We start from the raw sequence: 53,666 nt of genomic DNA, 5'->3' as shown, positions 1-53,666 counted from the left end.
TCACCGGCCCGCACTCCGAGGACCGTCCCGACGGCGGCCGGGTCATCCATCCCACCTACCGCGTCTCGGGCGAGCACCAGCCGGCCCCGTGGTGGCGCGAGGACGGCATCCGCAGGCGGGTCGGCATGCGGCACCTTCCCCTGGGTGAGCTGCTCACCGCGTTCATCGCGGCGGGGCTGGCGATCACCCGGGTGGTGGAGCCGCGGAACGACCCCGTTCCGCGCGCCCTGGCACTGCGGGCGGACAAGCCCTGACGGCGTCTCCCGCCATCAGGTCACAGGGCCTGGCCTGTTCACGGCAGGTTGAGCTGCCAGGAGACGCCGAAACGGTCGTTGACCCAGCCGAATTTCGTGCTGAAGCCGTACGAGTCCAGCGGCATCAGCGCGCCTCCGCCCTCGACCAGCGCGTCGTACAGGCGCTTGATCTCCTCCTCGCTGCCGCACCCGACATACAGCGACATCGACGGGGTGAAGGTGAAGCCGTGCTTGATGGCGCTGTCGATGCACATGTACTCCTGGCCCGCCAGCGTGAACGTGGCGTGCTTGACCGTGCCCTGCTCGCCGGGCTCGCCGGGACCGTAGCGCTCGACGGCGACCACCTTGGCGTCGTCGAACAGCGACACGTAGAAGTTCATCGCCTCTTCGGCGTCGCCGTTCTGGAACATGAGGAACGTGGTGATCTTCTGGGACATCTGAGAATTCTCCTTATTCGGGTGCGTAGAAAGCAGTGCACGCGGCGACGGCGGCGGCGACCTCGTCCGGGTCGCCGCCCGCGGCCTGGTGCGCCTCGCCCCAGGCCCGGCAGCTGCCCGTGATGAACCCGCGGCCGTCCTCGGTCTGGTGGAAGGTCTCCTCGTCCACCTTCTCGCCGCCCGTCAGGTGCAGGGCCAGGCCCAGCAGCGCCAGGTCCCAGCCCACTCCGGTCGCGCCGGGGCCGAACTGTCCCCAGAACTCCGCCGGCACCTCGGCCGTGTGGCGCAGCTCGAACGCGGTGCCGCCGTCCTTGGCGGCCAGCTGCACCTCGACCTCGGAGAAGCCGGGGTCTTCGCCGTAGAGCCAGGTGATCTTGAGCACGCTCGGCGGCTCGCAGCGCACGATCTCACCGCGCGCGTTGCCCTCGATCTGGTACGTGCCCCCCAGCCGGAAGTCCCCGGACACCGGCGCGAACCAGCGGCCGAGCCGCTCGGCGTCGGTGCAGGCCTGCCACACGTCCTCGACCTCGGCGTCGTAGTGGCGGCGCAGCACCACGCTCTTGCGTTTGCCGTCGATCAGCTCACGGTGTGCCTGGCTGAGCTGGTCTATGATCTCCATCAGGTGTTCTCTCCTTCGATGCGGCGTTCTCGTTTGCCGCGGGCCAGTTCGGTGCCCAGCGCGTCCAGGCGCTGGTTCCAGAAGCCGCGGAAGCGTTCCAGCCAGAGGTCGACCTCCTGCAGCGGCCCGGGCTCGACGGCGTACAGCCGCCGGGTGCCTTCGGCCCGCACGGTGGCGAACCCGTTGTCGCGCAGCACCCGCAGGTGCTGGGAGACGGCCGGTTGGGAGATCCCGAACTCGCGCCGGATGACGGTCGTGACCTCGCCCGAGCTCAGCTCGCCGCCGGCCAGCAACTCCAGGATCCGGCGCCGTACGGGATCCCCGAGGACGTCGAATGCGTGCACGACCCGAGTATTTCGGGTCGGGCTTATATAAGTCAAGCCTGAAGTATCAGTCGTCCAGGCCGCGCGCGCTCAGCGCCTCCCCCAGCGCGTCGGCGTGCCTGAGCGAGCTGACCACCAGCGGCACGGCGAAGGCCCGCAGGCTGCGCTCGACGCCCCTGGCCTGCTGCGCCTCCCTGACGCGGGTGGCCAGCGCGGCGATCACCGGCACGCTGCGCACGGTCAGCGACAGCAGCAACGACAGCCGGAACGGGTCCAGGCCCACGAACCTGGCCGGTCTCAGGCAGCGCTCCAGCGCCGCCATCATCGCCGAGGTGCGGGTGGTGAGCGTGATCAGCCCGGCCAGCGCCACGGCGACCACTACGCGCAGCGTCGTCGACAGCGCCCCGTCCAGGTCGGCCAGCAGCCACTGCATCCCGAACAGCCCCACCGCGAGCCAGCGCACCGGCTTGACCTGCGCCCAGGCCGCCGCCACGCCCACCCGCGCCAGCGCGTACAGCCCCGCCACCGCCACCGCGGCCAGCGCCAGCGACAGCGGCGAGCGCAGCAGCACCAGGGCCGTGCACCCCACGGCGAGCGCGGCCAGCTTGGCGCCGGCCGGCAGCCGGTGCAGCGGTGAGGAGCCGGGGACGTAGACGCCGGTCAGGCCGCTCACGCCATCAGCTTCCGGTAGTGGCCGATGGCCTCGTCCGGGGTTCCGTCGGCCACCACGCGGCCCTCGTCCAGCACCAGCACCCGGTCGAACCCGGCCAGCAGCGGCAGGTCGTGGGTGACCACGAGCACCTGCTGGGGCATCTCGCGCAGCAGCGCGGCGACCTGGCGGGAGTGGCGCAGGTCCAGCAGCGTGGTCGGCTCGTCCATGACCAGGATGTCCGGCTCCAGCACCATGACCGAGCACAGCGCCAGGAGCTGCTTCTGGCCTCCCGACAGGTGGTGGGCGGGGTGGTCGGTGTGCCCGCCCAGGCCGTACCTGTCCAGGACCTCCCGTACGCGCCGCTCGACCTCCTCGCGCGCCAGGCCCTTGCGGCGCAGCGAGAAGGCGACGTCCTCGGCGACCGTGGGCATCACGATCTGCGCGTCCGGGTCGGTGAACAGGAACCCCACGCCGCGCCGGATCTTGGCGGCGTGGCGTCGGGTGTCCAGGCCGAGCACCGTGACGCTGCCGGAGGTGGGCAGCGCCAGGCCGTTGACCAGGCGGGCCAGCGTGCTCTTGCCCGAGCCGTTGGCGCCGACCACGCCGACGCGGTGCTCGGTGAGGGAGGCGGTGATGCCGCGCAGCACGTCGCGCTCACCGAGGCGTACGTGCACGCCGTCGAACTCGATCAAGCTCCTACCACCTCGAACAGGGCGGCCACACCCAGCCCGCCGCCGACCGCGGCCGCCGCCAGGCCCAGCGTCCCGGGCGGGGCGCCGACGCGTACGAGCCTGCTGAACAGCCTGGTCACCACGACCGCCCCCGAGGCGCCCCACGGATGGCCCAGCGCCAGCGCCCCGCCGTGCGGACACACCCGCTCCGCGTCGGCGCCCAGCGGGTCGAGCCCGAGCGCGTCGGTGACGGCCAGCACCTGCGCCGCGAACGCCTCCACGATCTCCACCGCCGCGACCCGCTCCATCCCCACCCCCGTACGCGCCAGCACCCGGCGTATCGCGGGCACCGGCCCCCATCCGGGCAACTCGGGATCGCACCCGACGACGGCCCCGGCCACCAGCCGCATCCCCGGCAGGCCGGCACGCGCCCGCTCGGGCACGAGGGCCACGGCGGCGGCGCCGTCGCTGACCGGGGAGGAGTTGCCGGCCGTCACTGTACCTTCCGCCACGAACGCCGCGGGCAGCCGGGCCAGCGACGCCGCCCGCAGCGGGCGCGGGCGCTGGTCGTCGTGGCGTTCGCCGACCGGCACGATCTCCTGCGCGAAGTGCCCGGCCTCGCGGGCGGCCAGGGCCCGGGCGTGGCTGCGGCAGGCGTAGGCGTCCTGCCGGTGCCGGCCGACGCCGCACGCCGTCGCCAGCGCCTCGGCCGCCGGGCCCATGTCCGGGTCGGGGTGGCCGTCGGGGGTGAAGGGCGCCCGCTCGTACGGCCGGTCCTGGCCCCGGAACGTACGCAGCGGCGCGGTCGAGGCGCTCTCGGCCCCTCCGGCGATCACCAGGTCCATCTCCCCGGCGCGGATCGCCTGCCCGGCCACCAGGATCGCGGCCAGCCCGCTGCCGCACTGCCGGTCCACCGTGACCCCGGGCACCTCGTGCCCCAGCCCGGCGGCCAGCGCCGAGACCCGGGCCACGTTGCCGCCCGGCCCCATGCAGTTGCCCAGCACCACGTCGTCGACCCGCCGCCCGGCCACGTCGGCGGCGACCGCGGCGATCACGGGGGCGGCCAGCCGGTCGACGGTCAGCTCCTTGTACGCGTGCCCGGCCGTGCCGATGGCCGTGCGCCGGGCCGCCACCACCACAGGTGTGTCGCCCATCTCAGACCAGCCGCCGCAGCGCGCCGCCGGCCGGCCGGCCCGCCAGCCGGTCCGCCAGCAGGGCCGTCAGCAGGGCCCGCGCGGGCTTGCCCGCCGGGGTGCGCGGCAGGCTCGGCACCACGTACCAGCGGCGTGGCCGCTGCGCCGCGTCCAGCATGTCCCTGGCCGTCGCCTCCAGCAACGCGCGCGGCGGCGGGGCGCCGTCGGCCTCGATGATCGCCGTCACCACGGCGCCCAGGACCGGGTGCGGCGTTCCGACCACCACGACGTCGCCCACGCCGGGCACCTTCCTGAGCACCTCCTCGACGTCCTCCGGCACGACGGTGGCGCCGCCGGTCTGGATCGCGCCGTTACCGCGCCCGCGCAGCCGCAGCACCTCGCCCGCCCGGTACGGTTGCGCCAGGTCGCCCACGCTCATCCAGCCGCCGGAGTCGCGGCGCAACGGCCCGGCCGCCCCGCCCAGGTAGCCCTCGGCCACCCACGGCGAGCGCGCCCACACCTCGCCCAGCGAGGCGCCGGGTTCGGCGCGGACCTCGATCTCCACGCCGGGAAAGGGCCGCAGCCCGCCCCCGTCGGCGTCCACGGCCACGAACGACAGCTCCGTCGCCCCGTAGTACGACACGACGCGCACCCCGGCCCGCGCCGCCGCCTCTCGCACGTCCGGGTCGAGGGCCGCGCCGCCGACCACGGCCGTGCGCAGCTTCCCCGGGTGTTCCAGCACGTCGGGCAGCTGGTGCGGCACCAGGTGCGCGACGGTGGCCCCGGACAGGCCGGCCGGGCGGCGGCCGGGGACGACCGCCGTCGCGCCGGTGGCCAGGGCGTGCAGGGCGGCGAAGGAGTAGAGGGAGGAGACCAGCGGGCCGGGCACCAGCACCACGTCGCCGGGACCGATGCCGGTCAGGTCGTTCAGCGGCGCGTACGAGTCCGTCCATGAGGCGCGGGTGCGGACGACGGCACGCGGCCGGCCGGTGCTGCCGGAGCTGAAGCACGCCCAGGCCAGATCCGCCGGCCGGGGGTCGTACGGCACCGGAGGGCCCGCGACGCGGGGCAGGGGCGCGTCGATCCGGGTGGCCGGCCGCAACGATCCGGTGACCAGGGCCCACCGCTCCGCGTCCCAGGTGGGCTCGCCCACCAGCGGCGTCGCCCCGGCCAGGTCGGCCGCGAGCGCCGCGGTGAGCAGCTCGGCCGGGTCGGCCACCCCGATCGCGACCAGCGCGCCGGGGCCGATCCCCTGGCGCAGCAGGTGCCGGGCGGCACCCTGGATGCCGGCGGCCAGCTCCGCGTACGTCAGCTCGCCGCCGGGACCGCGAACCGCGGGCCGGGACGGGCGCTCGGCGGCGTGGCGCATCACGTGTTCGGCTACGGGCATCGAAGGATCAGTGTCCCCCGCCGGCCCGCAGCCGTTCCCGGTGCACGGCGGGCACCGCGTCCGGGTAGGCCCGCTGCGTACCCCTGACCACGAACGACGCCAGCACCACCTTGATCAGGTCGCCCACCAGGAAGGTGACGGCGGCGGCCGCGGCCGTCGTGGCCAGCGGCACGCCGGTGACCAGCGCCTGCACGGGGATGCCGAGCAGGTAGACCACGCCGATGCCGCCCACCAGGCACGCCACCATCAGTTGCAGCAGGTTCGGGCGGCGGCCCGCGCGCTCGACCAGCCAGCCGGTCACCGCCGCGCCGGGGATCCAGCCGAGCACGTATCCGGCCGACGGCCCGGCGAACACCGCCAGCCCGCCCCGCCCCGACGCCAGCAGCGGCAGGCCCGCGGCCACCAGCACGACCAGCACCACCACCGCCAGCGCGCCCCGCCACGTGCCCAGGATCGCCCCGGCCAGCATCACGCCCAGCGTCTGCAGCGTGATCGGCACCGTGTTGCCGAAGAGGGGCAGCGCCGGGACCTGGCCGAGCACCGCGATCAGCGCCGCGAACACGGCCACCCTCGCCACGTCACCCGTCGGGAACCGCCACCGCTTTCCTTCACCGTTCATGGGAGCCTTCATGAGGTCGATCCCACACCAGAACGGTCACAGTCAGGCATGGAGGGTTCCCACAACATTCCCTGCGATCGTCTGCGACCGATCGATACCGCTTCTACAGACGGTCGGTGCCGCAGCGTGCCGCCTGGAACGCCTTGGTGATCCGGTTCCGCCAGGATTCGAGCTCTCCGGCGGGCAGGGTGCGGTTCGGCAGGGTGAGCGCGACCTGCCGGGACACACCCGAGATCTTCGGCGACAGGGTGACGTGGATCCGGTCGGGCACGAGCGTCGTGCGGTCGGGATAGTGCAGGCGCACCCGGTAGGCCGACACGGTGCCCGCCCCCTCCAGGCAGGCGCGGGCACCGTTCTCGACGCGCGCCATCAGGCCCTGGTTGATCTGCCTGCCCCGCATGGGGACCAGGTTGTAGCGCATGCTGACGCCGTGGAAGGAGGCGGCGATGAGGTGGCCGCCCTGCCAGTCGCCCCGGCCGCCCCAGTCGCCCACCGTGGCCTCGCACTCGCCGCGCGCGGCGGCCCTGGCCACGAGGTTCTCGGCCAGGGCCTCGGCGGGGCGGCCCGCGCCGTCGGTGGTGAAGCTGTGGTGGTTGGCGTGGTAGGTGCGGCCCGGCTGGAGGTGGCGCTCGCAGGGGACGGTGTCGGGTTCGTACGCGGGCGCGGCCGCCCCGGCGGTGAGCAGGAGGGCGGCGGCGCACGCGCGTCGCAGGGCAGGGGGCAGTCTGGTCGCGGGCACGGAGGTGTTCCTCTCGCGAAGGGGGAATCGCCGGTTCAGGCGCCACTGGCCGATACGGCAAATCGCCCTATCGGCCGCCTCGTCGGCTTTGTCGCGAAATTCGTGCCCGTGAGGTGAATCACATAACGTTGCTTATTCGTTACTTTTAGTAGTTGTCGCAGGTAGGTCAGGCGGTCAAGCGCAGAGCGCGGGCCACGTCGGAGGTGGCCGCGGAGGTCTCGGTGGCGGTGTAGCCGTCGCGCATGGAGGCGTCGAGATCCTTCAGGCCGTTGCCGCTGAGCGTGATCACGATGCGCAGGCCCGGCTCCAGCTCGCCCCTGGCGTGCAGATCGAGCAGCCCGGCCACCCCGGCCGCCGAGGCGGGCTCGGCGAAGACGCCGTCACGGCGGGCCAGCAGCCGGTACGCCGCGAAGATCTGCTCGTCGGTCACCGCGGCGATCAGCCCGCCGGACTCGTCGCGGGCGGCGATCGCGCCGTCCCAGGTGGCGGGGTGGCCGACGCTGATGGCGGTGGCCGCCGTACGGGGGTGGGCGACGGGCTCGCCATGGACGAACGGGGCCGCGCCGGCCGCCTGGAAGCCCCACATGCGCGGCAGCGCGCCGGACCGGCCGGCCTCGCGGTAGGTGAGGTAGCCGCCCCAGGTGGCGGTGATGTTGCCGCCGTTGCCCACGGGCAGGCAGTGCACGTCGGGCGCCTGGCCGAGGGCGTCCACGATCTCGTAGGCCACCGTACGCTGCCCGGCCAGGCGCAGCTCGTTGCCCACGGAGTTGACCAGGGCGATCGGGTGGTGGGCGGCCAGCTCGCGGGCCACGCGCAGGCAGTCGTCGAAGGTGCCGTCGATCTCGACGATCTCGGCGCCGTACCGTACGGCCTGGCTCAGCTTGCCCAGCGCCACGCGGCCCCTGGGCACCAGGACGGCGGCCGTCAGCCCGGCGCGGGCGGCGTAGGCGGCGGCCGAGGCGCTGGTGTTGCCGGTGGAGGCGCAGATGACCGCCTCGGCGCCGGCCTCGGCCGCCCGGCTGAGCGCCACCGTCATGCCGCGGTCCTTGAACGAGCCCGTCGGATTGGCGCCCTCGACCTTCAGCCAGACCTGGCAGCCGGTGAGGCCGGACAGGTGCTCCGAGCGCAGGAGCGGGGTGTTGCCCTCGTTGAGTGAGATGGAGGGGGTGTCGGGGGTGACCGGCAGCCAGCGCCGGTAGTCGCTGTCGATCAGTCCGTGCCACGTCTTCATGCCAGGCACCGTAACACTTGTTTCTCGTATATCGGGAAAATGGGGGTGGTGTAACATTTGTCATTGTGGAGAACGATCCGATCGCCGCCCGCCTCGGCGCCGCCTATCCCGACCTGCCGCCCGGGGAACGGGCGGTGGTGCGGGTCCTGCTCGACGACTATCCGTTCGCCGCGCTGGGCTCCCTGCGGTCCCTGGCCGAGCGGGCCGGGGTGAGCCCGCCGACGGCCTCACGACTGTTCGACCGGCTGGGATACGGCGGCTTCGCCGCCTTCCAGACCGCCGTACGCGACGGCGCCCGCGACCGCTCCCGCCTCCTGGAGTTCGTCACCCGCTCCACCCCAGCGCCCGCCACGACCCCACCCGGGAACGTGCCCGGCGCGGAGGTCTCCACCGCCCCCACGTCCGACGGTCCTCTTGACGAGAGGGACTCTCCGGGCGGAAGGGACACCGGTCTGGGCGAGTCCGCCGGGAACGGCTCCGCCTCCGATGGCGACGCCGCTCGGGACGGCTCCGCCTCCGGAGGCGGACCGTCGGGCGGTGCCCTTGGGGATGGGACGCCCGCTCATCCGGTCGCCGGCTCGGGCGCAACCGGTGCAAGTGTCGTGTCCGTGTTGTGGCAGGCGGCGGAGGAGCTGCGTGCGGGGCTGGACGGGACGCTTGCCGCCATCCCCGAGTCGCTCTGTCACAAGGTCGCCGAGCTGCTCGCCGGGGCCAGGGCCGTGTGGGCGCTGGGCGGGCCCCTGAGCGAGCTGGCCGCCGAATACCTGATCCGCCAGCTCGCCAGCCTGCGCCCCGCCGCGCATCGGGTGCCCGGCTCCGCGCCCGCCCGCGCCCGTACCGTGCTCGACCTGGGCGCCTCCGACGTCGTCGTGGCCTACGACTTCCGCCGCTACTCCTCCGACACGGCCCGCTTCGTGCACGCCGCCCGCGCCCGCGGGGCGCGGCTGGTGCTCGTCACCGACGCCTGGGGGTCGCCGCTGGCGGCCGAGGCGGAGGTGCTGATCAGGTTGCCGCGCGAGGCCGCCGGACCGATCGCGCCGCTCGCGAACGAGATCGCCGTCACCGAACTGCTGCTCGTCGCCACGGCCGCGCGCCTGGACCCGGTGCGCCGCCTGGCCGACCTCGACGCCCTCACCCAGACCCTCTGAACGGCAGCCTGTTGTCCAGCGGACAACAGGCATCCGGGCTGGAGCCCGCCGGACCGGCAGGTGCGTGCCTCCGACGAGGACCGTGAGCGGGCGGTCGAACGGCTGCGGGCGGCCGCCGCCGAGGGGCGGATCGAGCTGGCCGAGCCGGACCAGCGGCTCACCGAGATCTACCAGGCCAGCACCCGCGCCGAACTGGAGGTCGCCGACCGCGGCCTGCCCGAGCCCAGCCGTACCGACACGCTGGTGGCGAAGGAGGAGCCCGGCTCCCGCTTCGCCATGAGCGTGTTCGGCTGGTTCACGCGCAAGGGCGAGTGGGTCGCCCCGCGCGCGTTCACGTCGTTGTCGATGTTCGGCGGTGGCGAGATCGACCTGCGGGACGCGCGATTCGCCGGCCACGAGATCAAGGTCCGCGGCTTCGCCCTCTGGGGGTACGCGGAGGTCACCGTTCCCGACGACGTCGAGGTGGAGGTCAAGGGGGTCGGCTTGTTCGGCGGGTTCGACAGGAGCGCCGTGCGCCGGAGGCGGGGGGCGCCGCGGGTCGTCATCAGCGGCCTGGCCCTGTTCGGGGGTGTCGGTACGAGGGCCAGGGCGACGCGGAAGGCGCCCTGATCGGGCCGGGGTCAGACCGAGCCGGTGAGGCGTTTGTAGAAGAAGCTGCAGTCGCTCAGCGTGCCGTCCGGGGAGGCGGCGTAGTCGGGGACGATGCCGTAGCGGGTCCAGCCGCCGGTGAGGTAGACGTGCTCGGCCGTGCTGCCGGTCTCGGTGTCCAGGAGCAGCAGGTCGGCCCCGGCGTCGAGCGCGGCCTGCTCGGCGGTGGCCAGCAGGGCGCGCGACAGGCCGCGGCCGCGGGCGTCGCGGTGGACCATGAGCTTGACGATCTCGGCCCGGTGCCGGGCGTTGGGCTTGCTCGCCAGGGCCAGGCTGACGGTGCCGGTCATCGCGCCGTCCTCCCGGCAGGCCCACACCAGGAGGCTCCCGGCGGCCACCGCCGGGGCCTGCCCGCGCCACCACGCGGCGGCGTCCTCGTGGTCGAACGGGCTCACGAAACCCACCGAGGCGCCGTCGTCCACGGCGTCGACCAGCAGGTCGGCCAGTTCCTTGACGCAGCGCTCGAACTCCCCGGCCGGCAACCGGGCGATGGTGTGCATGGGAGTGAATCTCCTTTGCTCGGATTCGCTAGAAGGTGGGGTGGGCGGCGTCAGGGGAGGACGACGAGGATCGCGTAGCGGACCGGGTCGGGGCCGGGGCAGCGGAAGCGGGAGGCGCCCCACAGCCGGAAGCGCAGGCAGTCGCCCGCCTCCAGCGCGTGCGTACGGCCGTTCGCGGTGATCTCCACCGCCCCCTCCAGGACCCAGATGTGCTGCTCCAGCCCCGGCACGGGCGGCGCGTCGTAGCTGATGTCGGCCCGCGGCAGGAGCCTGGCCTCGACGACCTCGCCGCGCAGCCCGGGATGGGGCGGCGAGACCGAGCGGCGCACGAACCCCGACTCCAGGTCCCGCCACACCGGCTGCGCCGCGAGGGCCACGACCTGCGGCGGCTCGGACTCCACCTCGGCCAGCAGCCGGGACATCGTCCGCTCGTAGACCGCGCTCAGCTTGCCGAGCAGGGCCGCGGTCGGGCTGATCTCGCCGCGCTCCAGCCGCGACAGCGTCGAGCGGCTGACGCCGGACCGGGTCGCCAGCTCGTCCAGCGACCAGCCCCGCTCGACCCGCAGCTCGGCCAGGCGGTCGGCCAGCCGGGTCTCAACGTCCTCAGGGTGTCTCACATTCGGGAGTTTATCCCATATCCGGGAAATGCCAGAGCGGCGGCCAGGCAGGCGAGCGGGATCACGGGCAGGACGTAGCGGTGGTCGAAGTCCAGGACGGCGACCGGGCCGACGAGCAGTCCCATCGCGATCGCCCACGGCAGCAGCGCCCGCCGGGGCCGCAGGACCGCGCCTGCCGCGCCGAGCAGCAGGATCGCGCCCAGCAGCGGGCCGCGCAGGTAGGCGGCGTACTGGTAGGCGATGAGGAAGTCCGCGTACGGGGCGGCCGACGACAGGCCGCGGATGTCCGGGTCGTACTCGCGCTGGACCTTGCCGACCAGCGGCTGGTCGGGCAGCGCCCACTGACCGTGCCGGAAGCCGAAGGCCGGGGTGGTGCGCGCGGGGTGGGCGATCGGGGTCCAGGAGAAGGCGATGGAGGTGTCGCGTACGACGTCGCCCAGGTAGTCCAGCGGCTGGGCGAGGATCGCGTCGATGGCGAACGCGCGGGCGCGGTCGTTGTGCGAGAACCGGTCGCCGGGCAGCCGGTTGAGCGGCGACCGCGCCGCCCACACGTATTCGGAGGCCGCGTCCAGCACGGTCCCGTTCGGGCAGAGCGCGGCCCGGTCCGGTGGCGGCTGGATGCGGTCGCAGTCGGCGAAGGTCATCGTGCGGGCCCACAGGGCGACCCCGTCGGCGCCGCTGAGCGCGAACCGGCCGTGGTGCTGGGCGTACCAGGCGGCGTAGGCGGCCAGGGGCAGCGTACCGGTCAGGACCAGCGCCACCAGGGGCCGCCATCCCGCGCGCCGGACGGCCAGCACCAGGACGACGAGCACGAGCAGGGGCAGCGCGATCGTCCGGGTCAGCGCGGCCCCGGCGAACAGCAGGCCCGCCCAGGCGGCCGCGCGGGCGGACAGTTCCGGCGACCACATCAGCACGCTCACCCCGGCCACGACCAGGAAGACGAACTGCGTGTCGGACAGCACGGCGTGCTCCAGCCGCAGGAAGGAGGCGTCGAAGAGCACCGGCACGCTCGCCGCCACCGCCGCCCAGCCGGGCACCGACCTGCGGCGCAGCACCGCGTAGAGCAGCACTCCGACGCCCAGGCCCAGGACGTGCTGGACGGCCACGACCAGCTCCACGCTGTGGAAGGGCAGCAGCGCGCGCAGCAGCAGCGGGTAGCCGATCGGGTGGAAGGTCGCCGACGGGGCCGGGTGGACGGCGGTGTCGAGGTAGGTGAAGGAGTCGTACCAGTAGAGCGTGGCCGGCCGGTAGCCGAGCATCGTGACCACCCGCAGGACGGCGGCCAGCGCGAGCAGCACGGCGAAGACGCGGTGGCCGGCGGAGCGGCGCCGCGCGGGCAGGGCCGTGCGGGTGTCTGTGAGCACGCGGAATCCGATCGTCGGCGGGAGGGCGGGAGATCCGCGCATGCGGAGGAGAAGGCATGGCGGTGACAGGGAACGGCCGTGGGCGGTCTCAGCCGCCCACGGCCGGGGCGAAGGTCAGCAGCCGGGCTGCGGCGGGTGGTGCGAGATGCGGCGTTCGGGGCCGACCAGCAGGAGGGCCTGGCCGTCGGCGGCCATCACGCCGTCGTGGACGAACCAGTCGCCGGGGGCCGAGGGCCTGGAGCCCTGTCCCGGTGAGATGAAGCTCGGCGTCACGCCGCGGTCGAGCAGGATCGTACGGATCTCGGCGACGGTCCTGTTGATGTACGCCACGCAGTGCAGCGGCTCGCCGTACATGGCGATGCCCGGGGGCATCTTGTACCGTTCGCCGGGCCTGGCCCTCCTGCCCAGGGTGACCTCGGCCTTCTTGTCGAAGTCGACCGGGACCTTCAGGCCGACCGGGCAGCCGGTCAGCCGCCGGCAGTGGCCGGGGCCGTCGATGGTGGCGATCGGGCCCTCGGCGGGCACCGGCTCGCCGGACCTGAGCAGGTCGAGGTCGTTGATCACGAACATCTGGCCGGTCAGGCTCGCCGAGGTCGGCACGAGCCTGAGCGCGATGTCCAGGCCACGGGCTCTGAGCTCGGCCTCGTACACCTCGGGGTCGGCCATGAGGTCGTTGACCGTGATGACGTAGTGGCCGTCCACGAGCTCGATGTCCAGCGCGGCGGAGGCGGGGGCCTGGGCGACGCCGAAGGACAGGGCGGCGGTCAGCACGGCGAGGACCGGCACGGCGACCCACCGCCGCACTCCCCGCCGCATGGCCGGCCACCGGCGGCGCGGCCCGGGCTCCGAGGGCGGGAGTGAGGTGATCTCCTCCAGCAGTTCCCCGGCCAGCGGCGTGCGGCCCGGACCGGGGTCGGGCGCGATGCCGGCCACCAGGCGGTCGATGTCGTGCATCACATCGCCCCCTTCGTCAGCGCCATGGCGCGGAAACCGATGCGGGCCACGTCGAGCCCGGCCGCCTGCAGCTGCCTGGCCAGGCGTTTGCGGGCCCGGTGCAGCCGTAACCGGGCGGCGCCGCGCGAGCAGCCCAGGACCGTGGCGATCTCGTCGGAGCCGAGCCCCTCCCACCCGGCCAGCGCGAGGACCTCGCGGTCGTCGGGGCTGAGGCGGGCGAACGCCTCGCGTACGCCGTCGAAACCGGCACCGGGCTCCTCGGACGCTTCGGCCCACCCGGCGAGCTGCCTGCCCAGCCGCTCCACCAGCTCGCTGCGGCGCGACTCGGCCCGGCGGCCGTTGGCCAGCACGCGGCGGGCCACGCCGTACAGCCACAGGCGAGCCGCGTGGCCCGGCGGCACGTCGTCGAGGCGGCGCCAGGCGGTGGTGAAGGTCTCGGCGAGGGCGTCGGCGGCGTCGTCGGGCGAGCCGGCCCGCCGCCGGATGTAGGCAAGGATGTCCGGATAGTAGGCGGTGTAGATCTCCTCGAAACGCTGTTTGCGATCATGGAGGGCCACGCTGCCTTCTTTCATCCGGAGGGTCCGACATTCCGTACCTGTCCGAACCCGCCGGATAGTTTCACCCCGATCCCGAAGATTTTTTCCGCGGGCGGATCCTGATCTCGCGCATGTCCGTCACCGCGACGCGCAGGATCTCGTACGGCAGACCGTACGCCTCCAGCGCCGCCATCGCCCCCAGAGCCGCCTCGTCCTCCCCGTCGTCCGGCCCGGCCGGCACCTGGCAGCGGAACGTGAACGCCGTCACGCTCCCGTCGTGCGTGAACGTGCCCGGCTCGGTGAAGGCCGCGCCCTCCACCGCCCGCACGGCGGCCCGGCCGGCGTCGTCGAGCCCCTTGAACTTGCCGCTGATCGTCACCCTGAACACGACTCACTCCGCTCGTACGGCATAACCCAGCACCCGCTCGCCGAGCACGCTCTCGGCGGCGTCCAGCAACTCCAGCACGGCCCCGGCGATCGCGTCGGGCCGCTCCCCCGCCGTGGTCAACCGGCCGATCTCGGCCAGCACGAGCGCGTGCAGGCAGCCGATGTGCCAGGCCACCACGCGCGGAAGCGGGTCGTCCCGCCCGGCGCCGCACTCCTCGGCCAGCACGGCCGCCAGCGCGTCGGTCATCTGGCGACCGAGGTCCTCCAGACGGGCGGTAAGCGTGGGCGCGGCCCGCATCATCTCCAGCACCCGCCCGAAGCCCTCGCTCAGGCCCACCTGGCGCTCGCGCCCGCGCACCTCCTGGCGCAACCGCGCGAGCACCGCCCCCGCGGCCGACTCGCCCGTGGCGCGCTCGCGCACGATGTCGGCCAGCCGCTGCGCGGACGCCTCCTCGGGCGGCAGCACCAGGTCCTCCTTGGTCGGGAAGTAGTTGTAGACGGTGTTCACCGACACCTCGGCGGCGGCGGCGACCTCGGCGATCGTGACGTTGTCGAAGCCGCGCTGCACGAACAGGCCGAGGGCCACCCCGGAGATGTGCTGCCGCGTCTGCCGCTTCTTGCGCTCGCGCAGTCCTTCGGTCATGAAGTGGAGACTACTACAAATTTTAAGTTGACTACACTTTTGGAGTGGACTGAAGACTTCGGTGGTCTTTCGCCGGAAGCGCGCTCATGAGTGAATGGCAGGTGCCCGGACCACGGACCTCCCTCCCAGGAGCTGACGCGACATGACCGAGGCAATTCCCGTCCCGCATGGCCTGCCCATCGACCGCGACCGCCGGTGCCCGTTCGACCCGCCGCCCGAGCTGGCCTGGCTCCGCGCGGAGCGCCCGATCAGCCGGATGATCTATCCCGACGGGCACGAGGGCTGGCTGGTCACCGGCTACCACGCGGCCCGCGCCCTGCTGGCCGACCCCCGGCTCAGCTCACGTTCGGAGAACCGGCGCACCGCCGTCCTCACCGACCCCGTCAAGACGGGCCTCGCCGGCGCCGGACCCGGCATGATCAGCCGGATGGACCCGCCCGAGCACACGCGGCTGCGGCGGCTGCTCATCGGCGAGTTCACGGTGCACCGGATGAAGCAGCTCGAACCCCGCATCGAAGAGCTGGCCGAACAGCACATCGACGAGATGCGCCGCCAGGGCCCGCCGGCCGACCTGGTCCAGGCGTACGCGCTGCCGATCCCGTCCCTGGTGATCTGCGAGCTGCTCGGCGTGCCGTACGAGGACCGCAAGACCTTCCGGCACGACAGCCGGCGCCTGCTCAACCTGGACACCGCGCCCGACGAGGTGGCCGCCGCCGGAGCCTCGCTCATCCGCTACATGTCCGAGCTCGTACGCGACAAGCGCGCCCGGCCGGGGAACGACCTGCTGAGCGACCTGGCCCACGGCGGCGAGCTGAACGACGAGGAGATGACCGGTCTCGGCATGACGCTGCTGGTCGCGGGCCACGAGACGACCGCGAACATGCTCTCCCTGGGCACCCTCGCCCTCCTGGAGCACCCCGACCAGCTCCGGCGCCTGCGCCAGGATCCCGGCCTGATCGACGGCGCGGTCGAGGAGCTGATGCGCTACCTGAGCGTCGTGCACGCCAGCATCTCGCGCGGCGCGCTGGCCGACATCGAGATCGACGGCCACGTGATCAAGGAGGGCGAGGTGGTGACGCTCTCCCTTCCCGCGGCCAACCGCGACCACGGGCGTTTCCCGAACCCCGACGAGCTGGACGTCTCCCGCCCCGCCATCGGCCACCTGGCCTTCGGCCACGGCGTGCACCAGTGCCTGGGGCAGCAGCTCGCGCGGGTGGAGATGAGGGTGGGCTTCACCGCCCTGCTCAGGGCCTTTCCCGAGCTCCGGCTCGCGGTCCCGGCCGAGGAGATCGCCTTCCGCGAGCACGCGTTCGTCTACGGGGTGCACCGGCTGCCGGTCACCTGGTGACCGGCCGACGCGAGGTCACCGGCGCAGGCCGCGCAACCGCGACCACGAGATCAGCACGTGCACGCGGTCCGGCAGCCCCAGCTTGGTCAGGACGCTCGACACGTGCACCTTCACCGTGTAGCGGCTGATCACCAGCCGGGCCGCGATCTCGTCGTTGGACAGGCCCTGCGCGATCAGCTCGCACACCTCGCGCTCCCGGTCGGTCAGCCGCTCGGCGGCCGCCAGCAGCGCGCGGTCCTCGTCGGTGGGCAGCAGGGGCTGCAACGCCTCGATCATCCGGGTCGTCGCCTCCGGCGCCAGCACGGACTGGCCGGAGGCCACGATCCGGATGCCGTCGCGGATCCGCTCCCCCGGCGCGTCCTTCAGCAGGAACCCGCTGGCCCCCGCCTGCAGCCCGGCGTAGACGTAGCTGTCCAGGTCGTACGTCGTCAGGATCAGCACCCGCGACGGCCCGCCCCGCGCCACGATGCGCCGGGTGGCCTCGATGCCGTCCATGCCGGGCAGGCGGATGTCCATCAGGACCACGTCCGGGCGCTGCTCGGCGGTGGCCGCCACGGCCGCGGCGCCGTCGCCCACCGCGCCCACCACGCTCAGGTCCTCGGCCGCGCCCACCAGCCGGACCAGCGCCTCCCGCAGCAGTTGCTCGTCGTCGCAGACCAGGACCCGGATGCCGGTCACGACCCGCTCCGCAGCGGCAGCGTCGCGCACACCTCGAAGGCGCCGCCGTCCCTGCCCGCCCGTACGGAGCCGCCCAGCAGCTCCACCCGCTCCCGCATGCCGATCAGCCCCACGCCCGCCCCGTTCCCGATCGTCCCCGCCGTGTCGCGCACCGGGTTGGTGACCCGGATCGTCAGCCGCGCCGGCGCGTAGTCCAGCAGCACCCGCACCTCCACCGGCCCCGCGTGCCTGGCGACGTTGGTCAGCGCCTCCTGCACCACGCGGTAGGCGGCCAGCTCGATGCTGGCGTCCACCTGGCGTACCTCTCCCCGGCGTGCCAGCAGCACCCGGGGCCCACCCGGCGGCGCGGCCGCCACCAGCGCGTCGAGCTGGTCCAGCTTCGGCGGCGGCGCCAGCGGGTTGTGGCCGGGCGGCGCCTCCCTGAGCACGCCGAGCAGCCGCCGCAGCTCCGCCAGCGACTCCCGGCCGGTACGCGCCACCCGCCGCAGCGTCTCCTCCATCCCCTCGCCGGTGTCGGCCCCGGCCTCGGCGTCCACCACCATCGTGGTCACCGAGTGGTTGAGGATGTCGTGCAACTCCCTGGCCAGCAGCGCCCGCTCGCGCTCGGCCGCGCGCCGCTCGGCCTCGGCGCGTTCCTCCTCCAGCAGCCGCGAGCGGGCCTGCAGCTCGCGGATGCGGTCGCGCTGCCGCCCGTCCACCCGCCCCACCGCCCAGAAGCCGACGAACAGCACCGCGATCGCCGTGTACACGGCCACCACCCGCAGCGGGTCGCCGATCGTCAGCAGCGTGACCGGCAGGCCGGTGAGCAGCAGCGCCAGCACCGCCACCACGCCGAAGACCCGCCGGTCCCCCCGGCCCCAGGCCCCCAGACGGGACGCGGCGACCAGGGGCGCGACCAGGACCGGCATCTTCATCAGGGCCAGCGCCACTTCCAGGCCGATCACCACGCCCAGCACGGTGAGCGGGAAGCGCCGCGACCACATCAGCGCCAGCGACTGGGCGCAGGCCAGGGCCAGCAGCAGGGCGATCCGGCCGCCGAGCTCGCCGGCCAGCCCGATCAGCCAGCCGACGAGGGGCGGCAGGATGGCCAGCAGCCCGTCACTCAGCCACTCCAGCCGGGGAACCCGCCGCTCAGGCCCACTCGGGCGTCCCGGGCCGGAGCCGCTCGCGTGTTCCGTGCGGGAGCCGCTCAGGTGCTCCAGGTGGGGGCCGTCCCCAGCCGGATCCGCCGGGTGCGGATCCAGCCCGCCGCCAGCAGCAGGACGACCGGAGCCCACGGCACCAGCGCGATCGTCCAGCTCAGCGGCAGCGGCGGGCCCGGCTGCCCGATCGCCCGGATCGGCAGCACCCCCGTCGCGGTCCCGTCCGGCCCCTCCACGGCGAACTCGAACCGCCACGTGCCCTCCTCCGGCAGCGACACCACGTCAAGCCCCCACACCTGCCGGGCCCGGGGATGCCGTGGCAGCACGATGGTGTCGCCACGGCGCTGGAGCACGATGCCCTTCAGCCCCCTGCGGTCGCCCGCCGGTGAGACGGTGGTGACCAGCCCCGTACGCCCCTCGACCCCGCCTGTCGGCTCGAAGGTGAAGTCCAGCGACTGAAGGGCGCGTACCGGCCACTCAGTGAACGATACGGTGATCGCGGACGCGTCGCTCATGCGAACGGTCTCGGTGTGGACGATCTCACCCGGCAGCGGCGGCGCGGCGGCGGCCGGGCCCGTGCCCGTCAGCAGGACCGCCACGACGACGGCCACGACGGCGGCCACGACGGCCGGCAGGCGCCTCACGCGGTCACCGCCCCGGCGACCGCACCGGTACGCACGCCGAAGCGGCGCAACATGACGGCGCACTGCCAGCCCACCCAGCCCGTGCCCGCCCCGGCGGCGACCGCCGCGAGCAGGGTGACCGGCAGGCTCATCTCCATGCCCAGGGCGGCGTAGAACAGCGTGGTGTTGACGCCGACGAGCGCGCCCACCCCCGCGGTGATCACGATCGGGCTCACGCCGCGCCGCACGGCCCACGCCACCACCCCACCGGTCACCAGTGCGATCAGGGGGAACGTCGCGGGGAACCCGATCAGGGCCTGCGGCGCGTTGGCCGCGTAGTCGCGCATCGGCTGGCCGATCGCGTCGGCGTACCAGCGGGTCGCGGCCGGCGCGAACAGCGCCAGCGCGCCCTGCACGCCCAGGAACGCCAGGCCCGCCGCGGCCGGCCAGTGCCAGCCACGGGTGAGACCGACGATGAGGGTCAGGGTGAGCGCGCCCGCCGCACCGAGGCCCAGCACGCGCGGCGCCAGCCCGGGCAGCCAGTCGAAGAGCAGCTCGGAGACCATGCCGAAGGCCGAGGTGGAGCCGATCGTGGCCAGGCCGACGGCCAGCGCCAGCCCCCACCGCTCCGCACGCGTACGGCGCAGCACCGCGAACGCCATCACCATGGCGAAGATCTCCACCTGGATGGACAGCCCCAGTCCGAGATGCGACGGTGTGGCCCCGGCGGCGATGTCGAAGCCGTACACCTCGTGCCACCACAGATCGGCCCCCGCGTACAGCAGGTTGCCCGACGCGCCGAGCCCGCCCACCAGGAACGGCCAGGGTGCCCGGAACGTCCGGAACACCGTCACCGACGGCGTGCCCGTCACCGGCCCCCGCGCCCACGTCGAGAGCAGCACCACGGTCAGGCAGGTCAGCCCGATGATCCCGGTGCCGGAGTAGAGCAGCAGGTGGGGTGCGGTCCAGAAGTCGTCGGGCCCGACGTCGCCGTGCCACTGCCCGTCCCACACCATGCCGGTCAGCAGCGTGGCGTAACCGAACATCAGGAACCAGGCGCCGGTGACCTCCCGGCGCGGCACGTCGTGGACGGCCGGCAACGCGTTTGTCGCTTGTGTCGCCATGAACGGCGTCTCCTATTCTCCAACCAGCGTGTTGACCGTGATCACCTCGGTGCCCGGGCCGCCGCGTACGCGGATGCCGAGCTGCCAGGCGCCGGTCATGGTGAACAGCTCGCCGCGCGCCACGTAACGGCCGGTGCCGTCGTCGCGGGCGGCGAGTTCGGGGGTGGTGTGGCCCATGTGCGGCATCACCGCGAACACCGACACCTGCGCGGGCGAGGCCGGGTCGATCTCGATCCCGACCTCCACCGGGCCGGTGACCGGCTCGAGCGCGACCACGACCGTGTAGTGGCCGCCCCTGCCCGTCAGCTGCACCGGGCCGGGGGCGGCGCCGCCGCGGGCGATCCACAGGATCCCGGCGGCGACCAGCAGGACGGGCAGGACGAGGTACGCGCGGCGGCGCCACGTCATCGAGGGCTCCCTTCGGCCGCGACCTCGATGACGTGCGGCACGGTGACGATCTCGTAGTTCCTCGCGTACTGGATCCAGGCCAGGTAGCGGCCGGGCCGCGGGAAGCTGAAGGTGAACCGCAGCCGCGGCCCGTAGCGGGCGACCGATTCGTCGGGGACGCGCTCCCCGTCCGCCGCCATGGAGCCGGCCTCGTGGACGTGGCCGAGATAGCCGCCGTCCTGGGTGCGTACGATCAGGTGGCCCGCCATGCCGAGCCACGGCTGCAGCCCGGTGACGCCGGTGTCCAGGGTGAGGGTCACCGGCCGCCCGGCCACCGGCCGCGCCGGCTCGACGGCCGGCCCGCCCGGCGGATCGTGCCGTACGAGCGCGTTCTCCGGCTCACCCGGCCCCACGGTGAACGCGCCGGAGACGAACTGCCCGCCCGCCCCGGTCCGCTCGAACTCGGCGTGCACCAGGTGGCGGCCCGCCTCCCCGGCCCGCAGCCGCACCTCGTAGACGCCGGGGGCGGTGCGGAGCGGGTGCACGTGACGGAAGTACGCGCCGTCCAGGCTGCTCACCACGACGTGCGAGAGCGCGCCGTGATGCTCGGCGAGGTCGTCGGCGGGCCGGCCGGTGGAGCCGTCGAACAGCGCCACCCGCAGCAGGAACTCCGAGCGCCGCGCCGGCCGCGTGGGCAGCACCTCGATCAGCGGCTGCGCGTTCGGCCTGCCCAGCAGCCGCTCCGACACCGGGGCGGGCGGCGCTCCTTCGGGCACCGCGGGCGCGAACCACGGGGACAGGCCGCCCGCCGTGAACGCCACGACGGTCGCGGCCACGAACGCGACCGCGCAGCCACCGGCGAGCGCCCGCCGCGACAGCGCCGCGCCCGCCAGGGCCCCGATCAGCGCCACCGCCGCGCAGGCGAAGGCCGCGTGGACGACCACCTCCCACAGCGGCGCCCGCGGCACCAGCACGTCGAACGGCAGCACCGACCGCTCCCCGCCGGCCCGCACCTCCAGCTCGTGGGGGCCGACCCGCTCCACCGCCAGGACCACGGGATACATGCCGGGCCGGCCGGCCCGGACCAGCGTCGTCCCGGAGGAGGAGCCGCCGGCCTGGAGCGGGCGCAGTGCCAGATCGACCCTGCCGCCCCGCCCCGGGTCGTGCGCGACCACGTCCACCTGCAGCGGGGCCGGCACCTGCGGGCTCGCCCGCACGACGACGGTCAGCTCCATGCCGGCGATCGTCTGGGCGAAGCGGACGTCGGCCTCGCCGCTGCGGCCGTGCGCCGCGGCGGGAGCCGCCCAGGCGAGCACGGCCACGAGCGCGAGCAGGGCCGGGATCAGACGTTTGAGCACAGGCCAGAGCGTAGGAACGGGCCACTGCCCGGCACATCACGCGCGGGCACTGACCTGCCTAGTTCCCGGGAACTACGTTCCACCCTGGCGGGCATGCGGGAGGGGGTCGAGCTGGATGTGGCGCCGGGCCCGGACGCCGTTCCAGCATACGTCCCACCTGTCCCTCTTGTCACAGAGGCGCCCCCGGTGCGGTCAGTTCAGCAGCGCTACGAGCTGCTCCTCCTCGTAGTCGAGGTGGGCCTCCAGCTCCCGGGTGAGCCGCTCCACCTCGCCGAGCAGCGCCTCGGGCGCGACGTCCTCGGCGGCCAGGAGGGTCTGGAGCTCCCGCAGCAGCCGGGCGACCACCTCGTGCTCGGCGCGCAGCCGCGCCATCACCGGGGCCAGCTCGGGGTAGCGCTGCTCCAGCGTGGGGAACATGAACCCGTCCTCGCGCGAGTGGTGCACCTCCAGGCCGTGGCACATGGTCAGGCAGTTGACGCGCAGCTGCGCGGTCAGGCGTGGCCCGGACGTGGCCGCCTCCCTGCGGATCAGGGCCAGCTCCCGGCGGAAGCCGTCGTGCATCCTGACCAGCGCCTCACCCAGGGACCCGGTGGGCGGCCCGAAGTCGGTCGGCAGCAGCGCCACCACCGGCAGGGTGCGGCCAGAGCTGTCCTGGTACGCGCCCCAGCCGGGGTCGGCCTCGACGGCGCGGGCGAACAGGCGCTCGCGTTCCTCGCCCTCGAGCACGACCGCCTTGGCCTGATAGGTGAACAGGCCGGTCTCGACGGTGACCTGCGGGTGGGCGAGCAGGTTGTGGTACCAGGCGGGGTGACGGGGCGAGCCGCCGGCCGAGGCGATGACGAGGACGCGGTCACCGTCGGGCAGGCAGCCGAGTGGCGTGGTGTGCGGGGTGCCGGTCCTGGCGCCGACGGTGGTCAGCAGGAGCAGCCGGGCTCCGTCGAAGGGGCCGCCGACCTGGCCCCGGTTGGCGCGGAATTCGTCGATGATCTGCTGGTTGAAGTCGTTGGGCATGCTGAGCTCTGGCTCCTTGCGGGTGGGGTGTCGATGACATGGGCGACCCGCACGGGCATGCCGAACGTGCGGGTGCTACGACACCGCCGAAGGCATGGGACGACGCGCGGGCGCGGTGTGCTCAGGCACGACCGATGGTGTGAGTGGCCATGGCGTCATCCCCTTGAATACGGCGCCTCCATGCCCCGTCCGTCTTCCCGGCGGCGACACGCGACGCGACGGCCATTACGCCCATAACCCCGCAGAGCTGTCAAGCCGGATGTGACTCCGCAGCGGAACACTCTTCGAGACGCAGGCGAGAGTCGAACTCGCACGGACGGGCTTTGCAGGCCTGCCTCCGCACCCGCGAACTGCGCCGGGCCACCCCTTGCTGCCGCGCTATGAAAGGGGAGGAAATTCAGTGGCCCCAGCAGGACTCGAACCTGCAACAGACCCGGCTTCGTAGGCCGGCGCTCTCATCCATTGAGCTATAGGGCCGAGATACCCCGTACCGGACTCGAACCGGCGATTTCCCGGGTGAAAGCCGGGCGTCCTGACCGCTGGACCAACGGGGCATGCGTGCGTACGTCCGGCGGGATTCGAACCCGCACCGTCCGGCTCCTTAGGCCGGTGCCTCTGCCATTGGGCCACGGACGCGAGGAAGAGCCGCGGAGCGGCTCGTGGACCGACGGGATCTCGAAACCCGAACTCCTGCTTGCAAGGCAGGTGTGATGCCTTTTCACCATCAGCCCTTGGTGTTCCGCTGTGGAGTTGTCAAAATGCGCCGCCCGGTTCCGGGAACAGGGAAAAGAAAAGGCCGCCTGGTGTGCACCGGGCGGCCTCGGGACAAGTCCTCTGCGGATTTATCCTGAAGCCTGCCCGAGGAGGGCGCAGCCGAGCGCCGCGGCACGGCGGTGGCGACACCGTTCCGCTCGGAGCGTGGCGGCTGCGATCAGCATGACTGGCCTTTCCTCGATTTGCCGGAGGTTCGATGTGTTCGACATTAATGGCGCACGACGGGGGCGTGCCACTTAATTATTCAGCCCCATGGAAGACGGACCGTATCGTCTCGTTCCGGTGCTATGCTGACCCGCATGTCCAGGCAGCCCGACCCTTCCCGCCGCAGCGAGCGCTCCCGCCAGGCCATCCTCGCCGCGGCCCGCGAGCTGGTGTCGGAGGTCGGATACGCCAAGCTGTCGATCGAGGCCATCGCCGCGCGGGCAGGCGTGGGCAAGCAGACGATCTACCGCTGGTGGCGGTCCAAGGGCGCCGTGGTGTTCGACGCGTTCCTGGCGCTCAGCGAGGCGGAGGACGGCGTGGCGCTGCCCGACACCGGCGACATCGAGGCCGACCTCAAGGCGGTGATGCGGGCGACGGTGGCCGAGTTCGCCGATCCCGCCTTCGAGGCGCCCATCCGGGCGCTCAACATGGAGATCATCGACGACCCCGACCTCGCGGCACAATACCGGGAGAAGCTGGCCGCCCCGGTCGACGAGGCCAAGAAGGCCCGCCTGCGCAGCGCCCAGCGCGCGGGGCAGATCGCCGCCGACGCCGACCTCGACCTGGCGCTGGAGCTGCTGTACGCGCCGCTCTGCCAGCGCTGGCTGCTCCGCTCCGGGCCGCTGACCCCCGAATACGCCGACGCCCTGGTCGAGCTCACGCTCAAGGCCCTGCGCCCGATTTGACGTTGACGTGGCGTCAACGTCTTAACTGGAGGCATGCGGATCGGAGAGCTCGCCGCGCTGCTCGGGGTGTCCACCCGGACAGTGCGCTACTACCACCACCAGGGCGTCCTGCCGGAGCCGCCGCGCCTGGCCAACGGCTACCGCGAATACGGCATGCGCGACGCCATCGCCCTGGCCCGCGTCCGCCGCCTGGTCGAGCTCGGGCTGAGCCTGGACGAGGCACGCGACGTGATCGCCGACGACCGCTCCAGGGAGCTGCCCGAGATCCTCGCCGAGATCGACGCCGACCTGGCCGCTCAGGAGCGGGAGATCCAGCTCAGGCGAGCCCGCCTGGCCCAGGTCCTGCAGCAGGCCGAGGCCGGGGCGCTCGGCCCCGACGACACCTCCTCGCCCGACCTGGTGGCCTTCCTGCGGAAGATCCACTTTCCCGCGTCCAAGTCGGCGGCCTGGGACCGCGACCTGCTCGTGCTGATGGACAGCATGGCCACCGCGCCCGACCGGCAGCGCGCCTTCACGATGTTCGACACGCTGACCGCCGACCCCGAGGCGACGGCGCGCGGGCACGAGTTCTACCGCAGGCTCGACGAGCTGGCCGACGCCGAGCCCGGTGATCCCCGGGTGGCGCCGCTGGCCGAGATGCTGGCCGACTTCAGCATGGAGCACATGATGGCCGACCTCCCGCCGGGCCAGGCCGGCTGGGACCCCCAGACCGTGGAGCCGTTCCTCGAGGACCTCGCACCGGCGCAGGCGGAGGTCGTGCGCCGGGCGATCCGGACTATCGGCGCCCGCATGTCGGAGGAGACCGCCTGAGACCCCGGGCGGTCTCCTCCTTGCCCGTCACATCTCCGGGGCGGACAGGTTCATGATCGGACGCACCTCGACGGCCGCGAACCTGGCGTCGGGGAATCGGGCGGCGATCTCACCGGCCCGCTCAGGGGTCTCGCAGTCGATCACGAAGTAGCCGGCGAGCTGCTCCTTCGCCTCGACGTACGGGCCGTCGGTGGTGACGGGCACCCCGCCGCGCACCTTGACGGTCCTGGTGTTGACCGGGTCGGCCAGCGCCTCCGCGCTGATCAGCTCCCCGGACTCCGTGATCTCCTTGAGCAGCGTCTCGAACTGCTCGCTCATCCGGTCGTGCTCCTGCGGCGACATGTCCTGGGCCTCGGCCGCACGCAGGAACGCCGGGTGACCCCAGGCCAGCGGGTTGCTGTAGATCAGCAGCAGGTATCTCATGGTCGGCTCCTCACCTGTCGCGGTGCCCGGCTCCGGGCGCCCTCAATGCACAGGTCGGAACCGAAGGCCGGGTTTCGACACCTACCCGAGGGAACGCAGGGTCGCCATCTCGTCGTCGGACAGCCGCAGCGCCCCGGCGGCGATGTTCTCGGCGAGGTGGTCGGGATTGCCGGTGCCCGGGATGGCCAGCACGTTCGGCCCCTGCTGCAGCGTCCAGGCCAGCCGTACCTGCGCGGGTGTCACGCCGTGCGCGCGGGCGACGGCGAGCACGGCGTCGTGCTCGGGCGCGGTCGCGCCCGACTCGCGCCCGGCGCCGGCGATCGCGAAGAACGGCACGAAGGCGATGCCCTGCTCGGCGCAGCTGCGCAGCAGCTCCCGCGCGTCGGGCGGCGCGCCGACGCCGAAGGGGTTCTGCACGCAGACCACCGGTGCGATGGACCGGGCCTCGGCCAGCTGCTCCGGCGTGGCGTTGGAGACGCCCAGGTGGCGGATGAGCCCGGCGTCGCGCAGCCCGGCCAGGGCGCCGAAGTGCTCGGCGATCGAGCCGCCCTTCCGGCTGGGCGGTACGCGCAGGTTCACCACGTCGAGGTGGTCGCGGCCGAGCTGGCGCAGGTTCTCCTCGACCTGCCCGCGCAGCTGCTCCGGCGTGGCCCACCACCATGCGCCGGACGGGTCCCGGGCCGGCCACACCTTCGTGACGATGACCAGGTCGTCCGGGTAGGGGGCCAGTGCCCGGTTGATCAGCTCGTTGGCCGACAGGAGCGGCGAGAAGTAGAACGCGGCGGTGTCGATGTGGTTGACCCCGAGCTCGATCGCGCGCCGCAGCACGCGGATCGACCGCTCCCGGTCGCCGGGCGCACCGGGGCCGAAGGCGACGCTGCCCGTCAGGCGCATCGCGCCGAATCCCATCCGGTTGACGGTCAGGTCGCCGAGTTTCCAGTCGCCCGCCGCCGCGGCGGGGCTCGTCTGTGCGGTCATGATCAGCCTTACGTGTTCGCTGGAGAAAGGGACGCCCGTCCGAGTGCGGGCATGAAAAAAGCCTCCCCGGCGGACAAGGATCCGGCCGAGAAGGCTTCAAAGGTTCTTCTACACCATATCAGGCGGGACGGCACAGGATCGGCATGGCGACCATGCCGTTGGCCTTCAGCGTGGCCCTGACGTAGCGGTGGAAGCTGGGCCTGAGGAACTGGTTGAGCAGGAAGGTGGGCGCGCTGCCGGGCAGCCGTACGTGGTTGACGAAGGCGAACGGCCCCCGGTCCTCGACGGGGCGCAGCAGCGCCGAGTTGTCCACGCCGGCCTTGAACGTGTACCAGCCCGCCAGCCGCTCCCACGCCGCCACCCCAGCCTCCGGGTCCGGCGCGGTGAAGTGGTTGAACAGGTACGTCCCCGGCGCCTTCGCGTCGATGTCGCCGATCCGCCTGACGTTGCGCGCCGGCATGACCAGCTCGGCCTGGAGCTTCTCGATCGGAACGGCCGCGAGCGTCTCCACCGAGGTGGTCTGCACGAGCATGATGACGTCGAAGCGCGGGCCGCCCGCGATCGGCGGGATCAGCACCGCCTCGTAGACGGTCGCGCCGACCACCTCGGGCACGCCGGTCATGCTCTCCGCCAGCTCGCGCCACTGGCCGATCACCTCGCCGCGGCGGCTGCTCCGGCGTACGAAGGGTGCCCGTCCGGGCGGATCGACGCTCAGGCCGGCGTACAGGTAGCCGCGAGACGACGGCTCGACGAGGCCGGCCGGTGGGAATCCTCTCGTCATGCTGAACCTCTCCTTTGACGATGCCGGGAGGTAGGCAATCCCCTGCCCAAGGCCCGGGTGGGTGAACGTCAAGCGGTCGGGGTTGCGGAAATATGAAGACCGGTCTAGTTTCTTCGGCATGGGACGGAAGGGTGACGAGACACGCGGGCGACTGCTCGACGCGACCCAGGAGCTCATCGAGTCGGGTGGTTACTACGGCGCCGGGCTGAACCAGGTGATCGCGGCCAGCGGGATGCCCAGGGGTTCGCTCTACTTCCACTTCCCCGGCGGCAAGGACGCCATGGTCGCCGAGGCGCTGCGGCGGGCCGGCCGCGAGATCGACCAGGCCGTGCGCGACCTGGCGGGCTCGGCCCCCGATGCGGCCGCCCTGGTCACCGGCGTGCTCGGCCTGCTCGGCGACCGGCTGGAGGCCTCGGGCTGGCGCAAGGGATGCCCGGTGGCCACGGTCGCCCTGGAGATGGCGGCCACCGACGACCCGCTCCAGGAGGTCTGCGCCGAGGTGTACGACTCGTGGGAGGGCGCCCTGCGCGACCGGCTGGCCGCCGACGGGCATCCCGACCCCGACGACCTCGCCACGACCGTGCTCGCCCTGGTCGAGGGCGCGCTCCTGCTCGCCAGGACGCACCGCAGCCGGGATCCGCTCGACCGCGTCACACGAAAGATCACCGCGTTCCTGGCCCTCTGACGGTGCTTCGCCGGAGGTTCGCGTTCGCCTGCCCAAAAAATATGTAGACCGATCTATTAAGGAGCCGCTCATGCGACCCGACTCGATCGTCTTCGGCGCCGCCGGCTTCATCGGGCGCTCACTGGTCGCCGAACTCCTGCGCCGCGGCCACGTGGTCGCCGCGGCGGTACGGACCGGCGGCGACGCTCTCACGTCGTGGCTCACCGGCCAGGACGTCCCGCTGGACGGGCTGACCGTCGTCGGCGCCGACATCACCCGGCCCGATCTCGGCCTGGCCGCGGCCGACCTGACGGCCGTGCGCGACGTCTACAACTGCGCCGGCCGCTACGCGTTCGGCCTGACCGTGGCGGAGGCGCGCGCCGCGAACGTGACCGGCGCCCTGAACGTGCTCGACTGGGCCGCCTCCCTGGCGGACCTGCGCCGGCTGGTGCACGTCAGCGGCTACCGGGTGAGCGGCCCGGAGGGGGACCCGCCCGACTACCGGCTGGGCGCGTACGAGGCGTCCAAGAAGGAGGGCGACACGGCCCTGCGGGCGCGCGCCCGCGAGCGCGGCGTCCCGCTGACCCTCGCCAACCCCGCCACGGCCATCGGCCCCGGCCAGTACGTCGGCCTGGCGGCCCTGGTGTCCGACCTGTGGCACGGGCGGCTGCCGGCCGTCCCCGGCGGCCCCGAGGTGTTCGTCCCCGTGGTCGACGTCGGCTACCTCGCGGCCTTCCTGGCCGGCCTGCCCGCACACGAGGAGAGCCGGGGGGCCGCCTACTGGATCCTGGACGACCGGACGCCGGTCCTGCCGGAGCTGATCGGGCTCCTCGCCGAGCACATGGGGGTGCGGGCGCCCCGGCGTACGATCCCGGTCGGGCTGCTGCGCCGCCTCCCCCGTGCCCTGACCGGCGCCGATCCCGAGACGTTGACGTTCCTGTCGCCCGACCGGTACGACACCGCGCTCGCCCGGGCCCTCGCCGAGCGGAGCGGCCTGCGGCCGCCGCCCGTCGAGGCCACCCTCAGGACCTGGGCCGACGACCTGGTGGCGACCCGCTTCGGCGCGACCCCCGCACCGCGCCGCCCGTACGGGTACCAGCGGGTGGCCGGCACCTCGACCTGGGTCGCCGGGAACCGTGCGGAGCCCGGCCACGTGCTCCTGCACGGCCTGCCGCTGGACTCCGACTCCTGGGAGCCCGTCATCGACCGGCTCGGCTCCCCCGTGCTGACCGCCGACCTGCCCGGACTCGGCAGATCGGCCCCGGGGAACGGCCCCGTGGACGCCTGGCTCGCCGACCTGCTCAGCCCGGTCAGGACCCGGCCGGTGCTCGTCGCGCACTCGCTGGCCTGCGGCCCCGCCCTGCGCTACGCCGCCGCCCATCCGGACCGGCTGTCCCGGCTGGTGCTGGTCTCCCCCGCCTTCCTCCAGGCCCCCGCACCCCGGCCGCTGCGCTCAAGGCTCGCCGCACCCCTGCTGCGCCGCATGTCCGCGCCCCGCCTGGCCCGCACCCTGGGCGTCCCGGACGGCCCCGCCGTACGCGCCGCCGTGGCCGGACTCGCCCGGCGCGGCCAGGCCCGCCGCGTCATCGCCGCGCTGCGCGCGTCCCACGCCACCCGCCACGAGCTCCGCCGGACCCTGGACCGGGTGAGCGTCCCCGTGGAGATCGTCGTCGGATCGGCCGACCCGCTGACCGTGCCCGTGAACAAGCCCGTGACCACGATCGACGGCGCCGGGCACCACCCGCACCTCACGCACCCAGGAGAGGTGGCCCGCCTGCTCGCCCGGGAGAAGGCGGCTCTATGACACCGGATCCTGCCGCGGTGCCGTCCAGCTGGCGAGGAGCTGGAGCGCCTGGGCGGTCTCCGAACCCGGCTCGACGTTGTAGACGCACAGGGTCTGGTCGTTGTCACCCGGCGGCTGGAGCGACTCGTAGGAGAAGTGGAGCTCGCCGACGAGGGGGTGGTGGTAGACCTTGGTGCCGTGCGTGCGGCGCAGCACGCGATGATCGTTCCACCACGAGCTGAACTCCGGCGAGCGCAGGGTGAGCTCGCCGACGAGGTCGGCGAGGCGGCGGTCGTGCGGGTAGCGGCCGGCCTCCAGGCGGAGCATGGCGACGGTCTCGGCGGCGATGCGCTCCCAGTCGCCGGTGCGGGTGCGCGCCTCGGGGTCGAGCAGGTAGTAGCGGGCGAGATTGCGCTGCGGCACGGGAAGGGCGTCGAAGTCGGTCAGGACCTCGCGGGCCAGGCGGTTGGCGGCCAGGATGTCCGTACGGCGGCCGACGATGAACGCCGGCACGTGATCGAGCGTCCGCAACATCAGGTGGAGCCCCGGCCGGACCCGCTGCGGCGCGATCGGGGCCCGGCGGGCGGGGCGGGCCAGCAGGTCGTTGAGGTGCTCGCGCTCGGCGAGGTCGAGCTGCAGCGCACGTGCCAGCGCCTCGGTGACCTCGGGGGAAGGGTTGCCGGCCCGGCCCTGCTCGAGACGCGTGTAGTACTCGGTGCTGACGCCGGCCAGCCGGGCGACCTCGTCGCGGCGCAGGCCGGGCACGCGCCTGGCCCGGCCGTCGGCGGGCAGCCCCGTCTGGTCGGGGGTGATCCGGGCACGGCGTGAGCACAGGAAGTCGGCGAGCTCGCGACTGCGGTCCATACCCCCATTGTGGCCACGCCCGGGGGTGCCCCGACCCGGCTGGGTGGCCCTGCCAGTACCTGCCTCGCGGGCACCTGCCCGGTCAGGGCATGGTCGGGCGCCCCGCGGGGGTGGTGGCGGCTGGTGTGCTGGATGAGGAAGCGCGGCGACCGGCCGCGTACCCGTCAATCACCCCGAAAGGTGTGCACCATGACCACGCAGACCCTTGCCCGTCCCCTCGCCGGCCGCGTGGCGGTCGTCACCGGCGCCTCCAGCGGCATCGGCGAGGCCGCGGCCGAGCATCTGGCCGGACTCGGCGCGCACGTCGTCGTCCTGGCCCGGCGGGCGGACCGGCTGGCCGACCTGGTCGCCCGGATCGAGCGGGACGGGGGCCGGGCCCTGGCCCTGGCCGCCGACGTGACCGACGCGGCCGCCGTGCGCGCCGCCGCCGACCGGGTGGCCGCCGAGCTGGGCGGCGCCGACCTGCTGTTCAACAACGCGGGCGTCATGCTCCCCGCCCCGATCGAGGAGCTGGCCACCGACCAGTGGCAGCGCCAGATCGACCTCAACATCACCGGGCTGATGAACGTCATCGGCGCCTTCACCCCCCAGCTCGTCGCGACCGCCGCCGAGCGCGGGGTCGCCGACCTGATCAACACCTCCTCGATCGCGGCGCAGAACATCTTCCCGAACTTCGCCGTCTACTCGGCGACCAAGGCGTACGTCACCCACCTGTCCCGGCACCTGCGGGCCGAGCTGGGCGCCAAGAACGTGCGGGTCTCGGCGATCGAGCCGGGCATCGTCGGCACCGAGTTGCAGAGCCACGTCACCGACGAGGGGGCGCTGGCCTGGCTGGAGGGCTCCAAGGAGGCGATGGAGTGGCTGACGCCCGAGGACGTCGCGCGGACCGTCGGGTTCGTCGCGACCCTGCCGCCTCGGGCGAACCTCCAGCAGGTGACGATCATGCCCACCGGCCAGGCCGGCTGACCGCTCCGGCCATCGTGCCGCAGCCGCCTGAGACAAGCATTACCCGGGCGATTCCCTCAAATGGCCTGCCTGCGGGAAGGGCTCGGAAGGTGTGACCGGTCCCCCGGGGGACGCGAGGACGAGGTGGTGACGGTGATGGCAGACAGTACGGACGCCCGGCAGCCGGCGGTGCGCAGGCGTGACGCGCTGGCGCTGCCCGCCGCCCTGGCCGGGGGCCTGGTCGTGGCAGGCTGCGGGAGCATGGAGGGCATGCGCGCGATGACGGGCGCCGAGTCCCCTCCGGCGTCGCCGACGCCGGGGGCGACCCAGGAGGTGGACCAGGCGCCGGTGACGCCGCCGGAGGATCTGATGCGCGAGCACGGCGTGCTCAAGCGGATCCTGCTGATCTACCGGGAGGGTATCCGGCGGATCAACGCCGGCGAGCAGGTGCCGGCCCAGGCGCTGAACGCCGGCGCACGCATCATCCGCAGCTTCATCGAGGACTACCACGAGCAGCTGGAGGAGCGGTACGTGTTCCCGCGCCTGGTCAAGGCGGGAAAGCTGACCGACATCGTCCCGGTGCTCCTGCTGCAGCACCGGCGCGGGCGCGTCGTGACCGGCCGGATCATCGCGGCCACCGGCGGCGCCACGCCCACGGCCTCCCCCGGTCCGGCCCATCAGCGTCTCGTCGCCGACATGAGCGCGTTCATCCGCATGTACGAGCCGCACGAGGCCCGCGAGGACACCGTCGTCTTCCCGGCGCTGCGCGAGGTGGTCCCGACCAAGGAGTTCCTGGAGATGGCCGACATCTTCGAGGACGAGGAGCACCGCCGTTTCGGCGCGGCCGGCTTCACCGGCGTCGTCAACCAGGTGGCCGACATCGAGAAGACGCTCGGCATCTACAACCTCAACCAGTTCACCCCGCGCGGCTGACCGGCACCCACGGCTCCGCCTCGGTACGCGGTCACGCGGGACCTGCCGGGGGCGTCACAAGTCGAGCTGGAGCGTCACCTTCTTGTGGGTCGGCAGGTAGCCGAGCGCGTCGTTGACGGCCCGCATGTGGCGGTTGGCCTCGGCGGTGTCGGTCAGCAGGCCGTCGAGCTCCGGGTAGCGCTCGCGGGCCTGGCGGACGGCCTCGGCCTTCATCCAGCGGGCCAGGCCGTGCCCGCGATGCGCGGGGAGCACCCCGGTGCCGTAGTGCTGGGCATCGCCCCTGCCGTCCCCGGGGACGACCAGCTCGGTGAAACCGGCGATGGAGCCATCCGACTCGGCGACGGCGACGACGGTGTGGAGCCGCTCGCCCCGGCTCTCGATCGCCCGCGCCGCTTCGCGTAGCCGGTCGACGTCCCACGTCACGGTGCCGTAGTCGACCTCGTCCATCGGCATGTCGTCCATGGCGTGGCGGGACGCGGCGAAGGTCTCGGCCAGCTCGTCCGGCACGACGCCGTCCCACGCGGCCAGCCGGTAGCCGGGGTGCGGGCTGCGTACGAGCTCCTCGAGGCCGGCCAGGTCGGCCCCGGCCAGCGGCAGCCGCGCGTAGGTCAAGGTCAGAACCTTGCGGAAGCCGCGTGCCGACAGGAACGCCTCCCCCGGCGCACCGGGCTCCGCCTCCGCGATGACGCGGCGCCGGCCCTCCTCCCGGGCCGCGGCCAGCGCGGTGGTCAGCAGGGCGGACCCGACGCCGCTGCGCCGCTCGGCCGGGTGGACCTGGAGGTCGAGCTCGGCCAGGTGCTCCTGGCCCGCCCTGGTGAACAGGCGGAGGAACGCCGATCCGGCGGGGACGCCGCCGGGCAGCGCGGCCAGCCAGGCCAGGCGGCGGCTGGCGGAGGTGAGGTGGGGGTCTGTCAGCGGGGTGATGCGAATCGACACGATGTCTCCGGCTTGGGGAGGTGGGTGGGAACAGACCTGCGGCTTCGCTGCTGAACGGTCCTGCGCATCTGTTGCACACCTCCCTCAAGAACGACCCCGGCATCCGGCGCGATCAGCACTATAGCGGTGTTCCGCGGGCGTGACCGTGATCCGGATTCTCCGCGCGGAGCGCTGTTCGGGCTGCTGCCGGCAGTGGACGGCATCGAGGTGGCGGTCTCCGGTGGACGGCATCGAGGTGGCCGTCTCCGGTGGACGGCATCGAGGTGGCCGTCTCCGGCCTGGGCGTGCGGCTCAGGCCTGGGGCTTGACGTCGAAGACCGCCTTGCCCGCCACCCGCCGGCCGCGCAGCGCGTCCGCCGCCTCGGCGAAGCGTTCCCAGGAGCCGCGCCAGCCGATCCCGGGCACCAGGGCGCCTTCGGCGGTGAGCCGTACCAGCTCGGCCAGGTCATCGGCGGCCCCGAACTCGTTGACGTAGGACATGAGCGTCTTGGGCAGGCCGACGGTCCCGTACGGCGGGAAGACGGCCGGCTCCCCCGAGGTCCACCCGACGGACTGCAGGCTGCCGCCGGGGGCGAGCAGCTCCCACGCCGCGACCAGGTGCGGTCCGCCGACCGTCTCGACGACGATGTCGACGGGCTCCTTGACGCCGTCCAGGCCCACGACCACCTCGTCGGCCCCCGCACCGGCCAGACCGTCGCCGCGCGCGGGCGAGCCGACCGAGGCGATGACGTGCGCCCCGGCCCGGGAGGCCAGCTGCACGGCGTACCGTCCCACCCCGCCGGACGCGCCGGTCACCAGCACGCGCTTGCCGGGGGCGATCCCGGCGCCGCGCAGCGAGCGCAGCGCGGCCAGGCCCGCCGTCGGCAGCGCCGCCGCCTCCGCCAAGCCGACACCGTCGCGGACCTCGGCCACCGCCGAGACGTCCACGGCCACCCGCTCGGCGAACGCTCCGTCCGCGAAGAGCACGACCCGGGCCCCGGCGGCCGGGCCGGTGCCGTCCGCCGCCGCCTCCAGGACGATCCCGGACGCGTCGAGCCCCAGCGGCGCACCGGCCGGGATCCGTCCGGAGACGGCGTTGTTGAGGTCGGCGTAGTTGAGCGACGCGTGCACCACCTCGACGAGCAACTGCCCAGATCCGGCGACGGGATCGGCGATCTCCCCGAGACCGATGCTCGCCGGGGCGGAGGGGTCGACGATGAGGGCACGCGTGGACATGGGTCTCTCCTGGGGTGAAAGGTGCGACAACAGGAAGGACTCTAGCAGATGGTTTCGTAGTGGACTATCTACTTGCTCACTACTTGGGCGCGTGCATAGAGGGCGGCGATGCACCCAGCACCCTCTCGACGGTCGGTCCGGCCACCACGACTGAGGTTCGGTTCCGACTCCGTCGCCGAAGCCGACCTCACGCCGGTGGAGGCGTCCGGGTCGAGGGCGGCGCCGGGCTGCTGCCTGGTGGCCACGGCGTCGCGCAGGGGGCTCAGGCGTCCGGGCGGCTTACCCGCCTTTGCCTGCGGCGACGGCCGACCAGCCCACCGACGGCGGTGATCACGGCCGTTCCGACCTCGCCCACCAGGGGCTCGCGCTCCTCCTCCGCGGTGGGGCCGGAGTCCGGGTGTGCGGGCTCGGCGCAGCCGGCCCGGCAGGCCTCCAGCTGGGCGGCGAACGCGATCCCCAGGAAGAGGGCGATCGAGCTGAGGAACGACCACAGCAGCAGCGCCATGACGGCGGTCAGCGGCCCGTACGTGTCGCCGAACGTGCTGTTGTACTCGGTGTAGAGGGCCAGGGCCAGGGTGAAGAGCGTCCATAAGCCCAGCGCCACCAGCGCTCCGGCGGCCAGCCACGTGTGGCCGGGCTGCCTGCGCCTGGGCGAGGCCCGGAACAGGATGACCGTGGAGGCGAGCGCGAGCAGGAAGCCGAGCGGCCAGCGGACGAAGGCGTAGGCCTGGCGGCCTGCGTCGCCCCAGCCGTACGTCTCGCTCAGCGCGTCGCCGAGCTCACCACCGCTCACCAGGACCGTGAACCCGGTGATCAGGCAGATCCCGGCGGTCAGGGCGAGCACCACCGCCCTGGCGTACTTGCGGTGGAACGGACGGTCCCGTTCGATGCCGTAGATCCGGTTCGCGCCCCGCTCGAACTGCGCCATCGCACTGGCCAGCGCGGCGAGCGTGGTGGCCAGGCCGAGCCAGAGCGCCAGCTCGTCCCGGGTGCCGTTCCCGCCTTGCAGCACCTGCATGACGGCCTCGGCGCCGCTCCCGGGCGCGAGCGCGCTGAGCGTGAGCCGCAGCACCTGGCCCAGCTCCTCCTGGTGGGTGACCGCGCTCAAACCGACCAGGGCGATGGCGCCGGGGATGATCGCCAGGCAGATCTGGAAGGCCAGCGCCCGCGAGTGGCTCATGCCGTCGCCGTAGCGGAACCTGACGAACGAGTCATGCACGAAGTGCCAGCCGCCGTACTTGCGCAGCGTCTCCCACGCATCGTCGGCGGACAGCTCCTCGCCGCTCATGGTGCGGGTCTGGGGGACGGTGACCGTGGATCCCACGGCGGACGTTCTACCCCACTTCGCGGGGGTTCAAGTGGTTTGCGGCCCATCGCGGATACGGGGGATGAACCCTGCGCGGGAGGCGTTCCCCATCGCCGGCCACCGTGAGCCGCCTGAGCCTGGGGTTGAGCGTCGGCTGTGCGCGTGGCCATGGTGCCGTGGTCGCGGCGACCGGATGGTTCGCGGGGGCGGGCAGGTGCGGGCTGCTCGAGCCGGTCGGCACGCATCCGGACCATCGCGGGCACGGCTACGGGCGCGATGCCGTGCTGGGCGCGTGCGCGGCTCTCGCCGATCGGGGTGCGAGCGCGGTCGCCGTCGTGACACCGTCCACCAACGACGCCGCGGTGGCGCTCTATCGATCGGCCGGGTTCACCGTCCTGCGCGAGAGTCGCGACTGGGTCCGCGTTCGAGGAGCCTGAACGGCGTGCCCACCTCGCCCGGCTTGATCGGGGTGATGGACGTGCGCACCAGGCGCGGCACGCGGCCGTCCAGGAAGGAGCCCGGCGCGGAAGCTGATCGACCGGTCACCGCATATAGTCGCCGGCCTCGGCGCCAAGTACGTTCAGCAGGGCCAGAGCCTCGGCGCCAGGGGATCCTGGCGGCGCGCTGTAGAGCACGAGGTGCTGGTCGCGGTCCTTGAGCGTGAGCGTGTCGCAGTCGACGGTGATCTCCCCGACGACCGGGTGACGGAAGGTCTTCGTGAGCGTCGGCGCGGCCTGCACGTCGTGCCGCTCCCACAGCCGGGCGAACTCCGGGCTGGCGTCGCGGAGCTCGTCGACGAGTTCGGTTACCGCAGGGTCGGACGGGTACCGGGCGAGGGTGGAGCGCAGCTCCATGACGACGTGGTGCCGGAACTCCGCCGCGTCGGAGATGCCGTACAGCGTGGCGCCGGTGCGCGCCGGCCCGAGGAAGGCGCGGCGGGCAAGGTTGCGGTCCCGCGGGGCGAGATCGGCGAAGTTCTCCATCAGCGCGGCCGCGAGGTCGTTCCACGCGAGCACCTCGAACGCGGCCGACATCACGAAGGCGGCCGTCTGCGGCAGCCGCTCGAGGAGCGCGAGGATGCTCGGGCGGACGTCGCGCCGATGCAGTCCGGCACCGCTCGGCGCGGTGCCCGCGAGGACGTGCAGGTGGTCGGATTCGGCGTCGGTGAGCCGCAGCGCGCCGGCGATCCCGGCGAGGACCTCGCCCGACGGTCGCGGCGCCCTGCCCTGTTCGAGCCGGATGTAGTACTCCGTGGAGATGTGCGCGAGGACCGCCACCTCCTCACGGCGCAGACCCGGCGTCCGGCGTCGCGGACCCGAGGGCAGGCCGGCGTCCTCCGGCCGGAGCCGCTCGCGTCGGCTGCGGAGGAACGCCCCGAGTTCCTGTTTGTCCATAGCCCCAAGTCTGCACGCTGTGCGGCGCTGGATCCTGGTACCGTCTGTGCCTGCATCCGGCCTGGTCGCCGGCCTGACACTGTCGGCATGACGAACGACATCGACATCGCACCCATCGGCCTGCTCACCGGCAAGGTCGTGTTCATCACCGGCGCCAGCCGCGGCATCGGGGCGGCCGCGGCCCGGCTCTTCGCCCGCGAGGGGGCAGCCGTCGTGCTCGCCGCCCGCAGCACCGACGCCCTCCAGCGGATCGTCACCGAGATCCGCGCCGACGGCGGCGTCGCGGACGCGGTGACCATGGACCTCGCCGACCGTGCGAGCATCCGCGCCGCGGTCGACCGCGTGGAGGAGCTGCACGGACGGCTCGACGGCGCCTTCAACAACGGCGCGGCGATCCAGCAGCCCGGCCCGCTCGACACCACGAGCGACGAGGACATCGACGAGCAGTTCGCGGTGAACTTCCGGGCGCACTGGACCGCCATGACCGCCGAGGCCGCACTCATGCGCCGGGACGGTGGCGGGGCCATCGTCAACACCTCGAGCATCGGCAGCCGGCGCGCGAACCCCGCCCTCCCCGCGTACGGCGCCATGAAGCGCGCGCTCAACAGCATCACCGAGACCGCGGCCGCGACCTGGGGCCGCCAGGGCATCCGGGTGAACGGCATCACCCCCGGCGGCACCGCCACGGAGATGATCGACGCGTGGGAGGCGGTGTCCCCGGGCATCATCGAGCGCAACAACGCGGCGACCCCGCTCGGCCGCATGGCCGAGCCGCGCGAGGTGGCCGAGGTGGCCGCGTGGCTGCTCAGCGACCGTGCCTCGATGGTGACCGGCGCGATCGTGCCGGTCGACGGCGGCGCGGGCGCCTGACACGGTAAGCCGTGGCGGCAGGGCGCCGGCCGTCTCACGACCAGGTGACCGGCAGCGAACGTACGCCGAAGATGAGCATCTCGTCGCGTACCGGCACCTGCTCGGCCGGCACCGCCAGGCGCAGACCCGGCAGGCGGGAGAGCAGCTCGCCCAGCCCGATCCGCAGCTCGATCCGGGCCAGCTGCTGCCCCAGGCACTGGTGAACCCCGTGCCCGAAGGCCAGGTGCGGAGTCCGCGGACGGCGCACGTCGAGCGTGTCTGGGTCGTCCCAGTGCCGCGGGTCCCGGTTGACCTCGGGCGTGGCGATCACGACGGTCGCGCCGGCGGGGAGGTCGACACCGCCCAGTGTCACCGGCTCGGTGGCGACCCGGCTGACCCCGAGCTGGAGGATCGACAGGAACCGCAGCAGCTCCTCCACCGCGTTGTCGATCAGGCCCGGATCGGCGCGCAGCGCGGCGAGCTGGTCCGGGTGCTCCAGCAGCGCGAACGTGCCCAGGCCCAGCATGTTCGCCGTGGTCTCATGGCCCGCGGTGAGCAGCAGGAGGGCGACATCGACCAGTTGCGCGTCCGTCAGGGCCGGGTCGGTGTCGTGGACGAGGCCGGACAGCAGGTCGTCGGCGGGGGTCGAGCGCTTGGCGGCCACCAGCCGCCGCATGAACGCGTACAGCTCGGCGCGCGCCGTGGCCTGCTCTTGCGGGGTCGAGCTCGCGTTCAGCCCGACGGCCGTACGCTCCTGGAACTCCGCGCGGTCGGCGTGGTCCACGCCCAGCAACTCGCAGATGACCAGCGTCGGCAGCGGCAACGCGAACGCCGGCACCAGATCGGCCTCCGTGCCCGCCGCCTTCATCGCCTCGATGTGCTCGACCGCGATCTCCCTCACCCGCGACTCCAGCTCCCGCATCCGCCGCACCGTGAACTGTCCCGTCAGTGAGCGCCGCAGCCGGGTGTGCTCCGGCGGGTCCATGAAGACGAAGATGCCGTCCTCCCGCTCCGCCTTCGCCTCGGCCGGCTCGTGCGGCCGCAGCGACGTCGCGTCCCGGTGGCGTATCTTGTCGGCGCTGAAGCGCGCGTCCGACAGCACCGTACGGGCCTCCTCGAACCCCGTCACCAGCCACGCCCGAGCGCCATTGAGCAGCTCCACCGGCCGGACCGCGCCCTGTCCCCGCAGGCCGGGCGGCGGATCGAACGGGTTGCGCCCGCGCTCCACCATCTCCGCGGGCAGGATCCGCCGCATCGTCGCGGTGCTCACGCTCGCGGATTTCTCGGTCATGGGGCACGTCCTGTCTCTGGAGGGAAGGGATCGCCGTCGTAGAGTACGCAGCTGTATCTAACAGGGAGACACCGTAGATCATCGCGATAAGATACGCAAGCGAACCTTAAATGTGGGATGGATCCCCCGGAAATTCCCGAAGGGGATGTCGAGAACGGCCGGGCGGCTCCGTCTCAGGGTGGACGCGGCCACCGTGGCCGTACGACACCAAGGAGAACCAGCATGACGATCCGGCGGATGGACAACGTCCTCATCGTTGTCGACGACCTTGACGCTGTTATCTCGTTCTTCGTCGAACTCGGCATGGAGCTGGAGGCCAAGGCGCCGATCGAGGGACGCTGGGTGGAGCGGGTCATCGGGATCGACGACGTCCGGGAGGACGTCGCGATGCTGCGCACCCCGGACGGCCACGGCCGGATCGAGCTGGCGAAGTTCCACAAGCCGAAGGCGATCAGCGCCGAGCCGAAGGACGCGCCGGCGAACACGCTGGGCATTCGTCGCATCATGTTCGCCGTCGACGACATCGAGGACGTCATTGCCCGCCTGCGCACCCACGGCGCCGAACTCGTCGGCGAGCTGGCGCGGTACGAGGACAGCTTCCGGCTCTGCTACGTCCGCGGCCCCGAGGGCATCGTCGTCGGACTGGCCGAACAGCTCGGCTGAGGACCGCCGGAGGCACCGTGCCGCCTGGCGCGCCGGCGGGTGAGCCCGCCGGCCTCGACGGTCTCGACGTTCTCGCCGGTCTCGACGGCGAGGTCAGTGCGAATGAACCTGTTCGTGTGCCTCTTCGAGAGTCGATCCCGCCAGGAGCGCCGCGATCCCGCTGGTGAAGTGGGAGCACTCGAAGATGTCCTGGTGCGGGCAGGCCAGGCCGTGGGCGATGGCGGTGCGTGCCACCTGGGCCTGGGCGATCCGTCGCTCCAGCTCGGCGAGCTTGCGCTGGTACAGCTCCCGCCAGCCGTCGCCGGCCGGCGAGCGAGACGCGATGAACGCTTTGACCTCCCGCAACGTGAAACCGACATCTCGCAGCAACACCACCACACCGACCAGCTGGACCGCCGATGGCGGGTAACGCCGCTGGCCGGAGACCCGGGCCGGTGCCGGGAGCAGGCCGAGCTCCTCCCAGTAGCGCAGGGCGGAGGTGGCGACACCGGTGCGGCTCGCCAGCTCACCAATCGTCAACTGCTCATCCATTTGACTTCAAGCGTACTTGAAGTCGTTGACTGCGATCATGCAGACAGCAGGTACCTCTCTCAAGCAACGCGCGCTCAGAAGACTGGTGCGCCAGGCGCACCACCCCCGGGGGATCGTCGGGTGGGCGATCGGCTGGATGTTCGCCCATCGCCCCTCCAACCGGCGGCGCAACATCTGGGCCGTGTCGTTGCTGGACGTGCAGCCCACCGACCGGGTGCTCGAGATCGGCTTCGGTCCCGGCATCGCCATCGCCGAGTTCGCCCGCCGCGCCACCCGGGGCCACGTCTTCGGCGTCGACCACTCGCAGGCCATGGTCCGGCAGGCCGCCCGCCGCAATGCCGCCGCCGTCCGAGCCCGCCGCGTGCACCTCGCGCACGCCTCCGTGGAGCGGTTGCCGAGGTTCGGCGATCCGCTCGACGCCATCCTCGCCGTCAACTCCGCCGGGTTCTGGCCCGACCCGGTGGAGCGGCTTCGCGAGCTGCGCCGCCTGCTCCGGCCCGCGGGACGCATCGCGCTCGTCAGCCAGCCCCGCTGCCCCGGTGCCACCCGGGACACCACGGCCCGAGCCGCTCAGGAGCTCCAGGACCTGCTCACCCAGGCCGGCTTCACCCGTCTCCGGGTCGAGACCCTTGAGCTCGACCCGCCCGTTGCCTGCGTGCTCGCCGAAAATCCGACCGGCATGCCGTCATGACCGCGGACTGTTCGCAGGGCAGGTGCTTTCCTTCAGCGTTCGGACGCTAGAGCGACCCAGAATTGGTCCTCAATCGGGCGACTGGATCGGACCTCATTGCGGGTACCGATTCCTGCCAGGCTGAGTGCATGACAACCACAGCGACCCGCTTCGACGGCCGGCTCCTCACGCCTGGCGACGCCGGCTACGACACCGCCCGTACCGTCTGGAACGCCATGATCGACCGGCGGCCACGCATGATCGTCCGCGCGGCGGGCGTCGCCGACGTGGTCGCCGCCGTGCGGATGGCCCGGGAACTGGACCTGGAGATCGGCGTGCGCTGCGGCGGCCACAACGTCGCCGGTTTCGCCGTGCCGGACGACGGTCTCATGATCGACCTGACGCTCATGGGCGGCGTGCGGATCGATCCGGCCCGTCGCCGGGCCCGGGTGCAGGGCGGCGCGGCGCTCGGCGCGCTGGACCGGGCGTCCCAGGCGTACGGCCTGGCCACCACCGCCGGCAACGTCTCGCACACCGGCGTCGGCGGGCTCACGCTCGGCGGCGGCATGGGCTGGCTGGCCCGCCAGTACGGCCTGGCCTGCGACAACGTCATCTCCTACACGATGGTCACCGCCGAAGGGGACGTGGTGACCGCGAGCCGCACCGAGAACCCCGACCTGTTCTGGGGCCTGCGCGGCGGTGGTGGCAACTTCGGCATCGTCACCGAGTTCGAGTTCCGGTTGCATCGCACCGGCACGCGGACGCTGGTCGCCGAGTTCGACTTCCGCGCCGAGGACGCCGTCCCGGTCATCGAGGGCTGGCGCGACCTGAACGCCGTCGCGCCCCGGCAGGCGACGTTCACCGCCGGCGTCGGCAGCGGCCCCACCGGCCCGATCGCCACGCTGGGGTACGTGTGGGTCGGCGACCCGGCCGAGGGACGCCGGCTGCTTCCCGCGATGCGGGCGCTCGGGCGTCCCGTCGCCTCCCGCGTCACCACACCGTCGTACCTCGAACTGCAGCAACGCGACGACTCCACCGGCGGCCACACCTACCGCCGCTACTCCAAGGGGCACTACCTGCGGCGATTCCCGACCTCGGCGATAGAGGCGTTCCTGCTGCGCGGCGGCACCGACCTTAGCGCGAGCCCGTACCTGCCGGGTGTCGGCCTGCAGGCGCACGGCGGCGCGATCGCCGAGGTGCCGGAGGCCGACGCGGCGTTCAGCCATCGCGGGACGATGTTCGAGTTCGGTGCCGGGTCGCGGTGGACCGACCCGGCCGAGGACGACATCAGGATGGATGCCGCCCGCGCCGCCGGGACCGCGCTGGAGCCGTACGCGAGTGGGGTGTACGTCAACTCGCTGACGGCCGACGAGCTGGCCGACGGGCAGGGCGGCGTACGGCGGGCGTACTCGGCGGCGAAGCTGGCCCGGCTGACCGCGGTGAAGACCGCGTACGACCCGGCCAACGTGTTCCACCTGAACCAGAACATCCGCCCGGCGCGCTGACGCGCATGTCCTCGGATGTGCCGCCCGCGCGGGATCAGGGTCCCCGTACCTCCCGGATGGCCCTGGCCAGCAGCGCGACCCCCTCGGCGATGGCGCTCTCGCCGAGGATGGCGTACCCGAAGATGAGGCCGCCCGGTCCGGCGCCGGCGATCCGGTACGGGCCGACGCCGTGGATGCGGAGCCCGTGCCGCGCGGCGGCCGTCACCACCGCCGTCTCATCGAGGTCGGGCGGGAGCCAGGCGACCACATGCTGCCCGGCGGCGACCCCGGCCGGGTGCAGCTCGGGCAGGTGGGTGCGCAGGGCGTCCAGCAGCGCGTCGCGGCGGCGGCGGTACACCGGACGCATCCGGCGCAGGTGGCGGTCGAACTCGCCGCGCGCGAGGAAGTCGGCGAACGTCAACTGGTCGATGACCGGCGAACCGCGGTCGGCGAGCACCTTCGCCTCGGCGACGTCGGCGACCAGGTGCGCGGGCAGCACCAGCCAGCCGAGCCGCAATCCCGGTGCGAGCGTCTTGCTGGCCGTGCCGCAGTAGACGACATGATCGGGTGCCAGGCCCTGCATGGCGCCCACCGGCGACCGGTCGTAGCGGTATTCGGCGTCGTAGTCGTCCTCGATCACGATCGCGCCGCGGCGCTTCGCCCAGCGGATCACCTCGGCCCGCGCCGCGGCCGACAGCACTCCCCCGGTGGGCCACTGGTGCGACGGCGTGAGCACGACCGCATCGGCGTCGGCCTGGTGGAGCGCATCGACCTGAACGCCGTCCGGACCCACCGGGATGCCGACCACGTCCAGACCTGCGGCGCCGGCCAGCACCCGGGCGTCGTCGTTGGACGACGGATCCTCCAGGGCGATCCGCCTGGCGCCGTGCCGGACGAGCACCTGGATCAGCAGCGAGATGCCCTGCCCGTAGCCGCTGCAGATCACCACGTTGCCCGGGGCGGCCGATGTGCCGCGCACCCGGTTGAGGTAGTCGCACAGGGCCCCGTGCAGTTCCGGCACGCCACGCCCGTCGAGGTAGGCGAACCGGTCGTTGGGCGTGGTGGTGAGCACGCGGCGGACCGAGCGCAGCCAGGCGGCCCGCGGGAACTGCGACACGTCGGTGCGCCCGTACCCGAAGTCCACCCTGAAACCGGCTGCGCGCGCGACCGGCCGTGCCGTCGGAGCCGCGGAGCCCGCGTCGGCGGCGGCCGGCGGCATCAACGCGGCGACCTGGGTGTAACCGCCCGATCGGCTGGCGAGGTAGCCCTCGGCGACGAGCTGCTGATAGGCCTCCACGACCACCCCGCGGGACACCCCGAGACCGGCCGCGAGCGTGCGGGTGGGCGGCAGCGACGCGCCCGCGCGCAGCCGGCCGGCCCGGATGCCGGCGCGGATGGACGCCTCGATCTGCCGGTGCAGCGGCACCCCGGCGTCACGGTCCAGCTCGATGAGCAGGTCCTCGGCCGGCCCCGAACTGGTCCTCGATCGGCCCACAGGATCGGACCTTATCGGCGTGTACCGATTCCTGCCAGGCTGAGCGGCCTGCCGGGGCCGCCTATGCCGCAGCCGAGCTCCTGCCCAGGCCGTCCGACGCCTTAGCAGAGTCGCCGCCTGCCCCGCCCGCGGCCCCAGCGGGACCGTCGACCCGGTACAGGCCGGGCCCGCTGATGTGCAGCCCGTCGAGGAAGCGGCCCGCCGCGAGGGAGGCCGTGGTGATCAGCCGCCGGGAATGGCGGAAGTCCCACGGGGCGGGCCAGCTCTCGACGCCGGTGGGCAGCACGACGGTCGGAATGTCCCGGGACACCTCGCGCAGGTCACGCTCGATCTGGTCGTGCCACAGCAGCAGCCCCGCCCGGGCGGCGACCGCGCCGGCCCGTCGCGGCGGGACGGTCGGCCGCAGCGGCCAGCTTGACGGCCCCGTCGACAGCACCACCACGCTGGCCGCGCCCGCCAGCCGGGCCGCCCGCACCGGCACGTAGGCGATCACGCCGCCGTCGACGAGCGTCCGGCCCTCCCGCTCCACCGGAGGCAGGATGCCGGGAATGGCCGCGCTGGCCAGCAGCGCGGACTCGAGGTCCCCGCAGTCGAGCAGCGCCTCGGCGCCGGTGGCCAGATCCATGGCCACCGCGGTGAAGGGGACCGCCAGGTCCTCGATCCGCGACGGCAGCGCGGCCCGGGCGATCAGCCGGCGCAGGCCGCGATCGGTGCAGATGCTGGCCCGGGAGGGCAGGTAACCGAGCGGGAACACCTCGCGGCGCCGCAGGCGGGTCCACGCCCGGTCCAGCCGGGGTGCGGCCTTGCCGGGGTCGGCGGCCGCGATCGCTCCGTTGAGGGCGCCCACCGACGTCCCGACGATCAGGTCGGGGACGAATCCCCGCTGCTCCAAGGCGTACCCGACACCGACATGCGAGGCCCCGAGCACTCCCCCGCCGCCGACCACGAGAGCCACGGGACGGGGAAGCGCGTGCAGGCCCGCCGTCACCGGACCCCCGTCCGGCCGGCTCGACGACGAGGACCCCGGCCGTTCGTCGCCTCCGATGTCATGGAGAGCCGAGGAGGCCGGTCCCCGGCGATCGGTAACCCTCATGATCAGCCCTTCTCTCACCACGGCGCCTTCGTTCCTCAACTGAGACCGGTCGGCCACCCGATCTGTGACGATGTCGGCGGGGTGGGTCGTCGCGGCGATCCACGGAGCAGGAGCGGGTCAGCCTGAGAAACGGGCAGGCCGCCGTGGTCGACGATCGCCGGGCGGCTCAGCGGAGCTCCTGGACGCGGACCAGGTTTCCGGCGGGATCGCGGAAGGCGCAGTCGCGGACCCCGTACGGCTGCTCGATCGGCTCCTGGACGACCTCGGCGTCGCCGGCCGCCAGCCGCTCGAAGATGCCGTCGATGTCGGTGGTGGCCAGGATGATCCAGCCGTAGGTGCCCTTGGCCATCATCTCGGCGATGGTGCGGCGCTCGTCGTCGGTGATGCCGGGGTCGGCGGCCGGCGGCCCGAGGAGGATGGACGTGCCGGGCTGGTCTTTGGGGCCGACCGTGATCCAGCGCATCTTGCCGCTTCCGACGTCGTTGCGGACCTCGAAACCGAGGGTGTCGCGCCAGAAGGCCAGGGAGGCGTCCGGGTCGTCGTGCGGGAGGAAGGTCGTGTGGATGGTGATTTCCATGGCAGTCACGCTAGGCGTGGGCGACGCCTTCCGCCATCAGCACCGCCGGCACCCGCGGCCCGGCTCCGCCACCACGCACCCGGCCCAGCCTGCGGGACCCGCGAAGTTCGGCACCACCACACCGGGTGTTCCCGGGTCAGGATCGTTCGGGTGCTCGTGGGATGAGCAGCCCTCGGTTGAATGCCTCGGTGACGGCGGCGGCGCGGTCGTTCACGCCGAGCTTGGCGTAGATGTTCAGCAGGTGACTCTTGACCGTGGCCTCGGTGATGAACAGCAGGGCGGCGGCCTCACGGTTGGTGTTGCCGGCCGCCACGAGCTCGAGGACCTTGAGCTCGCGGTGGCTGAGCAGCTGCGGCGCGGGTGTCCTGATCCGGTTCATCAGCCGTGCCGCCACCGACGGGGACAGGACGCTCTCGCCCCTGGCGGCGGCTCGCGCACCTCGCAGCAGGTCCTCCCGGGGGGAGTCCTTGAGGAGGTAGCCGGTCGCGCCCGCCTCGATCGCCGGAAGCACGTGGGTGTCGGTGTCGTACGTCGTCAGCACCAGTACGCGCGAGGTGACGCCGACCCTGGCCAGCTCGGTGATCGCGGTCAGCCCGTCCATCCCCGGCATCCGCAGGTCCATCAGGATCACGTCGGGCTGGAGCTCCTTGGCGAGCCGTACGGCCGCGGCGCCGTCCGCGGCCTCCCCCACCACCTCGAATCCGGGCGCGGAGGCGAACATGCTGCTCAGCCCGTCCCTGACGACGGGGTGGTCGTCCGCGACCAGCAGCCGGATCGGGGGCTCGGCGGCCTGCTCAGCCGTACGATCGGTCATGTGTGGCTCCCGGCCGGCAGCGTGGGGACGCAGGCCGAGACCCCGGTGCCGGCGCCGGGCTCGGACTCGATTCGCAGGCTCCCGGACAGCCTTTCGACGCGCTGCCGCATGATGGTCAGGCCGAACCCGCCGTCGCGGGAGGCCGGCTGCGGTCTGCCGTCCGCCGCCGTACCGGCTTCGAGGCCGGCCGGATCGAAGCCCCTGCCGTCGTCTCGTACGTCCAGCGCCACCTCGTTGTCCAGGTAGGACAGCGTCACCCCGACCCGGGTCGCGTGCGCGTGCTTGGCCACGTTGGCCAGGGCCTCCTGTGCCGTGCGCAGCAGCGCGAACTCGGCCTCGGGTGCCATCGGGCGCACCGTGCCGGTCGTCGTGACCTGGATGGCGAGCCCGTGCAGCTTCGACCACCGGTCGGCGACGTCGGCGAGCGCGTCGCTCAGGCGCGCGGTGTCCAGCGGCTCGGGCCGGAGCGCGTCGACCGAGCGCCGGGCCTCGGCCAGGCTCTCCCTGGCCAGCCCCTTGACGGCGTCGAAGGGCCGGCGCCACGGGGCCGGGACCTCGTGCATCTGTTCGGCGGCCTGGAGCTGCGTGATGATCCCGGTGAGCCCCTGTGCCAGGGTGTCGTGGATCTCGCGTGCCATCCGCTGCCGCTCGTCGAGGACTCCCGCCTCCCTGGCTTGGGAGAGCAACTGGGCGTGCAGGCCGGCGTTCTCGGCGAGCGTCGCCTCCAGCAGGCGGTTCGTCCGGCTCAGCTCGGCGAGGGCCTGCACGCGCTGCTTCTTCTCGTCCTCCGCGAGCTGGAGGAGCCACGCGGTGACGCACATCATGACGACGTTGACGGCCACGATGAGCACGTAGATCGTCAGGCCGGAAGCGGTCGTCTTGGGCACGTTGGACGCCTGCGCGGTGCCGGCCAGCACCGCCACGGCGGCCACGCCCGGCAGCCGCCACGGCCAGGGGAGGACCGTGAAGGCGTAGATGTAGGCGGCGGGGGTGAACAACCCGAACGTGGGGTCGCGCACCACCAGGATCGCGGTGATCGCCACCAGCCCGGTGAAGAACACCACCATGATCCGCGGCCGCTCCCACCAGCCGGGACGCAGGGTGAACATGACCAGCATCCACGCCGCGGCCAGCCCGCACAGGCCGAGGTCGACGAGCACGGAGTCGTCGCCCGGCGCGTATCTCACCACCAGGAGGAAGACGACGAGGCCGGCCAGCAACGTGTACGGCACCACGGTGACCAGGAAGAACGGCGGCTGTTCCGGCGCGGCGATCCTGGGCTGTGGCCTCTGCCCGCTCAAAACCCCTCCCATCGTGGCGAGTCTATTCCCAGCGGAGCCAGTGGACCGCGACGATCGCGCACCCGACCGGTGGTGAGCTCCTCGATCGCTGGTGGCATGCGCGTGCTCCCTTGTCGGGCGTGGCCCGTCGGCGATCGGCCCCGTCTGGACCTACGGCTGGATGGCGATCACCGGTCGGTTGCCGGCCTGGCGAAGGCGCCGGCGGAGGCGGCGAGGACGGCCGTCCTGGCCGCCTGGTCGGGCAGGTCCGGGTCGGGTGGCGTACGGAGAAGGACCAGCTGGTGGTACACCGGTGCGGTGGCGGCGACGAGCAGTCGCCGCGCGTCGGTGTCCGGCGGGAGCTCGCCGCGCCGGACGGCCCGGCTGACGATGACCTCGCAGCGGGCGTACCGGTCCTCCCAGAGCCGCCGCACGCCGCGGGCGGCTTCCTCGGAGCGGAACGAGGCGGCGATCAGGGCTGCGACGATGGGTGGCTGCGCGGTCAGGGACTCCTGGCTCTCGTGGTTCAGCGCCACCAGGTCGCCCCGCAGGGAGCCGGTGTCCTGGGGCTGCCAGTCATCGTCGCCCGCCGCCGCGAAGACGTCGGCGAGCAGGCCCCCGACATCCCGCCAGCGCCGGTAGACCGTTGCGCGATGCACGCCCGCCCGTGCCGCGACGGCCTCCATGGTGAGCTCGTCGTAGCCGCGCTCCCCCAGCTCGGCGCGGACCGCGTCGAGAACCTGCGTACGGATGCGGCCGGTACGGCCACCCGGGCGGCGCCGGGTCGCCGGGCCGCCGTCCTCTGACGGTGGCACCGCGGGAGTCATCGCTCGTAACCCGTTTGCTCGGCAAGCAGCGTCATGACAGCATCTTAAAGTAGCAACTGTCGCATTAGTGGCGGCATCACTGCCCTTCCGAAGCGTTCACCCGCCATCCGCCAGAGTCCAAGAGGAAACGATCCATGCAACCCCTCGTCCCCGCTGACCCGACCGTGCTGCATCCCATGCCCGGGCAGCCGCGGGTGGTGCTGCTCCGGCCGCTGGTCAAGTCTCCGCTGATCGAGGTCGGGGAGTATTCGTACTACGACGACCCGGACGATCCGACCGCGTTCGAGACCCGCAACGTGCTCTACCACTACGGCCCGGAGAAGCTGGTCATCGGCAGGTTCTGCGCGCTGGGCACGGGGGTGCGGTTCATCATGAACGGTGCCAACCACCGCATGGACGGCCCCTCGACCTTCCCCTTCCCCACCATGGGCGGCTCGTGGTCCGAGCACTTCGACCTGCTCACCGGCCTGCCGAACCGCGGGGACACCGTCGTCGGCAACGACGTCTGGTTCGGCTACGGTGCCACGGTGATGCCGGGCGTACGGATCGGGCACGGCGCGATCATCGGTGCCGGCGCCGTGGTCACCTCGGACGTGCCCGACTACGGGATCGTCGGCGGCAACCCGGCCCGGCTCATCCGCAGCCGCTACAGCGCCGAGGACGTCGCCCGGCTGCTGGCAGTGGCCTGGTGGGACTGGCCGGCGGAGCACATCACCGAGCACGTACGGACGATCATGTCGGGCGGCATCGCCGACCTGGAAGCCGCCGCCCCGGGCAGCCGTCGCACGTGAGGCGGGGGTCGTCCGCGAGCCGGAGGCGGCACCACGCGGGGCGCCGACCTCATCGAGCGGATGCTGAGCTGATCCCTCACGTCAGGTGTGCTCGCAGGGTGGTCCCGCCGTCCACGGCCGGAGCTTGTCGGGGTTGCGGATGGCCCAGATGTGCTTGATCCGGTCGCCTGCGAGGTCGAACGCGTACACCGTCACGGTGACGCCGTCGCGCTGAGCGACCAGGCCGGGCCGGCCGTTGACCGTGCGCTCCAGCAGCGTCAGGTGGCGGAGCCGGCCGGCGAGGGTGACCAGGGCGCGCACGATCTGCTCGGCGCCCTGGACCGGGTGGAGCAGGGCGCCGGCGGCGCCGCCGCCGTCGGCGATCACGGTGGCGTCGGGGTCGAGCAGGTCGATGAGGGCGTCGATGTCCTTGGCCTCCCAGGCCTGCTTGAAGTCCCTGACGATGCCGGCCCGCTCGGCTGCCCGGGCCGCGGGGGCCTGCGCGGCGCGGATGCGGCGGCGGGCCGAGGAGGCCAGCTGGCGACATGCCGCCGGAGTACGGCCGACGATCTCGGCCACCTCGGCGAAGGGATAGCTGAAGACGTCGTGCAGGATGAACGCGACGCGCTCGGCCGGGGTCATCGATTCGAGCACGACCAGGAAGGCCATGTTGACGGACTCGTCGAGGGTGACCCGGTCGGCCGGGTCGCCGCCGGGCCGCGCGTCGATCCACTCGGTGGGTTCGGGCAGCGGCTCGGGGATCCACTCGCCCACGTAGGTCTCCCGCCGGGCCCGGGCCGAGGAGAGCAGGTTGAGGCAGATGCGGCCGGCGACCTTGGTCAGCCAGGCACCGGGAGCCTCGATGGCGTCCTGCTGCGGCTGCGGCAGGGCGTACCAGCGGGCGTAGGTCTCCTGTACGACATCCTCGGCGTCGGCCAGGGAGCCGAGGAGGCGGTACGCGAGATTGATCAGCTTGCGCCGCTCGTTCATGATCGCGCTCAGACCCGGATCGGACCCGTCGTGTCCTGGCTCGGATTGGGTGACCATCGTGTCGCTGACTCCCTCGGTGGTGACTGCCCTCACCAGTTCGACAAGACAGGGCAGCGAACTGTGAGGTCGGCGGGCCGCCTCACATTCCGGGGTGCTGTGTTGTCGAACTGGGTGAGGCACCGCTGAGACCGAGAAAGGACGACCTCACCATGTCCACGCCCACGACGACCGCCAAGACGCCCGAGTCGCGTCTGCCCGACCTCACCCAGTTCTTCCCTGAACTGGGCGCACTGTCCGCAGGCGTGATCAAGGCCACCCGGAACGGTTCGGTTCCGCCGGCCACCCTCAGCCTGGTGGTGCTGCGCGCCGCGCAGGTCGTCGGCAGCACGTACCACGCCGTCCGGGTGACCGACAGTATCCGCAAGGCCGGGGAGGCGGAGGAGCGCATCACCGCCGTGGCGACCTGGCGGGACGCCCCCTACTTCACCGACGCCGAGCGCGTCGCGCTGGAGCTCGTGGAGGCCGTCCTCACCCCGAACCCGTCCGGGGAGCGGGTCCCCGACGAGCTGTTCGCCCGGGCCCGCGGCCACTACGACGACAAGGCGCTGTGGACGCTCACCATGGCGATCGGCCACTTCTGCCTGTTCATGCCCGTGGCTCTCATCGGCAAGCCGATCCCCGGCAGGCCCATCGGAAAGAACTACAGCAAGTAACGCGTGCCGGCCCTGATGTGAGCGGCCACAACCACCCGAACGTTCATCTCGACCCGAGGAGGAACCCCATGTCAGCAGCCCAGGCCACCAGCAACAAAGAGATCTTCCGGCGCTTCCATGAGGCCGTCAACAGCGGCGATGCGGAGATCATCTCGAAGACGTTCGACGAGGTCGTCGTCCCGGACGTGCTGTTCCACGCGCCGGTGCCGAGCGAGGCGACGGGGCTGCGGGCGCTCAAGGACGTGTGGGCGGTGCTCCTGCGCGCCTTCCCCGACATCCACGTCGCGATCGAGGATCTGATCGCCGAAGGGGACAAGGTCGTCTCCAGGAACACGGTGACCGGGACCCACCTGGGCGAGTTCAGGGGCCTCCCGCCGACCGGCAGATCCATCACGTACAACGAGATCTTCATCGTCCGCCTCGACGGCGGCCGGGTCGTGGAGATCTGGGGGGTCGTGGACGCGCTCTCGCAACTGCGGCAACTCGGCGCCATCCCCGCCTAGCGAAGCCGCTCCCCGGCACGGAGCAAGGTCGGCGACCACTCAGGCCCGAAGCAGCTCGGCGAGCACCGCCGCCGAGCTGATCTCGGCATCCCTGGTGGCGGTGAGCAGAGTCAGCCCACCGTCGGCGGCGAGCTCGCGCAGGTGTGCCACGGCCTGCGCCCGCTCGGGGAAGGCCAGCTCGGCGCGGTAGCGGCGGGCGAACTCGGGGAAGCGCTCGGGGTCGTGGTGGTACCAGGTGCGCAGCTCTGGGGAGGGCGCGACCTGCTTGCACCACTCGTCCAGATCGAGCTCGGCCTTGGCGACGCCGCGCGGCCATATGCGATCGACCAGCACTCTGGCGCCGTCTTCCGCCGTCGGTTCCTCGTAGACCCGGCGTACCCGGATCCGGCTCCCGCGTGCCATCGCTGCCTCCCCCTGCCCCTCTCCTACCACCTGCCCAGGTTGCCCGAAGTCACGCAGGGTGAAGAGCCATCCCTCCATGAGGGGGAGCCGCCATGACGGGGCCGGTGGGCTTGGGGCAGGCTTGCCGGCGTGATGGCGATTCACTCGCTGCCCACGCAGCCCCAGGCGGAGCCGTACCAGATGATCAGCCGCCTCCCGCCCCAGCACCTGCGTCCGTACGTGCTGGGGTGGGCCGGCTTCCGCACCCGGGCGGGAGAGCCCGCCCCGCCCAGCCGGATGCTGCCGCTCAACGCGGCCACCCTGATCGTCGACTTCACCGGCATGGGGCCGATCGTGACCGGTCCCCGTGCCACCACGACGTTCTCGGCCCGTACGCCGTGGCGGCACGGGGTGGCGGTCGGGCTCACCCCCGCGGGGATGGCGGCGCTGACGGGCACGCCCGTACGCGAGGTGGCCGGCACCACCGCGCGGCTGGAAGACCTCCTCGGCGCCCGTGCCGAGGAGCTGACCGACCGGCTGATCGCACCGGCGAGCTGGGCGGACCGCTTCCGCCTGCTGGAGGAGCGGCTGACGGCGTGGCTGCGCCCCGACGCCGGCCGCGACGACCTGATCATGCACGCCTGGTGGCGGCTGCAGGAGCCGTCCGGCCCGCCCACCATCGGGTCCCTCGCCGACGAACTGGGCGTCAGCCGCCGTCACATCGAGCTCGGATTCCGCCGGCTGGTGGGCTTGTCGCCCAAGACGGTGGCCCGGATCGCCCGGTTCCAGCGAACCGTGGACACGTTGAGACGGCCCTCGGCCACGCTGGGCGACGCCGTCGCCTGCGGTTACGCCGACCAGCCGCACCTCACCCGCGAGATCCGGGCGATGACGCAGATGACGCCGAAACAGCTGTTCGCATTCGTTCAATACACCGAGCCGCGCACCGGCTAGCGTGACCTTCCGCTCCGGACCGAACGAGTGCCGGGGGAAGGAAGGGGCAACACGTCATGGCAGGCGTTCTCGCGGCCGATCCCACCCTCGCCGACTTCGGCAAGGACCCGCTGTGGATCACCATCGTCAAGGCCGTGATGCTGTTCCTCTTCCTGGCGCTGGGCGTCGTCTTCGGGGTCTGGTTCGAGCGCAAGCTGATCTCGCGGATGCAGAACCGCTACGGGCCCAACCGGGCCGGTAGGTTCGGCCTGCTGCAGTCGGTCGCCGACGCGATCAAGATGGGCTTGAAGGAGGACCTCTTCCCGCGCACGGTGGATCGCGTGCTCTACCTGCTGGCTCCGATCATCATGGTCGTGCCGGCGTTCCTGGCCTTCTCCATCGTGCCGTTCGGGCCGGTCGTGAACCTGTTCGGCGTGCGGACACCGCTGCAGCTGGTCGACCTGCCGGTGGCGGTGCTGTTCATGCTGGCCATGGGCGCGGTGTCGGTCTACGGCGTGGTGCTGGCCGGGTGGTCGTCGCGTTCGCCGTACGCGCTGCTGGGCGGTCTGC

62 protein-coding genes and 5 tRNA genes (1 of these 67 running past the window's edge) are annotated in these 53,666 nt (G+C 72.8%); 20 read left to right on the top strand and 47 right to left on the bottom strand.

Features of this window, described 5'->3' with window-relative positions; all coding sequences use genetic code 11:
• Positions 1-254: the final stretch of a class I SAM-dependent methyltransferase gene (locus tag ACTWPW_RS34710; RefSeq protein ID WP_443171107.1), read on the top strand. Its footprint begins 430 nt before the window's first position; the window shows 254 of its 684 coding nt (coding positions 431-684); the start codon falls outside the window, past its left edge; its stop codon occupies positions 252-254.
• Between the two features lie 38 nt (positions 255-292).
• On the opposite strand, the gene ACTWPW_RS34705 is transcribed toward ACTWPW_RS34710, so the two are convergent.
• The 10 genes from ACTWPW_RS34705 to thrC all read right to left on the bottom strand — a co-directional run bounded on the left by ACTWPW_RS34705 (position 293) and on the right by thrC (position 8,068).
• The gene (locus ACTWPW_RS34705) at positions 293-691 is read right to left on the bottom strand and encodes a VOC family protein (protein ID WP_443171106.1); all 399 of its coding nucleotides are present in this window, start codon (positions 689-691) and stop codon (positions 293-295) included.
• A gap of 13 nt (positions 692-704) precedes the next feature.
• Complete coding sequence (locus ACTWPW_RS34700; protein ID WP_375112357.1) at positions 705-1,310, bottom strand: SRPBCC family protein; 606 nt, start codon at positions 1,308-1,310, stop codon at positions 705-707.
• On the bottom strand, positions 1,310-1,654 hold the full coding sequence (locus ACTWPW_RS34695; RefSeq protein WP_364129482.1) for an ArsR/SmtB family transcription factor: 345 nt from the start codon (positions 1,652-1,654) through the stop codon (positions 1,310-1,312). The genes ACTWPW_RS34700 and ACTWPW_RS34695 overlap by 1 nt, the downstream gene beginning before the upstream one ends.
• 46 nt (positions 1,655-1,700) lie before the next feature.
• Positions 1,701-2,306, bottom strand: coding sequence for an energy-coupling factor transporter transmembrane component T family protein (locus ACTWPW_RS34690; protein ID WP_375112358.1), 606 nt, complete (start codon positions 2,304-2,306; stop codon positions 1,701-1,703).
• The gene (locus tag ACTWPW_RS34685; protein ID WP_375112359.1) at positions 2,303-2,977 is read right to left on the bottom strand and encodes an energy-coupling factor ABC transporter ATP-binding protein; all 675 of its coding nucleotides are present in this window, start codon (positions 2,975-2,977) and stop codon (positions 2,303-2,305) included. Before ACTWPW_RS34685 ends, ACTWPW_RS34690 begins: the two co-directional genes overlap by 4 nt.
• The gene (locus ACTWPW_RS34680; RefSeq protein ID WP_375112360.1) at positions 2,974-4,110 is read right to left on the bottom strand and encodes a thiolase family protein; all 1,137 of its coding nucleotides are present in this window, start codon (positions 4,108-4,110) and stop codon (positions 2,974-2,976) included. Before ACTWPW_RS34680 ends, ACTWPW_RS34685 begins: the two co-directional genes overlap by 4 nt.
• A 1-nt stretch (position 4,111) precedes the next feature.
• Positions 4,112-5,479 carry a class I adenylate-forming enzyme family protein gene (locus ACTWPW_RS34675; RefSeq protein WP_443171105.1) on the bottom strand — a complete coding sequence of 456 codons (1,368 nt, stop codon included), beginning with the start codon at positions 5,477-5,479 and terminating at the stop codon, positions 4,112-4,114.
• 7 nt (positions 5,480-5,486) lie between these two features.
• Positions 5,487-6,098: a biotin transporter BioY gene (locus tag ACTWPW_RS34670; protein ID WP_375112362.1), complete on the bottom strand. Its 612-nt coding sequence runs from the start codon at positions 6,096-6,098 to the stop codon at positions 5,487-5,489.
• A gap of 103 nt (positions 6,099-6,201) precedes the next feature.
• Positions 6,202-6,837, bottom strand: a complete 636-nt coding sequence (locus ACTWPW_RS34665) for a DNA/RNA non-specific endonuclease (RefSeq protein ID WP_375112363.1) — start codon at positions 6,835-6,837, stop codon at positions 6,202-6,204.
• A gap of 166 nt (positions 6,838-7,003) precedes the next feature.
• Positions 7,004-8,068: a threonine synthase gene (gene thrC, locus ACTWPW_RS34660; RefSeq protein WP_443171104.1), complete on the bottom strand. Its 1,065-nt coding sequence runs from the start codon at positions 8,066-8,068 to the stop codon at positions 7,004-7,006.
• 65 nt (positions 8,069-8,133) lie between these two features.
• On the opposite strand from thrC, the gene ACTWPW_RS34655 reads away from it, so the two are divergent.
• Both ACTWPW_RS34655 and ACTWPW_RS34650 read left to right on the top strand, forming a co-directional pair.
• Entirely contained in the window at positions 8,134-9,216 is a 1,083-nt protein-coding gene (locus ACTWPW_RS34655; protein WP_443171103.1) for a MurR/RpiR family transcriptional regulator, read from the top strand.
• 60 nt (positions 9,217-9,276) lie between these two features.
• On the top strand, positions 9,277-9,825 hold the full coding sequence (locus tag ACTWPW_RS34650; protein WP_443171102.1) for a DUF1707 SHOCT-like domain-containing protein: 549 nt from the start codon (positions 9,277-9,279) through the stop codon (positions 9,823-9,825).
• A gap of 11 nt (positions 9,826-9,836) precedes the next feature.
• Here ACTWPW_RS34650 and ACTWPW_RS34645 read toward each other — a convergent pair whose 3' ends face one another.
• The 7 genes from ACTWPW_RS34645 to ACTWPW_RS34615 form a co-directional block, all read right to left on the bottom strand.
• Positions 9,837-10,364, bottom strand: a complete 528-nt coding sequence (locus ACTWPW_RS34645) for a GNAT family N-acetyltransferase (RefSeq protein ID WP_375112367.1) — start codon at positions 10,362-10,364, stop codon at positions 9,837-9,839.
• Between the two features lie 50 nt (positions 10,365-10,414).
• Positions 10,415-10,981, bottom strand: coding sequence for a helix-turn-helix domain-containing protein (locus tag ACTWPW_RS34640; RefSeq protein WP_375112368.1), 567 nt, complete (start codon positions 10,979-10,981; stop codon positions 10,415-10,417).
• Entirely contained in the window at positions 10,978-12,345 is a 1,368-nt protein-coding gene (locus ACTWPW_RS34635; protein WP_443171101.1) for a phospholipid carrier-dependent glycosyltransferase, read from the bottom strand. The genes ACTWPW_RS34640 and ACTWPW_RS34635 overlap by 4 nt, the downstream gene beginning before the upstream one ends.
• A 114-nt stretch (positions 12,346-12,459) precedes the next feature.
• Entirely contained in the window at positions 12,460-13,299 is an 840-nt protein-coding gene (locus tag ACTWPW_RS34630; protein ID WP_443171100.1) for a hypothetical protein, read from the bottom strand.
• Complete coding sequence (locus ACTWPW_RS34625) at positions 13,299-13,856, bottom strand: RNA polymerase sigma factor (protein ID WP_375112371.1); 558 nt, start codon at positions 13,854-13,856, stop codon at positions 13,299-13,301. Before ACTWPW_RS34625 ends, ACTWPW_RS34630 begins: the two co-directional genes overlap by 1 nt.
• 61 nt (positions 13,857-13,917) lie before the next feature.
• On the bottom strand, positions 13,918-14,223 hold the full coding sequence (locus ACTWPW_RS34620) for a DUF6204 family protein (RefSeq protein WP_375112372.1): 306 nt from the start codon (positions 14,221-14,223) through the stop codon (positions 13,918-13,920).
• A 3-nt stretch (positions 14,224-14,226) separates the two neighbouring features.
• Positions 14,227-14,865 carry a TetR/AcrR family transcriptional regulator gene (locus ACTWPW_RS34615; protein ID WP_443171099.1) on the bottom strand — a complete coding sequence of 213 codons (639 nt, stop codon included), beginning with the start codon at positions 14,863-14,865 and terminating at the stop codon, positions 14,227-14,229.
• A gap of 142 nt (positions 14,866-15,007) precedes the next feature.
• Between ACTWPW_RS34615 and ACTWPW_RS34610 the strand changes: the two genes are divergently transcribed.
• Positions 15,008-16,213 (top strand): cytochrome P450, encoded by a 1,206-nt coding sequence (locus tag ACTWPW_RS34610; protein WP_443171098.1) that lies wholly within the window; start codon positions 15,008-15,010, stop codon positions 16,211-16,213.
• A 15-nt stretch (positions 16,214-16,228) separates the two neighbouring features.
• Here ACTWPW_RS34610 and ACTWPW_RS34605 read toward each other — a convergent pair whose 3' ends face one another.
• From ACTWPW_RS34605 to ACTWPW_RS34550, 12 genes are all read right to left on the bottom strand, one after another.
• Complete coding sequence (locus tag ACTWPW_RS34605) at positions 16,229-16,891, bottom strand: response regulator (RefSeq protein ID WP_443171097.1); 663 nt, start codon at positions 16,889-16,891, stop codon at positions 16,229-16,231.
• Positions 16,888-18,168, bottom strand: a complete 1,281-nt coding sequence (locus tag ACTWPW_RS34600; protein WP_443171096.1) for a sensor histidine kinase — start codon at positions 18,166-18,168, stop codon at positions 16,888-16,890. Before ACTWPW_RS34600 ends, ACTWPW_RS34605 begins: the two co-directional genes overlap by 4 nt.
• Positions 18,081-18,677: a hypothetical protein gene (locus ACTWPW_RS34595; RefSeq protein ID WP_443171095.1), complete on the bottom strand. Its 597-nt coding sequence runs from the start codon at positions 18,675-18,677 to the stop codon at positions 18,081-18,083. Before ACTWPW_RS34595 ends, ACTWPW_RS34600 begins: the two co-directional genes overlap by 88 nt.
• A complete protein-coding gene (locus ACTWPW_RS34590; RefSeq protein ID WP_443171094.1) occupies positions 18,674-19,780 on the bottom strand; it encodes a hypothetical protein in 1,107 nt (368 codons plus the stop codon). Before ACTWPW_RS34590 ends, ACTWPW_RS34595 begins: the two co-directional genes overlap by 4 nt.
• A 12-nt stretch (positions 19,781-19,792) precedes the next feature.
• On the bottom strand, positions 19,793-20,188 hold the full coding sequence (locus ACTWPW_RS34585) for a hypothetical protein (protein ID WP_375112379.1): 396 nt from the start codon (positions 20,186-20,188) through the stop codon (positions 19,793-19,795).
• Positions 20,185-21,525, bottom strand: coding sequence for a hypothetical protein (locus ACTWPW_RS34580; RefSeq protein ID WP_443171093.1), 1,341 nt, complete (start codon positions 21,523-21,525; stop codon positions 20,185-20,187). The genes ACTWPW_RS34585 and ACTWPW_RS34580 overlap by 4 nt, the downstream gene beginning before the upstream one ends.
• A gap of 192 nt (positions 21,526-21,717) precedes the next feature.
• Positions 21,718-22,536 carry a nitroreductase/quinone reductase family protein gene (locus tag ACTWPW_RS34575; RefSeq protein ID WP_443171092.1) on the bottom strand — a complete coding sequence of 273 codons (819 nt, stop codon included), beginning with the start codon at positions 22,534-22,536 and terminating at the stop codon, positions 21,718-21,720.
• A gap of 287 nt (positions 22,537-22,823) precedes the next feature.
• A tRNA-OTHER gene (locus tag ACTWPW_RS34570) sits at positions 22,824-22,893 on the bottom strand.
• Between the two features lie 44 nt (positions 22,894-22,937).
• Positions 22,938-23,013: transfer RNA gene (locus tag ACTWPW_RS34565), tRNA-Arg, on the bottom strand.
• A 4-nt stretch (positions 23,014-23,017) separates the two neighbouring features.
• Positions 23,018-23,090, bottom strand: a tRNA-Glu gene (locus ACTWPW_RS34560).
• Positions 23,091-23,099: 9 nt separating this feature from the next.
• Positions 23,100-23,172 (bottom strand) — tRNA-Leu (locus tag ACTWPW_RS34555).
• A 24-nt stretch (positions 23,173-23,196) separates the two neighbouring features.
• Positions 23,197-23,267 (bottom strand) — tRNA-Ala (locus ACTWPW_RS34550).
• 342 nt (positions 23,268-23,609) lie between these two features.
• On the opposite strand from ACTWPW_RS34550, the gene ACTWPW_RS34545 reads away from it, so the two are divergent.
• Positions 23,610-24,200, top strand: a complete 591-nt coding sequence (locus ACTWPW_RS34545; RefSeq protein ID WP_443171091.1) for a TetR/AcrR family transcriptional regulator — start codon at positions 23,610-23,612, stop codon at positions 24,198-24,200.
• A gap of 33 nt (positions 24,201-24,233) precedes the next feature.
• Entirely contained in the window at positions 24,234-25,010 is a 777-nt protein-coding gene (locus tag ACTWPW_RS34540; protein WP_443171090.1) for a MerR family transcriptional regulator, read from the top strand.
• 27 nt (positions 25,011-25,037) lie between these two features.
• Here ACTWPW_RS34540 and ACTWPW_RS34535 read toward each other — a convergent pair whose 3' ends face one another.
• The 3 genes from ACTWPW_RS34535 to ACTWPW_RS34525 form a co-directional block, all read right to left on the bottom strand.
• A complete protein-coding gene (locus ACTWPW_RS34535; protein ID WP_443171089.1) occupies positions 25,038-25,433 on the bottom strand; it encodes a YciI family protein in 396 nt (131 codons plus the stop codon).
• Positions 25,434-25,514: 81 nt separating this feature from the next.
• Positions 25,515-26,411 carry an oxidoreductase gene (locus ACTWPW_RS34530; protein WP_443171088.1) on the bottom strand — a complete coding sequence of 299 codons (897 nt, stop codon included), beginning with the start codon at positions 26,409-26,411 and terminating at the stop codon, positions 25,515-25,517.
• A 118-nt stretch (positions 26,412-26,529) separates the two neighbouring features.
• Positions 26,530-27,192 carry a hypothetical protein gene (locus ACTWPW_RS34525; protein ID WP_375112386.1) on the bottom strand — a complete coding sequence of 221 codons (663 nt, stop codon included), beginning with the start codon at positions 27,190-27,192 and terminating at the stop codon, positions 26,530-26,532.
• A gap of 118 nt (positions 27,193-27,310) precedes the next feature.
• Here ACTWPW_RS34525 and ACTWPW_RS34520 point away from each other — a divergent pair, with 118 nt between their 5' ends.
• Together ACTWPW_RS34520 and ACTWPW_RS34515 are read left to right on the top strand one after the other, a co-directional pair.
• A complete protein-coding gene (locus tag ACTWPW_RS34520; protein ID WP_443171087.1) occupies positions 27,311-27,877 on the top strand; it encodes a TetR/AcrR family transcriptional regulator in 567 nt (188 codons plus the stop codon).
• 70 nt (positions 27,878-27,947) lie between these two features.
• The gene (locus ACTWPW_RS34515) at positions 27,948-29,660 is read left to right on the top strand and encodes an alpha/beta fold hydrolase (RefSeq protein WP_443171086.1); all 1,713 of its coding nucleotides are present in this window, start codon (positions 27,948-27,950) and stop codon (positions 29,658-29,660) included.
• On the opposite strand, the gene ACTWPW_RS34510 is transcribed toward ACTWPW_RS34515, so the two are convergent.
• Positions 29,655-30,503 carry a helix-turn-helix transcriptional regulator gene (locus tag ACTWPW_RS34510; RefSeq protein ID WP_443171085.1) on the bottom strand — a complete coding sequence of 283 codons (849 nt, stop codon included), beginning with the start codon at positions 30,501-30,503 and terminating at the stop codon, positions 29,655-29,657. The two genes, ACTWPW_RS34515 and ACTWPW_RS34510, sit on opposite strands and share 6 nt — an antisense overlap.
• 189 nt (positions 30,504-30,692) lie before the next feature.
• Between ACTWPW_RS34510 and ACTWPW_RS34505 the strand changes: the two genes are divergently transcribed.
• Together ACTWPW_RS34505 and ACTWPW_RS34500 are read left to right on the top strand one after the other, a co-directional pair.
• Positions 30,693-31,469 (top strand): SDR family oxidoreductase, encoded by a 777-nt coding sequence (locus ACTWPW_RS34505; RefSeq protein WP_375112390.1) that lies wholly within the window; start codon positions 30,693-30,695, stop codon positions 31,467-31,469.
• Positions 31,470-31,604: 135 nt separating this feature from the next.
• Entirely contained in the window at positions 31,605-32,381 is a 777-nt protein-coding gene (locus ACTWPW_RS34500) for a hemerythrin domain-containing protein (protein WP_443171084.1), read from the top strand.
• 54 nt (positions 32,382-32,435) lie between these two features.
• Here ACTWPW_RS34500 and ACTWPW_RS34495 read toward each other — a convergent pair whose 3' ends face one another.
• From ACTWPW_RS34495 to ACTWPW_RS34485, 3 genes are all read right to left on the bottom strand, one after another.
• Positions 32,436-33,317, bottom strand: coding sequence for a GNAT family N-acetyltransferase (locus ACTWPW_RS34495; RefSeq protein WP_443171083.1), 882 nt, complete (start codon positions 33,315-33,317; stop codon positions 32,436-32,438).
• A gap of 291 nt (positions 33,318-33,608) precedes the next feature.
• Positions 33,609-34,532 carry a zinc-binding dehydrogenase gene (locus ACTWPW_RS34490; protein WP_443171082.1) on the bottom strand — a complete coding sequence of 308 codons (924 nt, stop codon included), beginning with the start codon at positions 34,530-34,532 and terminating at the stop codon, positions 33,609-33,611.
• A gap of 262 nt (positions 34,533-34,794) precedes the next feature.
• Positions 34,795-35,856, bottom strand: coding sequence for a YihY/virulence factor BrkB family protein (locus ACTWPW_RS34485; RefSeq protein WP_443171081.1), 1,062 nt, complete (start codon positions 35,854-35,856; stop codon positions 34,795-34,797).
• 104 nt (positions 35,857-35,960) lie between these two features.
• Between ACTWPW_RS34485 and ACTWPW_RS34480 the strand changes: the two genes are divergently transcribed.
• Positions 35,961-36,275, top strand: coding sequence for a GNAT family N-acetyltransferase (locus ACTWPW_RS34480; RefSeq protein WP_443171080.1), 315 nt, complete (start codon positions 35,961-35,963; stop codon positions 36,273-36,275).
• 105 nt (positions 36,276-36,380) lie between these two features.
• Here the strand turns inward: ACTWPW_RS34480 and ACTWPW_RS34475 are convergent, their stop codons facing one another.
• Positions 36,381-37,232: a helix-turn-helix transcriptional regulator gene (locus ACTWPW_RS34475; RefSeq protein WP_443171079.1), complete on the bottom strand. Its 852-nt coding sequence runs from the start codon at positions 37,230-37,232 to the stop codon at positions 36,381-36,383.
• 87 nt (positions 37,233-37,319) lie between these two features.
• On the opposite strand from ACTWPW_RS34475, the gene ACTWPW_RS34470 reads away from it, so the two are divergent.
• Positions 37,320-38,102, top strand: coding sequence for an SDR family NAD(P)-dependent oxidoreductase (locus ACTWPW_RS34470; protein WP_443171078.1), 783 nt, complete (start codon positions 37,320-37,322; stop codon positions 38,100-38,102).
• A 34-nt stretch (positions 38,103-38,136) separates the two neighbouring features.
• On the opposite strand, the gene ACTWPW_RS34465 is transcribed toward ACTWPW_RS34470, so the two are convergent.
• The gene (locus ACTWPW_RS34465) at positions 38,137-39,372 is read right to left on the bottom strand and encodes a cytochrome P450 (protein ID WP_443171077.1); all 1,236 of its coding nucleotides are present in this window, start codon (positions 39,370-39,372) and stop codon (positions 38,137-38,139) included.
• Between the two features lie 237 nt (positions 39,373-39,609).
• On the opposite strand from ACTWPW_RS34465, the gene ACTWPW_RS34460 reads away from it, so the two are divergent.
• On the top strand, positions 39,610-40,035 hold the full coding sequence (locus ACTWPW_RS34460; RefSeq protein WP_443171076.1) for a VOC family protein: 426 nt from the start codon (positions 39,610-39,612) through the stop codon (positions 40,033-40,035).
• Positions 40,036-40,128: 93 nt separating this feature from the next.
• Here ACTWPW_RS34460 and ACTWPW_RS34455 read toward each other — a convergent pair whose 3' ends face one another.
• Positions 40,129-40,554 carry a MerR family transcriptional regulator gene (locus ACTWPW_RS34455; protein ID WP_443171075.1) on the bottom strand — a complete coding sequence of 142 codons (426 nt, stop codon included), beginning with the start codon at positions 40,552-40,554 and terminating at the stop codon, positions 40,129-40,131.
• Positions 40,555-40,603: 49 nt separating this feature from the next.
• Between ACTWPW_RS34455 and ACTWPW_RS34450 the strand changes: the two genes are divergently transcribed.
• Both ACTWPW_RS34450 and ACTWPW_RS34445 read left to right on the top strand, forming a co-directional pair.
• Complete coding sequence (locus ACTWPW_RS34450) at positions 40,604-41,257, top strand: class I SAM-dependent methyltransferase (protein ID WP_443171074.1); 654 nt, start codon at positions 40,604-40,606, stop codon at positions 41,255-41,257.
• A gap of 128 nt (positions 41,258-41,385) precedes the next feature.
• Positions 41,386-42,741: an FAD-binding oxidoreductase gene (locus ACTWPW_RS34445; protein ID WP_443171073.1), complete on the top strand. Its 1,356-nt coding sequence runs from the start codon at positions 41,386-41,388 to the stop codon at positions 42,739-42,741.
• A 34-nt stretch (positions 42,742-42,775) separates the two neighbouring features.
• Here the strand turns inward: ACTWPW_RS34445 and pdxR are convergent, their stop codons facing one another.
• From pdxR to ACTWPW_RS34415, 6 genes are all read right to left on the bottom strand, one after another.
• A complete protein-coding gene (gene pdxR / locus ACTWPW_RS34440; protein WP_375112402.1) occupies positions 42,776-44,215 on the bottom strand; it encodes a MocR-like pyridoxine biosynthesis transcription factor PdxR in 1,440 nt (479 codons plus the stop codon).
• Positions 44,216-44,276: 61 nt separating this feature from the next.
• Positions 44,277-45,308: a patatin-like phospholipase family protein gene (locus ACTWPW_RS34435; RefSeq protein WP_443171072.1), complete on the bottom strand. Its 1,032-nt coding sequence runs from the start codon at positions 45,306-45,308 to the stop codon at positions 44,277-44,279.
• Positions 45,309-45,474: 166 nt separating this feature from the next.
• Positions 45,475-45,885 (bottom strand): VOC family protein, encoded by a 411-nt coding sequence (locus ACTWPW_RS34430; RefSeq protein WP_375112404.1) that lies wholly within the window; start codon positions 45,883-45,885, stop codon positions 45,475-45,477.
• 136 nt (positions 45,886-46,021) lie between these two features.
• Positions 46,022-46,699 carry a response regulator gene (locus tag ACTWPW_RS34425; protein ID WP_443171071.1) on the bottom strand — a complete coding sequence of 226 codons (678 nt, stop codon included), beginning with the start codon at positions 46,697-46,699 and terminating at the stop codon, positions 46,022-46,024.
• Positions 46,696-48,012, bottom strand: a complete 1,317-nt coding sequence (locus tag ACTWPW_RS34420) for a sensor histidine kinase (RefSeq protein ID WP_443171070.1) — start codon at positions 48,010-48,012, stop codon at positions 46,696-46,698. The genes ACTWPW_RS34425 and ACTWPW_RS34420 overlap by 4 nt, the downstream gene beginning before the upstream one ends.
• Positions 48,013-48,167: 155 nt before the next feature.
• Positions 48,168-48,794, bottom strand: a complete 627-nt coding sequence (locus ACTWPW_RS34415; protein ID WP_443171069.1) for a TetR/AcrR family transcriptional regulator — start codon at positions 48,792-48,794, stop codon at positions 48,168-48,170.
• 146 nt (positions 48,795-48,940) lie between these two features.
• Here ACTWPW_RS34415 and ACTWPW_RS34410 point away from each other — a divergent pair, with 146 nt between their 5' ends.
• The gene (locus tag ACTWPW_RS34410) at positions 48,941-49,597 is read left to right on the top strand and encodes a CatB-related O-acetyltransferase (protein ID WP_375112408.1); all 657 of its coding nucleotides are present in this window, start codon (positions 48,941-48,943) and stop codon (positions 49,595-49,597) included.
• Between the two features lie 81 nt (positions 49,598-49,678).
• On the opposite strand, the gene sigJ is transcribed toward ACTWPW_RS34410, so the two are convergent.
• Positions 49,679-50,623 (bottom strand): RNA polymerase sigma factor SigJ, encoded by a 945-nt coding sequence (sigJ, locus tag ACTWPW_RS34405; protein WP_443171068.1) that lies wholly within the window; start codon positions 50,621-50,623, stop codon positions 49,679-49,681.
• Positions 50,624-50,775: 152 nt separating this feature from the next.
• Here sigJ and ACTWPW_RS34400 point away from each other — a divergent pair, with 152 nt between their 5' ends.
• Both ACTWPW_RS34400 and ACTWPW_RS34395 read left to right on the top strand, forming a co-directional pair.
• Positions 50,776-51,279: a carboxymuconolactone decarboxylase family protein gene (locus ACTWPW_RS34400; protein ID WP_375112410.1), complete on the top strand. Its 504-nt coding sequence runs from the start codon at positions 50,776-50,778 to the stop codon at positions 51,277-51,279.
• Between the two features lie 68 nt (positions 51,280-51,347).
• Positions 51,348-51,782, top strand: a complete 435-nt coding sequence (locus ACTWPW_RS34395; protein WP_375112411.1) for an ester cyclase — start codon at positions 51,348-51,350, stop codon at positions 51,780-51,782.
• Positions 51,783-51,821: 39 nt separating this feature from the next.
• Here the strand turns inward: ACTWPW_RS34395 and ACTWPW_RS34390 are convergent, their stop codons facing one another.
• On the bottom strand, positions 51,822-52,184 hold the full coding sequence (locus ACTWPW_RS34390; protein WP_375112412.1) for a DUF488 domain-containing protein: 363 nt from the start codon (positions 52,182-52,184) through the stop codon (positions 51,822-51,824).
• A 132-nt stretch (positions 52,185-52,316) separates the two neighbouring features.
• Between ACTWPW_RS34390 and ACTWPW_RS34385 the strand changes: the two genes are divergently transcribed.
• Both ACTWPW_RS34385 and ACTWPW_RS34380 read left to right on the top strand, forming a co-directional pair.
• Complete coding sequence (locus tag ACTWPW_RS34385) at positions 52,317-53,117, top strand: helix-turn-helix transcriptional regulator (protein WP_443171123.1); 801 nt, start codon at positions 52,317-52,319, stop codon at positions 53,115-53,117.
• Positions 53,118-53,173: 56 nt separating this feature from the next.
• Positions 53,174-53,666 (top strand): complex I subunit 1/NuoH family protein (locus ACTWPW_RS34380; RefSeq protein WP_443171067.1); only part of this gene is annotated, 493 nt, incomplete at its 3' end.

Origin of the sequence: Nonomuraea sp. KM90 (assembly GCF_052246675.1) — a bacterium.
In the GTDB taxonomy this organism is placed as follows: Bacteria; Actinomycetota; Actinomycetes; order Streptosporangiales; family Streptosporangiaceae; genus Nonomuraea.
Note: the sequence above shows the minus strand (reverse complement) of the source record. Positions and strands in the feature narration are given on the sequence as shown.

Coding starts and splice junctions, on each gene's coding strand:
- sigJ (WP_443171068.1), bottom strand. CDS start 50,623: ATGGTCACCCAATCCGAGCCAGGACACGACGGGTCCGATCCGGGTCTG.
- ACTWPW_RS34525 (WP_375112386.1), bottom strand. CDS start 27,192: ATGACGAGAGGATTCCCACCGGCCGGCCTCGTCGAGCCGTCGTCTCGC.
- ACTWPW_RS34425 (WP_443171071.1), bottom strand. CDS start 46,699: ATGACCGATCGTACGGCTGAGCAGGCCGCCGAGCCCCCGATCCGGCTG.
- ACTWPW_RS34465 (WP_443171077.1), bottom strand. CDS start 39,372: ATGACCGAGAAATCCGCGAGCGTGAGCACCGCGACGATGCGGCGGATC.
- ACTWPW_RS34400 (WP_375112410.1), top strand. CDS start 50,776: ATGTCCACGCCCACGACGACCGCCAAGACGCCCGAGTCGCGTCTGCCC.
- ACTWPW_RS34590 (WP_443171094.1), bottom strand. CDS start 19,780: ATGGCGACACAAGCGACAAACGCGTTGCCGGCCGTCCACGACGTGCCG.
- ACTWPW_RS34445 (WP_443171073.1), top strand. CDS start 41,386: ATGACAACCACAGCGACCCGCTTCGACGGCCGGCTCCTCACGCCTGGC.
- ACTWPW_RS34535 (WP_443171089.1), bottom strand. CDS start 25,433: ATGAGATACCTGCTGCTGATCTACAGCAACCCGCTGGCCTGGGGTCAC.
- ACTWPW_RS34450 (WP_443171074.1), top strand. CDS start 40,604: ATGCAGACAGCAGGTACCTCTCTCAAGCAACGCGCGCTCAGAAGACTG.
- ACTWPW_RS34470 (WP_443171078.1), top strand. CDS start 37,320: ATGACGAACGACATCGACATCGCACCCATCGGCCTGCTCACCGGCAAG.
- ACTWPW_RS34490 (WP_443171082.1), bottom strand. CDS start 34,532: ATGTCCACGCGTGCCCTCATCGTCGACCCCTCCGCCCCGGCGAGCATC.
- ACTWPW_RS34575 (WP_443171092.1), bottom strand. CDS start 22,536: ATGCCCAACGACTTCAACCAGCAGATCATCGACGAATTCCGCGCCAAC.
- ACTWPW_RS34410 (WP_375112408.1), top strand. CDS start 48,941: ATGCAACCCCTCGTCCCCGCTGACCCGACCGTGCTGCATCCCATGCCC.
- ACTWPW_RS34515 (WP_443171086.1), top strand. CDS start 27,948: ATGCGACCCGACTCGATCGTCTTCGGCGCCGCCGGCTTCATCGGGCGC.
- ACTWPW_RS34500 (WP_443171084.1), top strand. CDS start 31,605: ATGGCAGACAGTACGGACGCCCGGCAGCCGGCGGTGCGCAGGCGTGAC.
- ACTWPW_RS34610 (WP_443171098.1), top strand. CDS start 15,008: ATGACCGAGGCAATTCCCGTCCCGCATGGCCTGCCCATCGACCGCGAC.
- ACTWPW_RS34675 (WP_443171105.1), bottom strand. CDS start 5,479: ATGCCCGTAGCCGAACACGTGATGCGCCACGCCGCCGAGCGCCCGTCC.
- ACTWPW_RS34540 (WP_443171090.1), top strand. CDS start 24,234: ATGCGGATCGGAGAGCTCGCCGCGCTGCTCGGGGTGTCCACCCGGACA.
- ACTWPW_RS34520 (WP_443171087.1), top strand. CDS start 27,311: ATGGGACGGAAGGGTGACGAGACACGCGGGCGACTGCTCGACGCGACC.
- ACTWPW_RS34395 (WP_375112411.1), top strand. CDS start 51,348: ATGTCAGCAGCCCAGGCCACCAGCAACAAAGAGATCTTCCGGCGCTTC.
- ACTWPW_RS34630 (WP_443171100.1), bottom strand. CDS start 13,299: ATGCACGACATCGACCGCCTGGTGGCCGGCATCGCGCCCGACCCCGGT.
- ACTWPW_RS34385 (WP_443171123.1), top strand. CDS start 52,317: ATGGCGATTCACTCGCTGCCCACGCAGCCCCAGGCGGAGCCGTACCAG.
- ACTWPW_RS34615 (WP_443171099.1), bottom strand. CDS start 14,865: ATGACCGAAGGACTGCGCGAGCGCAAGAAGCGGCAGACGCGGCAGCAC.
- ACTWPW_RS34705 (WP_443171106.1), bottom strand. CDS start 691: ATGTCCCAGAAGATCACCACGTTCCTCATGTTCCAGAACGGCGACGCC.
- ACTWPW_RS34510 (WP_443171085.1), bottom strand. CDS start 30,503: ATGGACCGCAGTCGCGAGCTCGCCGACTTCCTGTGCTCACGCCGTGCC.
- ACTWPW_RS34460 (WP_443171076.1), top strand. CDS start 39,610: ATGGACAACGTCCTCATCGTTGTCGACGACCTTGACGCTGTTATCTCG.
- ACTWPW_RS34505 (WP_375112390.1), top strand. CDS start 30,693: ATGACCACGCAGACCCTTGCCCGTCCCCTCGCCGGCCGCGTGGCGGTC.
- ACTWPW_RS34670 (WP_375112362.1), bottom strand. CDS start 6,098: ATGAACGGTGAAGGAAAGCGGTGGCGGTTCCCGACGGGTGACGTGGCG.
- ACTWPW_RS34475 (WP_443171079.1), bottom strand. CDS start 37,232: ATGGACAAACAGGAACTCGGGGCGTTCCTCCGCAGCCGACGCGAGCGG.
- thrC (WP_443171104.1), bottom strand. CDS start 8,068: ATGAAGACGTGGCACGGACTGATCGACAGCGACTACCGGCGCTGGCTG.
- ACTWPW_RS34435 (WP_443171072.1), bottom strand. CDS start 45,308: ATGAGGGTTACCGATCGCCGGGGACCGGCCTCCTCGGCTCTCCATGAC.
- ACTWPW_RS34585 (WP_375112379.1), bottom strand. CDS start 20,188: ATGACGTGGCGCCGCCGCGCGTACCTCGTCCTGCCCGTCCTGCTGGTC.
- ACTWPW_RS34700 (WP_375112357.1), bottom strand. CDS start 1,310: ATGGAGATCATAGACCAGCTCAGCCAGGCACACCGTGAGCTGATCGAC.
- ACTWPW_RS34390 (WP_375112412.1), bottom strand. CDS start 52,184: ATGGCACGCGGGAGCCGGATCCGGGTACGCCGGGTCTACGAGGAACCG.
- ACTWPW_RS34545 (WP_443171091.1), top strand. CDS start 23,610: ATGTCCAGGCAGCCCGACCCTTCCCGCCGCAGCGAGCGCTCCCGCCAG.
- ACTWPW_RS34420 (WP_443171070.1), bottom strand. CDS start 48,012: ATGGGAGGGGTTTTGAGCGGGCAGAGGCCACAGCCCAGGATCGCCGCG.
- ACTWPW_RS34530 (WP_443171088.1), bottom strand. CDS start 26,411: ATGACCGCACAGACGAGCCCCGCCGCGGCGGCGGGCGACTGGAAACTC.
- ACTWPW_RS34680 (WP_375112360.1), bottom strand. CDS start 4,110: ATGGGCGACACACCTGTGGTGGTGGCGGCCCGGCGCACGGCCATCGGC.
- ACTWPW_RS34645 (WP_375112367.1), bottom strand. CDS start 10,364: ATGCACACCATCGCCCGGTTGCCGGCCGGGGAGTTCGAGCGCTGCGTC.
- ACTWPW_RS34430 (WP_375112404.1), bottom strand. CDS start 45,885: ATGGAAATCACCATCCACACGACCTTCCTCCCGCACGACGACCCGGAC.